The sequence below is a fragment of the Aquimarina discodermiae genome (genome assembly GCF_040786235.1).
Lineage (GTDB): Bacteria > Bacteroidota > Bacteroidia > Flavobacteriales > Flavobacteriaceae > Aquimarina.
Genome location: NZ_JBFMKP010000003.1, coordinates 1 through 57,671, shown reverse-complemented (window position 1 = coordinate 57,671; position 57,671 = coordinate 1). Strand labels below are relative to the sequence as shown.

Below are 57,671 nucleotides of genomic sequence, written 5' to 3'. Positions count from 1 at the left end.
TTCCTATAGTGAAGGAACACGTAGTGGTGAACTTATTAAGTTTAGCAATAAGGGGGTTATTGTCAAAACCTGGGAAGGTGAAATTAGTCAAGGGATCTCTGGAGCGCAAATATTTAAGTTTTCTGTGGAGGACAATAAGACAGGAATTATCAAAAAATTAGAAAAATTTCAGGGGAGGTATGTAAAATTAAAATATAAAGAACGTTTTGCCAAGGTATCCTGGTTAGGCGACACCAGATATTTTGTTATCGATGTAATTGAAGAATCATCTCCGCATTTTAGGAGCAAATAAACATAATGAATTCAAAAAAGTACAAAAACACTAAAGCATCCAGAGTCACTATTTCTGAATTGATGCTACCTTCTCACTCAAATTTTAGTGGAAAAATTCACGGTGGATATATTCTGTCGTTAATGGATCAAATTGCCTTTGCGTGTGCCTCCAAACATTCTGAAACCTATTGTATAACAGCTAGTGTAGACAAAGTAGATTTTCTAAAACCTATAGAAGTAGGAGAATTGGTAACACTAAAGGCTTCTGTAAACCATGTGGGCAATACCTCTATGGTAGTTGGGGTTCGTGTAGAGTCAGAAAATATACAAACCGGTACCATTAAACATTGTAATTCTAGCTATTTTACAATGGTTGCCAAAAATAATGAAGGAAAGAGTATGTCGGTGCCTGGCCTAATTCTAGAGGATAGAACCGCCATTCGACGATTTGTAAGAAGTATTATTCGCAAAGAAGATTCTCAAATACGCCGTAATCGTTTTAAAGAATCAGAATTCGAATTAGAGTCACATCTCAAATTATTAGAAAAATATAATGTAAAAGTTGATTTGAAATAAGGCAACGTCCAAATATTTAGAAAAATTAAGTCAACTACCTCAGAGTAAACTCACAAGTCATCCAAGAGAGAAGCAATTTTAACATTTCGAGGCAAGCCTCAGAGAAATGAATTACCCCGAGGCAGAGCCTCAAGGAATTCCTTAAATTAAACTCCACAATGCGGATTAAAAGCACTTGTAGTAATTAAAAAGTGGATTCTATCCCCAAATTTATTCTTTTCAAGAACCTTCTAGTTCTAGTATTTTTTAATTAAACAACTAGACTACAAACACTTAATACAGTAAAACAAACCATTCATACACTAAAACATGCTATACATACAATAGCGCTTTACTAGAATAATAGTATTTGTAACTTTCGTAAACTTTTAAAATCTAAAACTATGAATTTTTCAAAAAAACTAGTATCAACTTTCATTCTTCTAGCAAGCCTTTTGTTATTCTTGTCTTGCGAAAAAAATGAAGAATACTTACATCAAGAAGAAACACTTAGTGAAAATACGAGTAATGTTATCGAAGCTAAAGCATCTAGACAATCTTTTTTCTTTTTAGCATTTAATAGCAATAGGGTTTCCTCTATCAGAAATTATATAAAAACTTTAAAAACTTATGCAAAACAGGAAGGGGGAACTGCTCTTTTGGGTACCATAAGTAATGATACAGATAAACAATTACTTCTTGGGCATGAATATTTTAACAATGGCCGTGGAAGAGTAAACCTCTCGGCGAACCTTACTATCGTATATTTGGCAATCAATACTAGTACTTCAAAAAATGATATTCTATGGTTAAATGATGCTAACAATACTAATTTTATGGATATCATAACATCAATGCGTAAAAGTGAAAAAGGTAACACAAAGGTAAAAACAGGTGGAGACCTTTATCCAAATTTTGATTCTTTTGGCGCTTATGAGCTAGAAGATATAAATTCTGACATTAATTTTCTTCCGAACATAAAAGAAACTTATAATGTTAAAGATTATGTAATTCATGTGGATAACTCCATGAATGGAGATAAAACAGACATTTTTGAAACTAAAGTAGTTATTTCAAAAAAATAAGTAAATAACCTATCCGGTTTAAACTTTTTTCAATTTATCATAAAAACGCTCTTTTTTACTCTATTTTCATCTTTTTCTTATTTCATAGCGACACTATGAAGTTTAAAAACATTTCAATTGACCGAAACCATCATTTTTCGTATGATTCTAACACGTTTAATAATGTTATTATTAGTTAACCCTACTTTGTCATCTTAGAGTTTTTATAAAACATCCATCCCAACCCCCAATGGAAGAGGTTTGAAGCCTACCGTAGCAGGTAGATTTAGAGGGATGCAAATTACATTTTCCTTAAAATATATCCTATTTAAATCTATTGACTAAAGATGATAAAGTAAGGTTAACATGAACTATAGATAAATTATTTGAAAATGATAAAAAGTTATTAAATTGATTTTTTATAAAATCATCCCTGAGGTATCATCATAATCATATCTCAGGGTATATGACTATACTTCCGGTATGCAGCTTTTATAAAACTATTGATATATTTTTTGTGTTTTATAAAATCCAAAAATATGGAGAATACGCACTATTGTAATTTTCTTAATTGACCTATCACTTTGGCAGGAACTCCCGCTACCGCGGTATCGGCTTGAACATCTTTGGTGACAATACTACCTGCTGCAATAATCTGTTTTTTTATTTCCTCATTTTCATCCAACACCGCAATAATCAATGCTTTTATTTTTGATTGAGGTATGTGATCTGTTTTCAATTTACCACTGATCACAACTGCTATAGCGGTTCAAAAATGATTGTTATCATGAATTACCTGTTCAATTATCGAAGTGAGAAAAGGTTCTTTTTGGGTAAAGTTTTTCGCCTCTTCTAATATCTTGCTCCAAATCCACTCCATGTACTAAAGCTTAAATAGTGAAAAAAAACTTATTAGTTTTGTTTCAATAAAAACAGTAAATGAACTGGTTTAAACTTTTTTCAATTCGTTATAAAAACGTCCTTTTTCACTCAATTTTCATCTTTTTCTTACTTCGTAGCGCCACTATGAAGTGCAAAAAACATTTCAATTGACCGAAAAATCATCATTTTACGCATGAATCAAAAAAGTTCAAACCAGTTCAATGCAAACAAAAAGGTCAGACGATTCTTTTGACTTCATATTAAGATATATCGATTAAATTTCTTCTTCGTCTTAATGCTACTCCAACCCCTCGTACCCTTTGATTCATCTATAATAGCCATAGATTCCTTTTTACTTAATAACTTTAATTCTTGACTTTTTCATTGGTTTCATGCTAAAAATTATCGAAATCAAAAGGCATTAATTTCTGTAAAAAAGAGCATTAGAAAATTTCGAATAGGGGGTGAATATATACACTCATACATATTACACGCGCTATATACCACTATTAATCAATATTTTTAAACTTAATATATGCTTAATAAAAGTATAAATCGAATTGAAGGTTTTGAGATATTCTTGACCATATTTATCTTTTATAAAAACTATTGATCTATGTTTTTATATTTTTTATCAAGTCAAAAAACATTAGTTTTTACCATCTGGATTTAAAAATTCATCTGCAAAATGTTTTCTCTCTTTGGTTTGAGAAAATTTCTCTTTGTTATAGTTATCCGAATTTCCTTTGGGAATAGATAATGAATTCCAACCAATATTAGATAGCATTTTTCCTAAAAAAACAATCTGCCCTACATGATATGAATAATGGGCTAATTGCCTATTGATGGCTTCGGTTACGGTATGTCCTTGATTTCTAATATAAATTATACGTTCAAGGTCTGATACAGTAAGTTGATCAATAGCATTAAACAAACAACTCCATCCTTCATTCCATTTTTCGAGTAATTCTTGACGATCTTGAATATCATTTTCAAACTCTGCATCTCTATTTCTCCATTCTTTCTCTCCATCAGAGGTTAAAAAATCGGTCCATCGAGAAAGCATATTTCCCCACAGGTGCTTTACCAATATTCCTATACTATTACTATCATCATTATAGATAAAAAAAAGCTGATCATCTGTTACTTGACTAAAGGTTTTATCTCCTAGTGATTTATAATACTCAAACTGTTTTTTTATCCCTTCTAGGTAACTATTATTCATGTCTTTTTTTTTGAATATCAACGTATACTCTAAAGCTGTACATCACATCATTTTGATAACAACTTTTCCTTTATGTTTACCTTCTCTAAAGTACTGAATTAATTCTGGAATCTCATCAAAATCATAAACCTAAAAGTGGTAATTGTTTAATTTTATGATACGTTAAGCCTGCTATTAAACATTTTTTAAGTTCATCTTTTGGTAATGGATCATTTAGCTGAAAAACTATAGCTCGATTTCCTTCAAACTCGAAGGTATCTCTATATACTATCCTAAAAGTTTCTACCAATCTGCTAGAACAATTAAAATAGATTGCATATTGATCTGGCTTCTTTTTTTTCCAATCTATACGTATGGTGCTACCTTTTTTTGCTAGATAACTGGGTTCGCCCCATTTTAAGGTTTCTTCTAAAGAAGTTATTCCATCAATAGCACTTGCAGTGTCTACAATTAAGTTTCGAAGATGGGTCATTTTATCACGAACATGATCGGGATAATTATCAAAAACCGGTGCCACATCAGGGCTTATTTTTACTTTTAAATCACTCATTTATATCACAATAAATAACTAACAACGAAGAATATTTGCCATATTCCTATCTCTAAAGATAGGTGAAATTTTATGAATCTCTTATCTAATTAGAATCAAACACAATTAGGAGATAGAAAAGGGTTCAAAAAATAAATCCCGCAATTTGCGGGATTTATACTTATTTACTTAAGTACATTTTTCGTCTCGAATAGAGATCATAAAACTGATCATCTTTAAGATCATCTATAAACAAAATGCTCTCTCCTGTACTCTTCATTTCTGGTCCTAACTTTTTATTTACGCTAGGGAATTTATTAAACGAGAATACTGGTTGTTTTATAGCATATCCTTCTAAGTGTGGTTTGAAATCAAAATCTGTAACTTTTTTCTCTCCCAACATTACTTTGGTTGCAAAATTTACATAAGGTTCTCCGTATGCTTTAGCAATAAAAGGAACGGTTCTTGACGCTCTCGGATTGGCTTCTATAATATATACTTTATCGTCTTTGATCGCAAACTGTATATTGATAAGACCCACCGTATTTAATGCTAATGCTATTTTATGTGTATGGTCCTTAATTTGTTGCATTACAAATTCTCCCAGGTTAAATGGTGGTAAAGTAGAATTAGAATCTCCAGAGTGAATTCCGCAAGGCTCTATATGCTCCATAATACCAATAATGTATACGTTCTCTCCGTCACATATTGCATCGGCCTCTGCTTCGATAGCACCATCCAGATAGTGATCTAATAGTAACTTATTATTAGGGATTTTACGAAGTAAATCAACAACATGCTCTTCCAGCTCCTTTTTGTTGATTACAATTTTCATTCCCTGCCCTCCTAAAACGTATGAAGGTCTTACCAAAATTGGGAAATCCAATTTATCTGCTACTCTTAATGCTTCGTCTGCTGTTTCAGCCGTATCAAACTCTGGGTAAGGAATATTATTTTCTTGTAGAAGAGTAGAGAAACTACCTCTATCTTCTGCCAAATCCAGTGATTGATAACTGGTTCCAATAATTTTGATCCCGTAACGGTCTAGTTTTTCTGCTAGTTTTAAGGCAGTTTGACCTCCTAATTGTACGATAACACCTTCTGGTTTTTCGTGTCTGATAATATCATAAATATGCTCCCAGAAAACTGGTTCGAAATATAATTTATCTGCTACATCAAAATCTGTAGAAACTGTTTCTGGGTTACAGTTGATCATCACCGTTTCATAACCGCATTCTGAAGAAGCTAATACTCCATGCACACAACAGTAATCAAACTCAATCCCCTGACCAATTCTATTAGGTCCAGAACCTAAAACAACAATTTTCTTTTTATCAGAAACCTCACTTTCATTAGAGATATAAACCTCTCCTTCTGGTGTTTCTACTTCGGCTTCAAAAGTAGAGTAATAGTATGGTGTTTGTGCTTTAAATTCTGCTGCACAAGTATCTACCAATTTATACACTCTTTTTATACCTAATTCTTCTCTCTTCTTATATACTTCGCTTTCATAACACTCTACCATATGTGCTATCTGTCTGTCTGCAAAACCTTTTTGTTTGGCTTCCAGAATCAAATCCTTGGTAAGTGATTGTATAGAATAGGTAGAAATTTCTTTTTCTAATTTATATAGTTCTTCATATTGTTTTAAGAACCACATATCGATTTTTGTAATTTCATGAATTCTACTTAATGGTATTCCCATTTGTATTGCATCATAAATTACAAATACTCTATCCCAACTTGCATAGGTAAGCTTTTCTATAACCTGATCATAATCTTTATACCCTTTACCATCTGCACCAAGTCCGTTTCGTTTAATCTCTAACGATTGCGTGGCTTTATGTAACGCTTCTTGGAAAGATCTACCAATTGCCATAACTTCACCAACAGACTTCATCTGTAATCCTAATCTACGATCAGAACCTTCGAACTTATCAAAATTCCATCTTGGTATTTTTACAATTACATAATCTAATGTTGGCTCGAATAAAGCTGATGTCGACTTGGTAATTTGATTATCTAACTCATCAAGATTATAACCTATAGCTAACTTTGCAGCAATTTTGGCAATCGGATATCCTGTTGCTTTTGATGCCAACGCAGAAGAACGAGAAACCCTTGGGTTAATCTCGATAGCTATAATATCTTCATTTTCATCAGGACTCACTGCAAACTGTACATTACATCCTCCTGCAAAATCCCCTATACTGCGCATCATATGGATTGCCATATCGCGCATACGCTGAAATGTTTTATCACTTAACGTCATTGCGGGTGCTACGGTGATAGAATCTCCTGTATGAATTCCCATTGGATCCATGTTTTCTATCGTACAGATGATAACAACATTATCATTATTATCACGCAATAGCTCTAATTCGTATTCTTTCCAACCGATAAGAGCTTTATCGATCATTACTTCGTGTATAGGTGATACTTCTAATCCACGTGTTAGTAATTCATCAAAATCTTCTTCTTTATATACAAAAGAAGCTCCTGCTCCTCCTAATGTGTAGGAAGCTCGAATTACCAATGGAAAACCAAATTCCTGTGCAATTTCTTTTCCTTTCAAATAAGAATTTGCTGTTGCTTGTGGAGCCATCGGTATTCCGATTTTGAGCATCAGTTCTCTAAACTGCTCTCTATCTTCTGTGATATTGATAGCATCAATATCAACACCAATAATTTCGACATCAAAATCTTCCCAGATACCTTTTTCGTCTGCTTCTATACACAAATTCAAAGCTGTTTGCCCACCCATAGTTGGTAAAACTGCATCAATCTCTGGATGTGCTTTTAAAATTTCAATTATTGACTTTGTGTTAAGCGGCTTAAGATAAACATGATCGGCCATAGAAGGATCGGTCATGATGGTAGCTGGATTCGAATTAATAAGAATCGTTTTAATACCATCTTCTCTCAAGGAACGTAATGCTTGTGTTCCTGAATAATCAAATTCGCATGCTTGACCAATGATAATCGGCCCAGACCCAATAAGAAGTATACTCTTTAGTTTTTCGTTTTTAGGCATGTAATTACAGTTACTTTTGTACTAAAAATATGCGTTTATCACGCTATTTTCTTAGTACTACTTAAAAATTATGAAATTAGATATAAAAAAAGGCGCTACTGGTAAAGTAACACCTTTAATATTTTTATCGCACAATAGCATTAGTGCTTGTGTCTTAATTCTGAAGAAACAGATAGCTTCTTTCTTCCTTTAGCTCTTCTACGAGCTAATACCTTTCTACCATTTGCAGAAGCCATACGCTCTCTGAAACCGTGTTTGTTTTTTCTCTTTCTCTTCGATGGTTGAAACGTTCTTTTCATTGCTATCTATCTTTATAAATCTTCTTGAAATATCTAAATTTAATATTTTGAGGATCTGTTCTCAAAACTGCGTGCAAATATACGAAGAGTTTTTACTTTGACAAATGTAAATATCAAAATATTTTTATTTGTTTTTATTACCTTTGCCCCTATTTAAATAATTTTTAAAGATTTTCAATGTACAATAAGAATATAAAATTAGTAATTGCAGCGATTATAATTGGTATTGCGGTATGGCAAATAATAGAAGGATATGTAGGTAATGGGATCATGCTTATTTTATTGTCTGCGATTTTTGTCTTTTTATATTTCAAAAATGAACTTATTCTTCTTGCATTTTTAAGATTGCGTAAGCAAGATTTTGAGGGAGCAAAAAAATGGTTAAACAAAATTAAAAACCCAGAAAGTTCATTAACTACCAAGCAACAAGGGTATTACAATTACCTTTTTGGCATCATGTTATCTCAAACCAATATTACACAAGCAGAAAAGCATCTTAAAAAAGCTATTAAGCTAGGGTTATCCATGAATCAAGATCTGGCAGTAGCGAAACTTAATTTGGCAGGTATTGCTATGACCAAACGTCGTAAAAGAGAAGCGCAAACTTTACTGACTGAAGCGAAGAAATTAGATAAACATAACATGCTTAAGGATCAAATAACTATGATGAAACAGCAAATGAAGAAAATTTAGGCATACTAATTGCTTATAATATCACGTTTACTATATATCTGATACTATATATTCGTAAACTACCATCAAAAACTATATGAACATATATTCATATCATTATATAGTTTTAAGGGGAATGATGGAAAGTTTTATATTTAAAAAATGTTTTTTTGATGGCATTATATTACATTAGCTACCGTAATTTATTTATAATGAAGAAATTATTAGTTTTCATAACACTATCTTTCTGTTTTATTAATTCTTATGCTCAGATAGATAGAAAAATACCTTTCTCGGTTGCTATATCTGCACATATTGTAAAATACAATCTGAAAATTGACGCTGCCTATAAAGATAAAGATATTGAGCGTGCCAGTTTCTTATTTGATTCTCTGGTAAAAAATCATCTCAGCGGAACGTATATGGATAATTTTAACGTTTATCCACTAAAAGGTGATCCTATATCATTAGAAGAAGATTACGAAAAACCTCTTTTCCTTATCACCTATGCATCTTGGTGTGTACCAGGAATTGGAGAAATACCTGCTTTGAATGATCTAGCAGATAGGTTTCATGATCAAATCGATTTTGTTGTTCTTTTCTGGGATAATAAAGAAAAACTCAAAGAAAAGTCTAGAGAATATTCTCAAAATATACAATTGGTTCATATTGACGAAAAAACGAATCAGGATTCGCATATCATAAATAAATTGAAACATGCTCTTGGGTTTCCCATGATGTATTTTATGGATAGCGACAAGAAGATTCTCGATATCAGAAAAATTGCGGCTCATCACTCTAGTGAAACGTTAAATAATTCATATACTATTCATTTTAATTCTTTATCCAAAGGTGTTTCTCTTCTTGTTACAGATTTAGACATTAAATCTATCAAAGCTGAAGCTGAAGAAGCTAAACGGATTGAAGATGAAAGAACAGATGAAGAACGAAATATAGATGAAGAGTACGAAAAGTATAGAAGAGAACAGGATTCTCTAAAAAATAATTAAGGCAACGATGGTAATTAATTTATTAGTTTTTTGCCTAAAACTTAATATATAATTACTTACCGAGGATCATTTTTATAGCAACAAGCAATAAAACACCTCCAAATATTTTTTTTAATAACGTCTGATTTATTGAAATCGCCAATTTACTTCCGAGGTATCCACCTATAATAAAGGTTACTGCAATTATTATAGCATATTTCCAGTTTACATATCCTTCTTGATAATAATTATACGCTGCTAATAATGTTACGGGTACTGCCAAAACAGCCAGGCTTGTTCCTTGCGCTTCGTGCTGTGAAAAATTAACCCATAAAATCAAAAGAGGTATCATTATTACACTACCTCCTATCCCCAAGGTACCACTAAAAAAACCTGCCAATAAGCCTATCAGAATTAAAGAAATAAGTATGGATGTATTCATTATATATTACAATTAAACAGACATCTCTTTAAAAGAGATAGAAATTAGAATTATAGACAAAATCTACACTCAACAAACCTCAATTCTTTTTTTTAGATAACCGTTGTTATTTTCTTCACAAAGCTATTATTAGTTTTACAAAGCACAAAAAAAAGAGGTATTATAAAAACACCTCTTAGCTATATTTTATAAACATTATTTATTTATTGACCCATGCTTGTTTTGTAATATCCTTCTTTTGGTATCTTAATAAGATATTCCTTTCCTGATGTATTATTTAAATGTGCTTCTCTAAGCCAAGGGTTGTGTAACTTTAATATTTTGTAATTGATACTATACTGTTTGGCAAAAGCATTAAAATCAGTAATTGGTTCATCTACTAATACGTTAAAGGTCGGGATATGAGTATATAAATCTTCTTCGCTAAAATTAAACCCATAGCGCTTTGGGTTGCTTAAAATCTCTTTTACAGCAACAATTCGAAAAACATATCTTCCTGTTTCTTCTCCTAATAAAAGATCGTAATAAGTGGCCACATCTTGTTTTTTTAATCTTCTACTAATACCAGCTCTTCCAGCATTATATGCAGATGCTGCCAGTGTCCATGACCCTAAAAGTTTTTTTGCACTTTTTAAATATTTACAAGCTACTAATGTCGATTTTTCTATATGATATCTTTCATCAACATTTTGATTCACTTCTAAACCATATTCTTTTCCTGTACCTTTTAATATTTGCCAAAACCCTGTTGCTCTTGCAGGAGAAACGGCCTGCGTCAAACTACTTTCTATAACAGCCAGGTACTTAAAGTCATCTGGAACACCTTGCTCCTTGAGAATAGGCTCTATAATAGGAAAAAACTTATTCGCTCTTTTGAATAGTAATAAACCATTAGATTGCCAATATGTGTTTACCAGCAACTCTCGATCCATTCGTTCTCTTATATCAGGATTTTCTATAGGAACCAATTCGCCTGCAAAATTAAGATTATCAGGCATTGGTATAGCATAGACATTATAATCATTAACCAGCTTTGCTTCAAGGTTTTCTTGGGCTATTGGTTTTTGAGGTTCACTTTGCGTTGCATTTACTAAAATTCCAAAAGTAAATAACACGCCTAAAAAAACTAAAACTTTTTTTATCATTTTCATCTCTTAAGTAGGTTTTGATTTTATTGGGGAATAAAATTATAGGTTACAATATAACGTAAAAAGTTATATCATTGCAAGTTATCTTCAATAATTTCGGGTAATTTTTCATTAAACCACCTTGCTCGATTAATTATCATTACGTGAGTTCCTCCTTCTACAAGGATACAATTATCTATATTTTTTATAGGAAAAACAATATCGTTATTACCATGAATATGAATCAATTTGCTACTCACTTCTTTTGGTTCCCACTGTATAATTTTTTCTATTGCCCAATCAAGGTATCCCCTATCCTTTACCGACAAATATTTTTGATACATTACTGCTCGTTTCTTCGCAAAACTACCAATTGCAAGCTTCTCCCAGTCCCCTATTTGAGAAATAATCCTAGTAGGAAACAACCTGTAAACTCCCGTCTTTCTTGCAAACTCCATACGTTTTGGTAATTCCTTTCTACTTTTCACACTCGAAACAATAATAACCAGTTTAGCATCTACATACTTACTCATCTCCTGAACCATAATCCCACCAAATGACACCCCAATTAAAATGCAATTAGTATGAGTTATCTCCTCACACATACGCTTTGCATATGCTTCTAATGTTTCTTTTTTTGTAGGAATTTTCCAAGGCAAGGTTTTTGTGACAAATTTATCCTTTGGGAGTTTGATATATTCAAAAATTGAAACATCTGCTGCTAACCCCGGAACAAAATAAACATACTTAACCTCCTGCCTCATAGGTATTTTAACAATGAAAACTACTTTTAAAGCGCTAATTTTCTTATCTTTGCACCTCAAAATTAGAGTTTTCTCTTTTTAGAAAAAAGAAAACATTCGATTATTTTTTATTTAAGGAGAACTTTAAAGCTAATTAATCTAGATCAAAAAACGATTAAAAGAAATTTAATTTTAAAAAGTCGTATGCTTTTTAAACTGGATTTTTAACATTTAAACGCAGGTCTAAGTGTTATAATTAACAGGGGTATATTAACCCTTGTCAAATATTTTTATTAAATACCTCTTAATTTTAAAAATATGGAGAACATAAGTGCAATTGAATTAGAAATTAATGATAACGAATTTCTAAGGCAATTCGAAACAACCATTGATGGCCAAAAAGCTAAAATAGAATACGCCTTACAGGAAAGAAAAATTTTTCTCACCAAACTTATTATGAACGAAGATCACCTTGAAAAAGGTTATGCAGAAGATTTTATTGTTGCTGTATTTAACATTATAGAAGAACGCAATATTAGATTGGTTCCTACAAGTCCTATTATAGCTAAGTTTATGCGTAAAAACAAAAGAAAATACAAGAATCTGTTACCTGTAGGTATTAATATATAATGATTCTTATATTTTTAGATAAAACAAAAAAATCTGCAATATGCAGATTTTTTTTATTGATTTAATTTAATTTTTCAACTCAAATCGTACAGTACCATCATCGTCTATTGCAGTAAGTTCTACTTTACGTAACGTGTTTACAAAAGATGGATTCCATGGCATTTTAACCTTCACATAATTCTCTGTAAAACCATATATATATCCTTCTTTATTTTCTGATTCGAATAATACGGTTCTTTCTGTTCCAATTTGACTTTCATAAAAAGCCCTTCTTTTTTTAACAGATAATCCTCTTAACATTTTACTTCTTTTCTTTCTAACTGCTTGCGAAACTACACCATCTAATGTAGCTGCTACTGTATTATCTCTTTCAGAATATGTAAACACATGCAAATAAGAGATATCCAATTGAGATAAGAAGTTATAAGTATCTAAAAAATGGTCATCTGTTTCTCCCGGAAAACCTACAATAACATCAACGCCAATACATGCATTCGGCATTACTTCTTTAATTTTACGGATTCTATCCACATATAAATCAGTAAGATACCTACGTCTCATCAACTTTAAAATCTCATCATTACCAGACTGTAAAGGGATGTGAAAATGAGGTACAAACGTTCTTGATTGCGAAACAAAATCGATGGTTTCATTTTTAAGCAAATTTGGCTCTATCGAAGATATCCTTAATCGTTCTATCCCTTCTACAGTATCTAATGCTTTGACCAATTCGAAAAAAGTATGCTCATGTTTTTTATTACCAAATTCTCCTTTACCATAATCCCCTATATTTACACCCGTAAGCACAATCTCTTTTATTCCTTTTTCAGAAATCTCTTTTGCATTTTTTAAAACATTTTCTAAGGTATCACTTCGTGAAATTCCTCTTGCTAATGGAATGGTACAGTAGGTACATTTATAATCACAACCATCCTGTACTTTTAAAAAAGCTCTAGTACGATCTCCTATAGAATAACTCCCCACATAGAAATCGGCTTCTTCAATTTCGCAAGAATGAACTTCTCCGAATTCATTTTTTGATAGGTCATTAATATAATCAGTAATTTTAAACTTCTCTGTTGCTCCCAAAACCAAATCAACACCATCTACTGCTGCTAATTCCTCTGGTTTTAATTGTGCATAACACCCAACTGCCGCCACAAACGCATCCGGATTGATTTTTTGAGCCTGTTTTACAATAGTTTTAAATCGTTTATCTGCATTTTCTGTAACAGAACAAGTGTTTACCACATAGATATCTGCTTTTTCAGAAAAATCAACACGATCAAAGCCTTCATCTGTAAAATTTCTGGCAATAGTAGATGTTTCTGAAAAATTCAGTTTACATCCCAACGTATAAAAAGCTACCTTTTTTTTCATAAAATACAAGTGTCATTTCCGCAAAGGCAGAAAACTCTTTATATTTACCCTTATTGAAACTCAAAAATATTGAGTCACTTTAGAATATTTTTTTAGGGTGCAAATATACCAACAATAATTCGTTTACTAAAATTGAAGTTTACTCACTATTTTCACTTAATAAACTACGTTGCAATAGCTTATCTTTTATTGACTATTACATCATGTAACGACAACATATCAAAGGATAATGATCATCTCGTATTTAGATACAATGAGTATTCTAATATCAAATCACTCGATCCTGCTTTTGCTAGAAACCCTTCTATTATTTGGCCTACAAACCAATTATTTAATGGATTGGTTCAATTTGATGATGCGCTAAACGTACAACCCGATATTGCTAAAAAATGGTTGATTTCTGAAGATGGAATCACATACACATTTACCTTAAGAAATGATGTTTTTTATCATAAACACCCACAATTTAAATCCAAAAATAATACACGAGCCGTAATCGCTTCAGATTTTACGTATAGTTTTAACAGATTAACCGATCCAAAAATTGCTTCGCCAGGTAATTGGGTATTAAAAAATGTAGCTACTTACAAGGCTGTTAATGATACTATTTTCGAAATCAAGTTAAAAAAACCGTTTCCAGCATTTATAGGACTCATGAGTATGCGTTATTGTTCTGTTGTTCCCAAAGAAATAGTTGAGTATTACGGTAACGATTTTAGATCCAATCCTGTTGGCACAGGTCCCTTTAAATTTAAATTATGGGAAGAAAACGTAAAACTTGTCCTTCGAAAAAACGAATTGTATTTTGAAAAAGATAAAAAAGGAAAACAACTTCCTTATTTAGAATCCATTGCCATTACTTTTTTACCAGAAAAACAAAGTGAATTTTTACAATTTGCAAAGGGTAAGTTAGATTTACTAAATAGCCTAGATGCCTCGTACAAAGATGAATTATTAACTCCGACAGGAAAATTAAGGGCACAATATGCCGATCGTATACAGCTCCTAAAGGGTCCATACTTAAACTCTGAATATCTTGGGTTTTATCTCGAAGGCAACTCTAATGAAGTACAATCTTCATTAATTAGAAAGGCCGTGAATTACGGGTTCGACAGAAAAAAAATGATTACTTATCTAAAAAACGGGATAGGAACTCCTGCGACTCATGGATTTATCCCCAAGGGTTTACCTGGATTTGCAGGGCTTAAAGGATATACATATAACCCCCAAAAGGCCCGTAAATTAATACAACAATACAGTAAACAAACAGGCAATTCTAACCCAACCATTAGATTAACCACCGATAGTAATTATTTAAGTATCTGCGAATTCATACAACGTGAATTAGAAAAAACAGGGCTCAATATAATTATAGATGTACTCCCTCCCTCTACTATTAGAGAGCAAAAATGGAGTGGAAAACTCGATGTTTTTAGAGCGAGTTGGATTGCCGATTACCCTGATGCAGAAAATTTCTTATCTCCATATTACAGTAAAAACTTCACTCCAAATGGCCCTAATTACACTCATTTTAAAAACGACACATTTGATCGTTTATACGAAGAAAGTTTCTCTATTACCGATATAGAATTGCGTAAACAACACTATTCGAAAATGGATTCTATTTTGATCGACAATGCTCCTATTGTACCCTTATACTATGATCAAGTAACACGATTTACTCAGAAAAATGTAAAAGGAATGACTACTAATCCTCAAAACTTTTTGGTCCTAAAGCGTGTTTGGAAGAAGAAAAAAAGATAATTTTTTTCATTTTTTTATAAAAATACTTCTAAGCAAAACTTTACCACTTGCAGGCTAAACCACAATTCAATCACCTAAAAAACAATTACTTAAATACTTTAATTAGCTTTTAATTATTTTTACTATATTTGGATTTGTTAATTTTTTCTTAATTATTCAACCCAAATCTTATGAAAAAAACCAATCTAATTTTTCTTTCCCTTATGCTTACATTTTTTATAGCATGTAATAAGGATGATGATAATTCATCAACTCAAAATGACCTTTCTTCTAATCCAGAAGAAGAAGTAGAATTAAATGCCTCTACTGTTTCTAATGGCATTTCAATAGACGGTGCCACACGAGAAGAAGGAACACCTCCTCAACCTACAGGAACGCTTCCTTTTTCACTAGAAGAAGATACTCAATCTGCATTTTTAAATAATGGATTTGATATTAGCTTTAATGCTCCCGATAATTATGCTGGTTCGTATATCCAAATTGTATCTAATGACGGAATCCCAGCTAGTGAATATTTTGATGTTCCAAAAACATCATTCAAACCAAGCAATAAAAAACCATCAAATCATTTCTTTGCAAAGAACTTAAACGATAATGAGATTGAAATAGATGTAGATTTTGGCGACGCAATTCCTCCTGGAAAATTCTGCTACTTAATCTGTATTTATGATGACCAAAGTAATATCAGCGAGCCTATAGAAGTATGCGTAGAAGTCGAAGCCTGGGGAGGAAGTTCTGATTTGGTAGCCACCTGGGAAATGCATAAACAAGAAGAAGTATATGATGGAATGACGGATATAAAAGAAATTGACGTTGAATCTTGTGAAGAGTATTTTTTCTTTTGTACCGCCACAGAAAGTGATACTACCATAGAGAATGGTGCTTGTAAAACATTAAAAACTGCTGATTTGATTTTTAATGCAGACGGAACCTATACTTTCAACAGTACTGAAGACGGTACTACTGTTGATTACGAAGCAACAAATAATAATAATTGTGATCCAATTTTTAAAGACGATGGAGAAACTTATTACTCTGGAGGAAACTGGGCTTACGATGAAGAAGAAAAAAGATTAACTCTCGTAGAGTTCGAATCTAAAGAAGATGATTTTCCAATAACAATTGATCAAGACGGTGATCTTTTATTTGATGGAGATATAACCATTGACGGGAATACTTTTTCGGTTTTCGAGGAAGATACTTTTCAGGGACAGACTGAGACTTTTAAAGCTTATTTTAGAAAAAAATAAGCTATAAACAAAAAACAAAAAAGCCGCTACATATTGATATAGCGGCTTTTATTTATTTCTCATATCCTTTACGCCATTGCCTAGTCTCTTCAAAAATATGTGTCAATATCTTTTCATCTTCTTCGGTAAAATCAACTTTACGTCTGGCCATAACAATTTTAGCCACTTCAAAAGCTTTTTTAGTTAAATAGGTTGTAAATCCTGATCCACCACCCCAACTATAACTTGGTACAAAATTTCTAGGAAATCCTGTTCCAAAAATATTTGCATTCACACCAATCACGGTACCAGTATTAAACATTGTATTAATTCCGCATTTAGAGTGATCTCCCATCATCAAACCACAAAACTGTAAGCCTGTTTTTGCAAAACTTTCATTTTCATAACTCCATAAGCGCACTTCTGCATAATTATTTTTGAGGTTAGACACATTGGTGTCAGCTCCTATATTACACCACTCACCCAAAACACTATTGCCAAGATATCCTTCATGCCCTTTGTTCGAATACCCAAATACAACAGAATTATTTACTTCGCCGCCAATTTTTGAGTAAGGCCCAACTGTAGTTGCTCCATAAATCTTTGCTCCCATTTTCACAATAGAATAATCTCCTAATGCAAAAGGCCCTCTTATCAAACTACCTTCCATAATTTGAGTATTCTTACCCAAATAGATAGGTCCTTTACTTGCATTAAGGGTTGCAAACTCTATATTAACTCCTTCTTCAAGAAAAACATTTTCTGGAGCTATTACATTATTACTCTCTGGAATAGGCATACTTACCCTATCACGGGTTAATAAATCGAAATCTAGTTTGATCGCCTGATCATTTTTAGAAAATATATCCCAGGTATTCTGAATAGTAATCATTTCTTTATCATAAGAAACAATTTCAAATGTACTGAAATCAACCTCTTGCCCCTCTTCTATATAAAAAGCAACAGGCTCTTCTTCATAAAAAACAGCTTGATTTGATGTAAGGCTTTTGATTAATTCTACTAATTCATCTGAAGGTAAATAAGAAGAATTAATCATCACATTTTCTTCTAATTCTACCATGGGATATTTACCACTAAGGTAATCCTCTGTCACGGTCGAAGTAGTACTTTCAAGGTGTTTTTCCCATTTTTCGCGAATGGTAAGTATCCCAACTCTAATATCTGCAACGGGCTTGGTATAGGTAAAAGGTAATAGTGCATTTCTAGAAGCCCCGTCAAAAAGAATATAATTCATTCCTATAAGTATCTAATGATTAAATTGATAGTAAAAGATGAAGTGGTTGAAACTTTTTTGATTCATGCGAAAAATAATGATTTTTTGATCAATTGAAATGTTTTTTACACTTCATAGCAGCGCTACGAAGTAAGAAAAAGATGAAAATTGAGTAAAAAAGAGCATTTTTATAGCGAATTGAAAAAAGTTTAAACCAGTTCGATAATTAAATAGTATATAAACAAAGTAAACTTAACAAAAAAAGCCCTTCAAAAAGAAAGGCTTTACATAATTCTGTTTGACCAAATTATTTCTTGAATTTGGCATATTTATTTTTAAACTTGTCAATACGTCCAGCAGTATCGATAAGTTTTGACTTTCCTGTATAAAATGGGTGAGAAGTTCTAGAAATTTCTAGTTTCACCAAAGGGTACTCTACTCCATCAACTTCAAGTGTCTCTTTAGTATTTGCCGTAGACTTTGTAATGAACACTTCATCATTAGACATGTCTTTAAACGCTACTAATCTATAATTTTCTGGGTGAATATCTTTTCTCATTATTTTGTTCTTATCAATTTTCGAGGTGCAAATTTAAGCATTCTGTTTTAATCTACAACAACAAACTATTTTTTTTCTTGAATTTATTTTATAAAAACACTTTTTCTATACCTTGATGTAACATTTTAGTACATTTGTGCACTTATAGTTGGTAAAACACCAAAACTAAATTAATTTATGGAAACGGACAGAGCTTCTTCTAAGAAAATCATAATTAACTACGGAATTTTATTAGGTATTGTCTCGACGGCACTTGGTATTGTACTTTATACATTAGGTACCTATACTGATCCTCATTGGATATTTTCTGTACTTGGCTTTTTAATCCTAATTGGTATTATTGGTTATGGAATTAAAACATTTAAAACGCAAAACAACGGTTATCTTATACTTACAGATGCTCTTAAGATTGGAATCGGAATAGCTCTTATAGGAGGAATCATTGGGGCTTTATGGTCTGTTGTTTTGACCACCGTTATAGAACCTGATTATACACAACAAGTTTTAGAAACACAGAGAATAAAAATGATTGAAACATATCCTGATTTCTCTAAAGAACAAATTGACCAAAGTATGTCAATTGTTGAAAAGTTCAGTAGTCCTTTTGTTAGTGTTGCTATTTCAATTATCGGAAATTTATTTTTCGGTTTTATAATTTCTATGATTGTTGGTTTAATCATGCAAAAGAAAGAAGAGTTACATTAATATATGGATATATCTGTAGTTATACCATTGCTAAATGAGCAAGAGTCTTTAACCGAATTATACGATTGGATTGCAAGTGTTATGCAATCCAATTCTTTTTCTTATGAAATTATCTTTATCGATGATGGTAGTACCGATGGTTCTTGGGGTACCATTCAAAAATTATCTAAAAAAGATACCAACGTAAAAGGAATTCGTTTCATTAAAAATTTTGGAAAATCACAAGCTTTACATGCTGGATTTAATGCAGCCCAGGCAAATGTGGTTATTACTATGGATGCCGATTTGCAAGATAATCCAGAAGAAATCCCAGAACTGTATAGTATGATCATCCAAGAAGATTATGACCTGGTATCTGGTTGGAAAAAGAAACGATACGATTCTGTCATAGCAAAAAACTTACCTTCTAAGTTATTTAACGCAGCTGCTAGGAAAACATCGGGAGTTAAACTACATGATTTTAACTGTGGATTGAAAGCTTATAAGAAAATTGTTGTTAAAAACATCGATGTACATGGCGAAATGCATCGTTATATTCCAGTACTTGCTAAAAATGCAGGATTTGGAAAAATAGGAGAAAAAGTTGTATTACATCAAGCAAGAAAATATGGTACTACTAAGTTTGGCATGAGTCGTTTTATTAATGGTTTTCTAGACTTAGTAACTATTTGGTTTGTATCCCGTTTTGGCAAAAGACCCATGCATTTTTTTGGTCTAATAGGCACTTTACTTTTTATTATAGGTTTTTGTTTTTCACTTTATTTGGGAATCGATAAACTTTTTATAGAAAAAAAAGGGAGATTAATTGCACAGCGTCCAGAATTTTATCTTGCTCTAACGTCGATGATATTAGGAACACAGTTTTTTTTGGCAGGATTTCTTGGAGAGATCATTTTAACCAACAAACGAAATAAAGAACGTTATAATATCGCTGGTCGAATACATTTATAATTCATATTGTTTGTGGTTCACTTGTATAAAAAGTAAACTCGAAACAATAACTTATACAAATAGTAATAACTTCTAATAACAATACTTAAATTATAGTATTTTTGCACCAAAATTCATAAGCATGCAAATCACCGATTCAGTAATAAATTCGAGAATAGAGGAATGGTCAAGTTCTGTTTTTGATGCTGTAACTCAAAAACAAATTAAAAACCTACAAGAAACAAATCCTGAAGAACTAAAGGAGAGTTTTTACAAAGATTTGGAGTTCGGAACGGGCGGCATGCGAGGAATTATGGGAGTAGGAACCAACAGAATTAATAAGTATACTCTAGGAAAAAGTACACAAGGATTAAGTAATTACCTGGTTAAACAGTTTCCTGCAGAACAACCAAAAGCAGTAATTGCATATGATTGTAGAAATAATAGTGATACGCTAGCGCAAATTGTTGCTGATGTTTTTACAGCTAATGGCGTTAAAGTATATTTATTTTCAGATTTAAGACCCACACCAGAACTATCATTTGCAGTAAAAGAGTTAGGTTGTCATTGTGGCATTGTATTAACTGCAAGTCATAACCCCCCAGAGTATAATGGATATAAGGTATATTGGCAAGACGGAGGGCAATTAGTTCCACCTCAAGACAAAGAAATTATCGCCGAAATAAATAGCTTAAAATACGTAGATATTAAGTTTGATGCAAACCCTACTCTATTAGAAAAGATAGACCATCAAATTGATTCTGCATTTATTAACAATAGTGTAAAGAATGGAAGTTTTGTTGCCTCACAACAGGCAAAAGACAATACAACCATCGTTTTTACTTCATTACACGGTACTTCTATTACTGCTGTACCCGAAACACTGCAAAAAGCAGGATATAAAAATGTACATATTGTAAAAGAACAAGCAGAACCAGATGGAAATTTCCCTACTGTCATATCCCCTAATCCCGAAGAACCAGAGGCACTTTCTATGGCAATGCAACTTGCCAATGAGGTAAATGCAGATATAGTTATTGGCACAGATCCAGATTGTGACCGTTTAGGAATTGCAGTACGAGACACTCAAGGTCAGCTACAATTATTGAATGGTAATCAAACCATGATTGTAATGACATGGTTTTTATTAGAGAATTATAAAAAACAAAAAGGGTTTAATGGAAACGAGTTTATCGCCTCAACAATTGTTTCTACTCCTATGATGAAAAACCTGGCACAGGCATACAATGTCGAATACAAAGAAGTACTAACTGGGTTTAAATGGATAGCCAAATTGATTAAAGATTTTCCTAATCAAAGTTTTATAGGAGGAGGAGAAGAAAGTTTTGGTTTTATGGTTGGTGATTTTGTTCGAGACAAAGATGCGGTTACCTCTACCCTACTAGCCTGCGAGATTGTGGCGCATACCAAAGCCAACGGCAGCTCATTTTACAACAAACTATTAGAACTGTACACAGTTCATGGGTTTTATAAAGAAAACCTAGTTTCTTTGGTCAAAAAAGGAATCGAAGGTGCTGCGGCCATTAAACAAACTATGGTCGATTTAAGAGAAAATCCACCTCAGTTTTTTAATAATGAAAGAATAGTCTTAATAGAAGATTATCAAACCAGTATTACAAAAAACATTCAAGATCAGACAACCTCATCCATTGATATCCCAAAATCAAATGTTTTGGTATTTTACACAGAATCTGGTAGTAAAATAGCTGCGAGACCTAGTGGAACCGAACCTAAAATAAAATTTTACATTAGTGTTCAAAAACCTCTTAATACGCTTTCAGATTTTGAAATTGTACAACAACAATTAGATGACAAGATTAAGGCCATTAAGAAAGATTTGAAATTAACATAATAATTAGCATACCATTTAATGAATTACTTTAAACATATTATTCGATTTGCTGTACCCTACAAATCCTACGCATTCCTTAACATAGCATCGAACATTTTTTATGCCTTATTCGGAACACTAGCCATGGTATCGTTACTTCCTATGCTTAATGTTCTTTTTGGGAAAACGGAAAGGCTAAGAATTAAACCAGAATGGAAAGGTATTTCTAAAATACGTGAATTTGGAGAAGATTATCTTAATTATTTTGTTACTCTAAAATCTGATGAAGGTAGCGATGATGTTTTGATTTTTATGGTTGTCCTTGTAGTTACCATGTTCTTATTAAAAAACTTTTTTGGATATATGGCTATGTATTTTATTACATTTTTACGAAATGGTGTTTTAAAAGATGTTAGAAATGAGCTATATGAAAAAACAGTAGCATTACCCCTTTCTTACTTTTCAGAAAAAAGAAAAGGAGATACTATCTCAAGAATTACTGCCGATGTATTAGAAATACAACATTCATTTTTATCTATCTTAGAATTGATTGTAAAAGAACCTTTAATGATTATTTTTACAATAATTACTATGGTATTAATAAGTGTTAAATTAACACTATTTGTATTTATTTTTATTCCAATATCAGGTTTTTTAATATCATTGATAGGGAAAAAGCTAAAAAAGCATTCTACAAAAGTACAGCAAGAACAAGGTTTTTTCTTATCTATCATTGAAGAAACTTTAGGGGGGTTAAAAGTCATTAAAGGTTTTAATGCAGAAAAGATATTTAGTAATAGGTTTCAGAAATCAACCTCTCGTTTTTATAATTATTCAAATAAGTTAGCCAATAGACAAAACCTTGCATCTCCTACTAGTGAGTTTCTGGGGATTATGACCATTTCAATCTTATTGTGGTATGGTGGGCAAATGGTACTTGTTGAGAAATCCTTGGATCCAGGATCATTTATAGTATATATGGGGCTAGCTTACAATATTCTAACTCCAGCCAAAGCCATTTCTAAGGCCAGTTATGCTGTTAAAAGAGGAAATGCAGCTGCGGAACGTGTTTTAGAGATTCTTAACACTCGTTCTCCATTAGAAGACAAACCTGATGCACAGGACAAAGAGCATTTCACTTCTGATATATCTTTGAACAAAGTATTTTTTAAATATGAAGATGAATATGTGCTTAAAGATTTTTCATTAACAGTACCAAAAGGAAGCTCGGTTGCCTTGGTAGGACAATCGGGAAGTGGTAAATCTACTATAGCAAACTTGGTGACTCGTTTTTATGATATTGATAAAGGTGCTATAAAAATTGATGGAGTAAATATCAAAGACTTAAAAAAGTCTTCTTTAAGGAATTTATTGGGCTTAGTAACACAGGACTCTATCCTTTTTAACGATTCTATAAAAAACAATTTATTAGTAGGTGATCCAAACGCTACTAATGATGAAATCATTGAAGCTTTAAAAGTAGCCAATGCCTGGGAATTTGTAAAGGATCTACCCAATGGTATTGAGACTAATATTGGTGATAGTGGAAATAAGCTTAGTGGTGGGCAAAAACAACGCCTGTCTATTGCCAGAGCGGTCTTAAAAAACCCTCCTATAATGATACTTGACGAAGCAACTTCTGCCCTTGACACAGAAAGTGAACGATTGGTGCAATCGGCTCTAGAAAACATGATGAAAAACAGAACCAGCATTGTGATTGCTCACCGATTATCGACCATTCAAAATTCTGATTTGATTGTTGTAATGAATAAAGGAGAAATTGCAGAACAAGGCACCCACGATGAGCTTATTAATAAAGACGGAATCTATAAAAAGCTTGTAACGATGCAATCTTTGGGTTAAATGCTGTTGCTACAAAAGATAGGTTAGTAAATAGAAAGCTAGATCATTTTTGTTAGTATTTCTTTCATCATTTTGGCAGCCAAAAAGGCAGTCATATTTTGAAAATCCTTTTTGGGATTGTATTCTACAATATCTGCTCCTATTATTTCGGTATTGATACTTTGTATTAGATCAATAACTTGTCGAGAAGTTAACCCTCCTGGTTCATGATGTGATACTCCAGGAGCAAATGCAGGATCAAAAGCATCCATGTCTAAAGAAATATATAAAGGGTTTTTAAACGGGCCTATCGTTGATAAATCTAGGTTTTTCATTTCATGAATTTCTACATTATACTTCTTGGCTTGTTGTCGTTGGTGCTCATTTAAGGTTCTTATACCTACTTGAACCAATCTATCAGCAAGTTTATTTTCCATAATTCTTGCAAATGGACACGCATGCGAATGTTTATCATCATCAAAAGAATCATACAAATCGGCATGTGCATCAATATGCAGAATATCAAATTTGGTATACTTTGAATGATATGCATTAACTAAAGGAAAAGTAATCGAATGATCTCCTCCTAGTGTAAATACTTTACAGTTTTTATCCAGATGTGATTTAGTTATTTGTTGAATATCAAAATAATCCTCAATATCAAAATCACCATTATCCCTTATTGATGGATCTTCTATTGATTTTCCATTCTCGCTATATAAGTTTGAAGAACCACAATATAGCGCTTCTCTAATCACCTTAGGAGCAAGTTTAGCCCCTTTTTGATACGATGATTTTTCATCATATCTTATTCCTTGGATAATCACTTTACTCATAAGTGTTAAATTTTATTTTATCTATGCACTGGTGTAAACTTTTTTGATTCATGATAAAAATGATGATGTATTTGTCAATTGAAAAAACTTAAACCATGTTCTATAAATAAATATAGTAAACAAATTAATCAAGGTCTAATTAACCACTATAGAATAATTGTTATTTTTAAATAAATACTACAAAAAAATAAATACACATGGCATTCAAGAAAATAATTCTTAAGGTTTAAGCAAACTTAATGGCATTAGATTACTAACGCATCTGATATATGAAGTAAGTTAAGAAATCAACTATCAAGAGTATGTTATTTTCTAATTTTTCAAAACAGCGTTTGACTAAGAAAAGAAGCTTTATATATTATAAAATAAAAAAGAGTGCTTTCGCACTCTTTCTCTTCACACAAATCATCTTAATTTAGGGCTTATTCTAAAATTAAAACTCACTTTTTTATAAAAACTTTCATCTTGGGGGAAATGAAAACTCAAATCATTAACACGTTGTAAAGATACAACTATTTTTTACTTTTCCAAACATTTTGTGTATTTTATCTTAAAAAAAGTACTTTTTAACTCAAATAAACAGACAAATACTTTATTTTGTAATATAAATCCTACAAATAATAAAATATGTTGTAAAATAAAAAAGAGCGCTTTCGCACTCTTTCTCTTCACACAAATCATCTTAATTTAGGGGCTTATTCTAAAATTAAAACTCACTTTTTTATAAAAATTTTCATCTTGGGGAAAATGAAAACTCAAATCATTAACACGTTGTAAAGATACGAATTGTTTTTACTTTTCCAAACATTTTATGCTTTTTATCGAACAAAATAGCAATTTTAACATTTTTAAATATCAAAAACAGTAAATGAGTAGTATTTTACTTACAAACTATAAAATGCTCTATAAAATAAAAAAGAGTGCTTTCGCACTCTTTCTCTTCACACAAATCATCTTAATTTAAGGGCTTACTCTAAAATTAAAACTCACTTTTTTATAAAAACTTTCATCTTGGGGGAAATGAAAGGTTTGATCAATTTTACTCTGTAAATATAGTAAATAATTCTAAATTAACAAATTAAAAATGCTTTTAATCTAAAATAAATAACTAGTAAACCTCATTATAATTAAATTTCAATTTATATGTAAGAATAGTATTACAAATAGATATATTCATCCTTCTCACCCATTTACAATAAAAAAGAGTGCTTTCGCACTCTTTCTCTTCACACAAATCATCTTAATTTAAGGGCTTACTCTAAAATTAAAACTCACTTTTTTATAAAAACTTTCATCTTGGGGGAAATGAAAACTTATAATCATTAACACATGGTAAAGATACAAATTGTTTTTAATTTTCCAAATAAAAATGCATTTAATCTGTTAAAAAAGTTATTTATCTATGTTTTTTAACTTTTATTCCTACAATATTCCTACAAAAAATTTAATTAACACATTAAACCTTTTTTATGTACCTTAGTCATATAAGTGTTAATTACGATTATATTAAATTCAAGACCCATAAGCCTTTGGACACAAAAGAAGAACAGGATTTACTAAGAGCACTTCAATCTAACAGCGAAATAAATACCGCTTTTGCTAAACTGGTGAGCCTATATAAAGAGCGTCTTTATTGGCATGTAAGAAACATGGTTAAAAATCATAATGATACTGATGATATTTTGCAAAATGTATTTATAAAAGTTTATAAAAACATTTCAAAATTTAAAGGTGAAAGTAAATTGTATTCATGGATATACAGAATAGCTACCAATGAAACCATCACTTTTTTAAATCAAAAAGCAAAAAAATATAATTTTAGTAATGAAGAGTTATCACAACATCTTATAGAAAACCTTAAAGCAGATATTTATTTTGAAGGTGACGAAATACAGCTAAAATTACAAAAAGCTATTTCAAAATTGCCTCAAAAACAACAACAAGTATTTAACATGAAATATTTTCAGGAACTAAAATACAAGGAAATATCAGAGATACTAGAAACCAGTGAAGGTGCGTTAAAAGCATCCTATCACCATGCTTCAAAAAAAATAGAAGAATATTTAAAACAAAATTAAACCTTTATATAAAAAAATAGTCTAATAAGTATTGTGAAAAGAGATAATACACATAAACCAAAAACAGGATTTAAAACTCCCGAAAGTTATTTTGATGATTTTGAAAACAAATTATTAAACAACATTACCGCATCTCAAAAGGAAAAAAGTATTTTGGATTCTCAACTATCATCTGGTTTCAAAACTCCAAATGGGTACTTTACCTCCTTAGAAGATGATCTTCTAAATAAAATAAACCCGTCGCAACAGTCAAAAGGAAAAGTTATTTCAATTTTTACGAAAAGAAATCTACTTTTTGCCTCTGGTATTGCTGCGATGATCACAATCATTTTTTCATTGTCCATAAACACTAGAAAGGAATTGGATTTTGAAGATATTAATATTACTGATGTACAAACTTATTTTGAAGAAGGAAATTTTGAGTTAAATAGTACCGAAATTGCCTCTTTATTTGATGATGACACCTACTACTTAGAAACATTTGACGAAGAATTAATTGACAACGAGACTATATATGATTATTTATCTGAAGAAGATTTAACAGATGAAATTATATTTGTAAAATAATTATGATCATGAAAAAATCTACAATTTTTGTTTTCCTATTCTTTTTATCTATAGGAATCACAGCTCAACAAAGTCCTAGAGAAAGAATAAAAGCATTTAAAATCGCATATATAACAGAAGAATTAAATTTATCCAGTACAGAAGCTCAACAGTTCTGGCCTATTTATAACAGTCATGAAGAAAAGATAGAAAAACTTCGCAAACAAGAACGTAAAATGATTAGAACGATTAGGGAGACAATGCAAAACTCTAATGGTATAAACGATCAAACTGCGGGAGAATATATTGATACTCACTTAACCATAAAAGATCGCAAAAATAAAGCGCATAATGAGCTAATTTTTACTTTAAAAAAAGTGCTCTCGAATAAAAAAATATTAAAACTAATAAAAGCAGAAGCCGAATTCAAAAAACGTATGCTAGAAAGAATGAAGCATCGAAGGAAAAAAGGGCATTAATTTATTAGGCTAAAAGAAAGCTTACTATTCGCTCTCTTATTGAAAAGTTACTTTTGCTATTCTTTTACTTCCTGCCGCTATTGCTGTCGTATCATTTAAAAAGCGTATCGTATAAAATTTTTCCTTACTAATCTCCTTCCATGTTTGTCCATAATCATTACTAATCGAAATACCCGTAAACCCCGCAGCAACAATTTGTCTACCATTACTATTAGGTATATACTGTACACAACTTTTATATCCAGGTTCTGTAGTATCAGCTATTAATTGCCAGGTTTTTCCACCATCTTTAGTCATTGCCTTATTAGATCTATTACCATCTGGGCTTAAATAATCCCCCCCAAAAATAGTTCCATCATTTTCTGTTCTAAAAGCAACAGAATATATTCCAGTTGTTTCCTGGCCTTCTACGATCGGTGTGGTAAATACTTTCCAGGTTTTTCCTCTATCTGCAGTATAAAACACTCTTGATTTTGCTCCACCAGAAACCACCCAAGCTTTATCTCCTTTTACTGCAATGTTAGTATTACTGGCTGCAAAAGCAGCTTCTTTTTCAATAGTTTTTGGTAAAACATCGCAAGAAAGTTTCTTCCATGTATCTCCCCCATCTCTTGTAATAAGGATTGACATACATCCATCTACAGGATCTCCCATGGCAATTCCTTCATTACTATCCCAAAATGCCAATGCATTATAAAAAATTTTTTCATGGGTCTCTGTATAAACTATTCTTTCTTCTCTGCTTTTTAGATCAATACTTCTAAGTCGAGCAGGAGAACCTATTCCCAAGCAAAGAAATGAGTTCTCTGTAAAAGCTACCGCTCTATATTCTGTTGCCCAATTCTTTCTATCCTTAATCGTATCACTCATGGCAAAATCTATCATTACATTTTTATGAGTCTTCAGATTCATAAAACCATATCCTCTATTAAAACCATATCCCAATAAAGTATCTTTATAGATAGCAATGGCTCTAACTTGTATAGAATCCTGCAATAACGTTTCCACTTTTACCTTAGAAAAATTTCGAATTATTTCTTTTTCTTTACGAGTACAAAAAGTAAAAAGAACAGCCACTAGTATAATTGTAATAGATCTCATAGTTATTTATTGTACTCAAATATAACAGTATTTGATTACAAAGGTATACCTTTGCAAACCAAAAAAAGAAAACCATGCGTTTACATAGAAATCTTGTCTTTGCAGTTATTGACGGACTACATGAAATTTTTAATGAAGGAGCATATGCAGACAAAGTTGTACAAAAATTACTAAAGCGTGATAAAAGATGGGGTGCACGGGATCGTGGATTTGTAGCAGAAACACTCTATGAGATTGTACGCTGGAAACGTTTATATGCCGAGATTGCCGAAGTAAAAGAGCCTTTTTCTAGAGAAAACCTTTGGCGCATTTTTGCAGTATGGGCAACATTAAGAGGAATTACATTACCTGACTGGAAGCAAATTGCTCCTACTCCAACCAGACGTATTAAAGGTCGTTTTGATGAACTTAGCAAAATAAGAAAATACCGTGAGTCTATTCCTGATTGGATCGATGAACTAGGACAACAAGAGTTAGGAAATTTATGGGATAAAGAAATCACAGCTTTAAATAAAATGGCTCCCGTTGTTTTACGTGCAAATACATTAAAAACTACACGGGACAAACTAAGAGGTATTCTCGAAGATGAAAATATCGATACCGAGTTCATTAAAGGATATCCTGATGCGTTAAAACTTTCTGAAAGAACCAACGTTTTTAGTACACAGGCTTTTAAGGATGGCCTATTCGAAGTACAAGATGCTTCTTCTCAACTTGTAGCCAGGTTACTTGATGTTCAACCAGGACAAAGGGTTGTTGACACTTGCGCAGGCGCAGGAGGAAAAAGTCTTCACTTAGCAGCCCTGATGCAGAATAAAGGGCAAGTAATATCTATGGATATTTACGGAAACAAACTTAAAGAATTAAAAAGAAGGGCTAGACGAAATGGAGCCCATAATATAGAGACAAGGGTAATAGAAAATAATAAGGACATTAAAAAACTGCATGGCAAAGCAGATCGTGTTCTTATCGATGCTCCTTGTAGTGGTTTAGGAGTTTTAAGACGAAATCCTGATTCTAAATGGAAATTACAGCCCGAATTTTTAGACAAAATAAGAACAACACAAGCTGAAATAATAAATAATTATGCCAAAATGGTAAAACCCGATGGTAAACTTGTTTATGCTACATGTTCTGTTTTACCGTCAGAAAATGAGAAACAGGTTAAACACTTTCTTACCACAGAAACTGGAAAAAACTTTACTCTTATAAAAGACAAAAAAATATTATCTCATCAATCGGGTTATGATGGATTTTATATGGCATTGTTAGAAAGAAATTCATAATTAGACGAGTACAGCAAATAGAAAGCATAAAATAAATGCTATTTCTATTAATACATTTTATTAGGGTTTGCAGAGTTTTTAGGTATTTGTTGTATAGAATCCCAATGCTCACATATCTTTCCGTTTTCATCAAAACGAAAAAAATCCATAGTTACATACTCATCGTTTCCCGGCCAAATTTGATGCGTATGTAACGCTACCAACTCTCCTTCTGCAATACATCTAACAAACTCAATAGATTTGTCTGGATATTCTTTTTGCATTCTTTCAAAATAATCTATAAATCCTTGTGTACCATCCGCAACATCAGGGTTATGTTGTATATACTCTTTACCAATATATAACTCGACTGCTTTTTTTGGATTACCTTCATATGCCATTTTATAAAAAGCGATTGCATTCTCTTTATTTTTTTCTAACAACATCTTAAAACATTAAGGATTTAAAGTTTATTTTTTTATGATAACTAAAGTAGTAAAAAAACCAAATAAACATATCGAAATATCTCGATTTAAAGTTTTATATTCGTATTATGAATATTTTAGAAATCAGTAAAGTATTATCAAATCAAGTACGAATTGATATACTTGATTGGTTAAAAACTCCAGAAAACAATTTCCCTAAGCAAACGAATGTGCCGGATTTTAGCGATGGTGTTTGTGTTTGTCACATCCAGGAAAAAACGGGTTTATCACAATCAACGGTTTCTCATTATCTCGGCTTAATGCATAGAGTCAATTTGGTTATTCCAACCAGACATGGGAAATGGACCTATTATAAAAGAAATGAAGAAATGATACAGCATTATATTAATACTCTAAAAAAAGAATTGTAAATTTTTGATTAATTATATCGATAAATCTCGATATAACAATATAACATACATGCAAAAATGGATACAACAACTTATCACCTTGCACAGTTTAATATCATTAAACTCAAAGACAAGCTCGACTCTCCTATGATAAAAGAGTTTAAAAGCTTCTTAGCTCCTGTAAATTTATTAGCAGAAGAAAGTCCCGGTTTTATTTGGAGGCTTAAAGATACTGATGGACAAAGTGCCACCAATATAGAAACTCCCTATAAAGATGATTTGATTTTTATCAACTTATCTGTTTGGGACAATCTGCAGAACCTTGAAAGTTATATCTATCATACGGTTCATAGTTATTTCTTAAAAAACAGAAATAAATGGGGAGTTAATATGAAAGAAAATCAATCGGTTCTATGGTGGATTCCAAAAGGCGAAAAACCCACAGCTTTTCAAGGAAAGGAAAGACTTGATTTATTAAACAAAATAGGACCATCTGCTAATGCTTTTAGTTTTCGAGAAAAATATGATCACAAAGGTTTCAAAGAGTAAAGTTAATTACTACTCATCTAATTTAATGTGTTTTATAAAATACTTATCAAAAATGAGTATATTTAGTTACCAAACTAATAATCAATTTTATTATGAAAAAAACACTATTAATAATGGCAGCAATTTTCTGCTTTTTAGTTGCGTGTGTCGACAAAAAAGCTGAGGAAGAAAAAAAGAAAGCAGCCGAGTTAAATCAGCAAATTGAAACGTTAGACCAAGAGATTAATCAAGAAGTTAATCAAGGTTTAGAATCTTTAGAAAAAGAAGCTCAGGAAATAGATAACAGTTTAAACGAATTAGATAACTTATAAAAAATTGTATCAATGAAACTTACAAAATATTTATTAATTATACTATTAGTAGGATCTGTTGGTATTACCAACGCACAAAAATCTGAAGAGGCCGTCAAAGAACGAAAAGAAAAGGTTAAACAGAAGAAGGAAGAAATGAAAGCTCATCGTAAAGAGATGAAGGAAAAACGAGGTGAGCTAAAAGCTAAAAAAGAAGATCTAAAAGAGGCTAAAAAAGAACTAAAAGAAGGTCGAAAAGCTATTTTGGGAGAACATCATGAAAAAATGAAAGGCATGACTCCAGATGAAAAGAAAGCCTACCTAGAAGCAAACCCTGAACTAAAAGAAAAACTCACTACCTATAAAGAAGCTACCAAAGAGAAAAGAAAAGAGTTAAAAGCCAAAAGGATAGAGTTTAAAAATGAAAAAGCAAATTTGGTTCAAAACAATATCGAAGGTAAAAAAGATAGGCTTGCTTTTTTTGAAGAGCGAAGTAGTAAAGGCACAGATAAAATTCAAAAAACTAGAGATAGATTAGCCGCGCAGAAAGAGGCTGGAGAAATAACCGAGGAGCAATACAATGAAAAAATGGCCAAAGTTGCCACAGTAGAAGGAAGGTTGAAAAAACATCAGGAAAAGGTGAACAAAATCAAAACCAACCTTGAAAAAAGTGAAGAAAGATTGCAAAAGATCAATTCTAGTCTAGAAGAAAAAAAATCAGACAAAGAATAATTCAAACTTTAATATGGACAAGTATACCTTATCAAATCTTTACAAATTTAACAAATCGTAGCACTCCCTACGATTTGTTTATTTTATAAAACTTATATAGTTATAATAATATTCATTATTAAACAGATTCTTAATTCATATTTTTCCAAAAACCATCTATACACTTCGCAAAGGTAGTTGCAGATTTTGAGTTAAACCTAAAATATAAGCTAGGTTCAATTAATTCAACTTCCATCAAAGCAAAAGAATTATTTAACGTTCTTACCAGATCTACTCTTGCGTAAAACGGTTTTTCAAACAATTAATGTATTACTTTATCTGCCGATGACACCAACATTTTTTCTGGTGTCTCTATCGTTGTGACACCACCTCCATGTTCTTCTTGCACTCTATAATCTCCGGCTCCAACGGTCTTTAAAATAGTATGAGACAACTCTCCGTTAAAATATATTAAGGAGTATTCGCCTTCCTCTACAACATTCTGCATAAATGGCTGTATCATGCATTCTCTATCCTCAAAAACCGACAGCAACTTTTCAAAACTGTTAAAATCACCTTTTACAATTCTAAACGTATCATCTGCATTAGCACTTATCGTAGGTTTAATAATTAACTCATTACTATTAAATTTATCAAAGGCATCCTCTATGTCAGATTTTTCTAAGTGAGGTTTTATAATAGTTTGCACCAATTCAATTCCATTATTTTCTATCTCAAACAAGTAATTTTTATTAATATTCCACATTACAAGTTCGATATTATTAAGAAGAATTGCCTTAGAATCATTTATCTCTTTTAAAACTTCTGAGAATTGTTCTAAATTACTTTGATAATCCCAGGTGCTTCTAATGATAACAAGATCATAGGTATTCCAATCTGTCTCTATATTCCATGGAACGTTAAAAACTTCCCAACCTAGTTTCTTCAATGGCTCATGAACCAAATTGTCATCTATAAACCATCCTTCAGTATTTGTAATTGATAGAAAAGCACATCTTGGCATCACACAGTTTTTTAATAATTCGACATAAAACACTCAAAACCTATTGATTAATAGGTTTATCTAAAATAAATATAACGAAATTAAAATATAATAGTATGTCTAAGTACAAATAGAAAACAAGTAATAAATAACGATGTTTTTAAAAGAATTTCTTATTTGCTAAAAATAATATTCTTTGAAAGTTCTAATATCTATCCAGCCTTGTTTTTTATGTTTCCTAATTTTATAAAATGAAGTAGTTTTCTGTTCAAAAACCTCAAAAGAGGTTGTTGGATGTTTTGGATAAATTCCAATCATACCATCTTTGTATAAATATACTAAACCATTATTAGAATTCATTTGGATTCTATCATAGATTATCGGAAATACTTCCTGGATTCTCACCATTCCTTTTTTCACAAACGATAATGGCTCTATTTCTATCGGTTCATAAATCGTATCGCCTAATACTTCATCAATAAAATATTCTGGTTTGACTTCTTCTTTTTTTTCTGGATATATACTTTCTTTTATATTATATGAGTAGATACCGTTTTTTCCTTCTTTTTCGATATTAAGAAGAGACGGAAACCTTTTATACTCACTATTAACACTTTCTGAAATATAATCGGTTTCATCCAAAAAAGTAACTTTCTCTATGTTATTTGGTACCCCTACTAACTCTAAATCAGTCTCACTCCTTTCGGTACCAAAATGACCTTCTGATAAAAAAACGCTATATTTTTTTGTGTCTTTATGCTGCTTAATCGAATATTCCTTTGAATATACTGTTCCGCATTTAAAAAAATCTAATAGCGGAAAATTATCAATTTTAGATATGGAATTATCATAATATTGAGCTCCCTTATAACTCAAAACTTCTAATCCATCTTGTATAAAATAGGCCTGTTGAATACCTTTAATTTTTATACTTTTAAGATTTTGGCATCTATAAAGAAATACAGAATCTTGATATACTCCCTTTATAAAATAGGCATTCTTAATAATGGTATCGAATGATCTTTGCAATACATTTCTTCCTTCAGGATCAACAAGTATATAGGATTCTTCATTTTCTTGAATTTTATAATAATACTCGCAATAATAATCTTTGTGACTACCTTGATTTGCCTTAAATGATAAAGGATATAATCTGTTTTGAGAATAGCTATTGATAGTACCGAACACAACTAAAATTAATTGCAGTCTAAAAAATATGTTACTCAATTTCAATTTCATCTATTGCATGTTATTTATTATAAATATGTTTCAAGACAATCTAATAACAAAATTATTATCATATCAATTAAAGCAAGATCTTTCTTTTTCTATATTTTTCAAAATTCATACCAGAAATCAAGATCAGAAACTCTTTTTTTGAAAACTACAGAATAGTATCAAAAAAACATTCTTAATCCAAGATTACTCCAATAAAAGAGAATAAACCTGTATTTATTCATTCTCGTTACCAATGTTTTTTCTGGTGCTTTTATTGTAGTTACCCCTCCTCCATGCTCTTCTTGTACCCGATAATCTCCTACTCCAACTGTTTTCAAAATTGTATGAGATAATTTACCATTAAAGTATATTAGGGAATACTCTCCCTCATCAACAATATTTTGCATAAATGGCTGAATCATACATTCCTTATCCATAAAAACTGATACCAGATTTTTTAAAACTATCAAAGTCACTTTTTCTAATTCTAAACGTATCATCTGAATTAGCGCTCACAGTTGGTTTAATAATCAACTCATTACTATGTAATTGTTCAAAAGCTTGCTCTATATCAGATACTGTTAACTCATCTCTTTTTAGGGTCTTAAACAGCTCAACACCTTTACTTTCTATCCCAAACAAGTAATTTTTATTGATATTCCACATTACTAACTCAAAACTATTAAGTAATATAGCTTTGGATTTGTTTATATCTCCTAAAACCTTAACGAACTGTTCTAAATTGTTTTGATAATCCCAGGTGCTTATAATAATTACCAAATCATACATATCCCAATAAGTCTCTACAGTCCAAGGAACATTTTCTATCTCTCAACCTAATTTTCTTAAAGGCTCATGAACCAAATCATCATCAATAAACCAACCTTCTGTATTCGAAATTGATAAAAAAGCACATCTTGGCATTTTTACTTTTTTAAACATTTGACAAAAAATATTTGAATTTTTAGATTGAATTACCATTAATTACAATCAATCAAAAACCCTGTATAAATATATAAAAACACTGCTATGGCCGTTAGATGAAGCTCCAATAGTGTAAATGTATAGCAATGTTCAAACAAAAAAACCTATAATTATTTGACGGTCAAATAATTAAGATTTTACAGGTTATTTATAGATATATACCTTTTACACATTGAAAGTTACCGTTCATACATTTGAAAGCATATTTACCACTAATTGTTTATACATTCACATAAAAATTTTTAAATTCTTAAAACCGATTATTATGAAACTTAATTTTTTAAAATTTATCACCCTACTGGTTTTCTTAACCTTATTATCTTGTGAAAAAGAAAACGAATTCGAACCATTAACGCCTCAGAGCGATGAAATCTCAGATAATATTGAATCAAAAAGTTCAAACGCATCTAATGCCCCAAGGCCAGTCAGACTGGCTTCTAACAGCAATATGATTTACATTGATGAACCCAACAATGCTTATTCGTTAACATTTTCTGTAAACAACGTTAATGTTAATTACCCTAGTATGGGGAATAATTCACCAGGGCTGATATTACCTCTTAAAGTAACCGATATAATCATAGAAGTATTCATGCCAGATGGTAGTTTACATGATATTAATGTTTTCAAAATAAACAAAAATACATCAACAATAAGAAAATCAGGAAGCTCTGATAGTAATTATACGCTTTCTGTACCCCTTACTGGTAGGAATAGACAATTAATCAAACATTTTCAATGGATGGCTAAACAAGTACCGGGAGCGAGAGCAAATTTAATTGTATATTTAAAAGAATCGCATGTCAATATTAGCACTTACAATTCTATATTAAATAACAATAGGCCGCTTGCAGGAATCCGAGCTAGCTTTGATGTAGGCAGAGAACAAAGAATTGAATACAGAATTAACAATTAGCTCTAGTTTCAAAAGTTAAGCCGTATTAGCTCTTCTAGATTTGATTTTTCTTAATGATATGGATTTCATCATAAATGATAAGAAAAATCAAATCTAGAAGAGCTAATTTATTACAATACATTGGCTTAACATCCTATTTTAAAAATTTCAGAAAAAATGATTGGGTTTGGCTAAACTCAACTCTAAATCATCTAAGAAAACTATATTTAGATATAACTTACAAAAAACATTAATTCGGTTCACTTATTCTTTTACAGTGTTATTGTTCAAAATTTGGTGAATAACTATCCAATTCAATACTATTTTTATGCTAAAAATTGGTTATAAAACTGTAAATTTGCAGCTTAATAAAAATCAAACAATCGAAGTATGATCCACTTCTTCGGAAACCAAAACGAGAAAGTATTTGCCGTTCAGACAAACAGCGAAATTTCACCTGAAAACATTAAAAAACTGATCTGGTTATTTGGTAACCAACCTCAACTATCTGCAGCGTCTATTGACGCTTTTTTTGTTGGTCCAAGAGCCGCAATGATTACCCCATGGAGTACCAATGCTGTAGAAATCACGCAAAACATGGGAATAGAAGGGATTATTAGAATAGAAGAGTTTACTGTTGTATCCAGAGACTTTACCGATTTCGATCCAATGCTTTCGCAAAAGTATGATCAATTAGATCAAGACATATATACCATCAATATAGAGCCCGAACCGATTGTAGAGATAGATGATATAGATGCATATAATACTGCAGAAGGATTAGCTCTTAGTAAAGAGGAAGTTATCTACCTCGAAGGAGTTAGTAAAAAAATAGGGCGACCGCTTACAGATTCTGAAGTATTTGGATTCTCTCAGGTAAATTCTGAGCATTGCCGTCATAAAATATTTAATGGGACTTTTATAATTGATGGAGAGGAAAAGCCTTCCTCACTTTTTAAATTAATAAAAAAGACTTCAGAAACACATCCAAATGATATTGTTTCTGCATATAAGGACAATGTAGCATTTATTAAAGGGCCAAGAGTAACTCAATTTGCTCCTCAAACCGCAGATAAACCAGATTTTTATACAAAAACAGAATATAATAGTGTGATTTCTTTGAAAGCAGAAACACATAACTTTCCAACAACGGTAGAGCCTTTTAATGGGGCAGCAACTGGTTCTGGCGGAGAAATAAGAGATCGACTTGCAGGAGGAAAAGGTTCTTTACCACTAGCAGGGACTGCAGTATACATGACTTCATATTCGAGATTAGAAAATAACAGACCATGGGAGAAAGCGATGTCAGAAAGAGATTGGTTATACCAAACTCCTATGGATATATTGATCAAAGCTTCTAACGGCGCTTCTGACTTTGGTAATAAGTTTGGACAACCATTAATTACAGGATCTGTACTTACTTTTGAGCACGAAGAAAACGAAAGAAAATTAGGTTTTGATAAAGTAATCATGCAAGCTGGCGGAATTGGTTATGGTAAAGCAGAACAAGCGATTAAAGCTACTCCAGAACAAGGTGATAAAATTGTCATTCTAGGAGGAGAAAACTATCGAATAGGTATGGGAGGTGCAGCTGTATCCTCTGCAGATACTGGTGAGTTTAGTAGCGGTATTGAGTTAAATGCAATACAACGTTCTAACCCAGAAATGCAAAAACGAGCTGCAAATGCCATACGCGGTATGGTAGAAAGTACAGACAATACAATTGTATCTATTCATGATCACGGTGCAGGAGGACATCTTAACTGTTTATCTGAACTTGTTGAAGAAACAGGAGGGAAAATTGATTTAGATAAATTACCTGTTGGAGACCCTACCTTATCTGCCAAAGAGATAATCGGAAACGAATCTCAGGAACGTATGGGATTGGTAATTGGTCAAAAACATATTGATACACTACAGCGAATTGCAGACCGAGAACGTTCTCCTATGTATAAAGTTGGTGACGTTAGCGGTGATCATCGATTTACATTCGAATCTAATACCAAAGGAGATAAACCTATGGATTTGGCATTAGAGGATATGTTTGGAAGCTCTCCAAAAACAATAATGACCGATAAAACTATAGATCGCTCTTATAATAAGCCTTCATACGACATTCTTAACTTTAAAACTTATTTGGATCAGGTTTTACAACTAGAAGCGGTTGCTTGTAAGGACTGGTTAACAAATAAAGTAGATCGTTGCGTAGGTGGTTTAGTAGCTAAACAACAATGTGTTGGACCTCTACAACTCCCACTTAACAACTGTGGAGTAATGGCGCTGGATTATAATGGTAAAGAAGGAATTGCTACTAGTATTGGGCACTCCCCTATTTCTGGTCTTATAGACCCTGAAGCAGGGAGTAAAAATTCGATTGCAGAAGCATTAACTAATATCATCTGGGCTCCTCTTAAGGATGGGTTATCTTCGGTTTCTTTATCTGCCAACTGGATGTGGCCTTGTAAAAATGAAGGAGAAGATGCACGTTTGTATAAAGCTGTAAAAGCTATTTCGGACTTTGCCATCGAACTTGGAATTAATGTTCCTACAGGTAAAGATTCTTTATCTATGAAACAAAAATATCCAAATGAAGAAGTAATCGCTCCAGGTACAGTAGTTATTTCTGCAGCTGCAAACTGTAATGACATTAATAAGATTGTAGAGCCTGTCTTACAACCAAATGAAGGTTCTATCTATTACATTAACCTTTCTGATGATTCTCATAAATTAGGAGGTTCTTCTTTTTCTCAAATTTTAAACAAAATTGGATCAGAAGCTCCTAGTATCAAAGACTCTAAGAAATTTAAAACTATATTTGACACCCTACAAGATCTTATAAAACAAGGTAAAATTGTTGGAGGTCATGATATTGCTTCAGGTGGATTCATTACTTCATTATTAGAACTGTGTTTTGCTGACAATAATCTTGGGGCAACTCTTGATTTATCATCTATTGGCGAAAATGATACTACCAAATTGTTATTCTCAGAAAACGCGGGAATTATATTTCAGGAGGCAAAGAATGCAGACATAGCTTCTATTCTTTCAGAAAATGATATTGAGTTTTTTACTATCGGAAATGTAGTTGAAAAAGCCACTTTATCAATTACTAACGGAAACGATACATTAAGTTTTGATATCGAAGAACTAAGAGATACCTGGTATAGAACCTCTTATCTATTGGATCAGAAACAAACTGCAAATGGATTGGCAAAAGATCGATTCGAAAACTATAAAAATCAACCATTGCAATACACTTTTCCATCACATTTCACAGGTAATAAACCTGTAATAGATGGTAGTAAGCCAAGACCAAAGGCTGCCATTATTCGTGAGAAAGGAAGTAATTCTGAGCGCGAAATGGCCAATGCAATGTATTTGGCAGGATTTGATGTAAAAGACGTGCATATGACCGATCTTATTTCGGGTCGTGAAACTTTAGAAGACATTCAATTTATTGGCGCTGTAGGAGGTTTTTCTAATAGCGACGTGCTGGGCTCTGCAAAAGGATGGGCAGGAGCGTTTTTATATAATGAAAAAGCAAACAACGCATTAAAGAATTTCTTTAAAAGAACAGATACATTATCTGTAGGTATATGTAATGGCTGCCAATTGTTTATGGAGTTAGAAGTGATCAATCCAGAACATAAAATACATGGTAAATTAGTTCATAACAATTCTAACAAACATGAAAGCGCTTTTACATCTGTAAAAATTCAGGAAAACAATTCTGTAATGTTATCTACTTTAGCAGGTAGCACATTAGGAGTATGGATCTCTAACGGTGAAGGAAAATTCAATTTACCACTTTCTGAAGACCAGTATAATATTGTTGCTAAGTACGGATATGAAGGATATCCTGCCAACCCAAATGGGTCTGACTATAATACCGCAATGATAACCGACAAAACTGGACGTCATTTGGTAACCATGCCCCATATAGAGCGATCAACTTTTCAATGGAATTGGGCAAATTATCCTACTAACAGACAAGATGAAGTGTCTCCCTGGATAGAAGCTTTTGAAAATGCCAGAAAATGGATCGAAGATAATAAATAACTAATCGTATTTATAAAGTAAAATACTCTACAGTAAAAGAGTACCAAAATATATTTTTATCTAAACCTTACAGTCAAATTCGATTTTTAACAAACATTTAATAACCAAGGTTAAACAAATACAAAAAAGCCATATGTGTTAGCTAGTTAACACATATGGCTTTTTTCATGAAGTAATTTTAAGTCCAACTTAAATATAACGTCATGAAAAAAAAAGAATAATTTCCCCTAATACGATAGCCCTTAGTTTAGCATGGGTAATAGTACTTTCTACTATTCTTTGTAAAGAGAAACTTTATCACAGTAAGAAACAAACAAACTACCTATATCAAAAGGTTCATGGTTGAATAAAAATTGATCACATAAAACCCCATTTGATTAATTTATGAAAAGATAAAAAGAAGCTATTAAATCCAAAATAGCTTCTTTTTTATTTTGCACAATTATACAGTAATGAATATGAGAATAATGGTAATTGTATTCCTATAAAAACCAAAGAATCTTCAGTTATAATTCCATTTTTTCATATCTTACGGTTGTATTTTACAATATTTTTTATAATTTGCGAAACTATGCTTGCATAATAGTTTAAATGAAGCTCGGTTTCAAAATGAAATTTATTAAACCTAGGACCAACTAGAGCGAATAAAAACTACAGAAAATTATTCTAAACAGCTTATGACAACAATTACCAGATTATTTGACTTTCCTCATTACCAATTAAAAGAACATAATTTAGATGCAGCATTAGTAACCAAATATGAGGGCAAATGGGTTGCCACTTCATCCAAAGAATATGTAGAAAAAGCAAATCAGATAAGTAGAGGTTTACTACGATTAGGAGTTGCACCAAATGATAAAATTGCCATTATCTCTTCAAATAATAGAACAGAATGGAATATTACCGATATTGGTGTTTTACAAATCGGAGCTCAAAATGTACCTATTTATCCTACGATATCTCAAGAGGATTATGAATATGTCTTAAATCATTCTGAAGCCTCGTACTGTTTTGTATCTGATGATGAGGTGTATGAAAAAGTAAAAAACATACAAAAAAACGTACCTTCTTTAAAAGAGGTATATTCATATGACAGCATATCAGGTTGCAAAAGCTGGAATCAAGTATTAGAACTTGGTAAAGATGATAGTAATCAAGGAGATGTAGAAAAGTTAATGGCTTCTGTAAAAGAAGATGATTTGGCAACACTCATATACACATCTGGAACAACGGGGCGCCCTAAGGGTGTAATGTTAAGTCATAAAAATGTTGTGAGTAATGCACTAAACAGTTCTACATGTTTTCCTATTGTAGATGGAGAAACAAAAGCTCTTAGCTTCTTACCTGTTTGTCATATTTATGAGCGAATGCTTATGTACCTTTATCAATATAGAGGTGTAGAGATTTATTTTGCAGAATCATTAGAAACCATTAGCGATAATTTAAAAGAAATTAAACCAGACGTAATGACCGCTGTACCCAGGTTATTAGAAAAGGTATACGATAAAATCATAGCAAAAGGTGCCGACCTTACAGGTATCAAAAAGAAGTTATTCTTTTGGGCGGTAGAATTAGGTTTAAAGTATGAACCATATGGAGCGAATGGATGGTGGTATGAAAAAAAATTAGGGCTTGCCCGAAAACTTATTTTTAGTAAATGGCAAGAAGCTTTAGGAGGAAATCTAAAAGTAATAGCATCAGGTAGTGCAGCACTACAACCAAGACTCGCTAGAATATTTAATGCAGCTGGCATGGCTGTAATGGAAGGATACGGTCTTACCGAAACATCTCCTGTTGTATCCGTAAATGACGAAAGAAGCGGAGGTTTTAAAATAGGCACTGTCGGTCGAATGATACCAAATACAGAAGTAAAAATAGCCGAAGATGGTGAGATTTTGGTAAAAGGTCCTCAGGTAATGATTGGTTATTATAAAGATGAAGAAAAAACCAATGAAGTTTTAAAAAATGGATATTTCCATACTGGAGATATAGGAGAAGTCGATGCTGATGGCTTTTTACGTATTACAGATCGTAAGAAAGAAATGTTTAAAACCTCTGGTGGTAAATATGTTGCGCCTCAATTAATTGAAAATGCAATGAAACAATCTCGTTTTATCGAGCAAATAATGGTCGTGGGAGAAGGAGAGAAAATGCCAGCCGCTATTATACAACCAAATTTTGAGTTTTTAAAAGAATGGGCAGAACGAAAAGGCATAGCCCCAGGTAGTTCTATACAAGAAATTATTAATAATGAAAAGGTGGTAGAACGATATCAAGAAGAAGTTGATCAATACAATGAAAGATTCGGGAAATGGGAACGTATAAAACGTTTTGAACTTACTCCTGACGAATGGAGTATAGATGCAGGACACCTTACGCCTACAATGAAATTAAAACGTAAGGTAATAAAAGAAAAATATAACGATTTATACACAAAAATTTATGGCTAATTCAAGTAACTGATTACAACATCTATACTGAAACGTATATCAGTCGACTCCTCATTACATTATATGAGGAGTTTTTTTATTTGAATTACTTATTTAACATTTTCTTTATACAACTCTCATAAAATCTTGCCATTAACAAGTATAATTCAATAGAAAAACGTAAATTACTGCAAAAGATCAAAAAAATTACAAAATTTGTTATGCATGCATAACAAATTTTCTTATCTTTACATTCATAACACTTATTCTGAATGAGAGAAAAGACCATAGATTACGCCCTCAGAGCCACTTGGATGGCTGTTGCCAAAATGTATAATGAAGAAGCTGGAAAAAAAGGTAGCACCATGGCTACTGGATTTACCCTAATTAGCATTGATCCCGAAAACGGAACCCCCTCTACTTCTTTGGGGCCCAAAATGGGAATGGAAGCTACTAGTTTGTCACGTACTTTAAAAACCATGGAGGAAAAAGGCTTGATTACCCGAAAGAAAAACCCTCAAGACGGACGTGGAGTTTTAATACATTTAACTCCTTTTGGTATAGAAATGAGAGAATTTTCTAAAGGAGTAGTCTTTGCATTTGATAATGCCGTAAAAGAACATATACCTCAAGAAAAGTTAGATGTTTTTTTCGAAGTATTTCAAACCATAAATGACCTTATAGCATCAAAGAAAATCTATCCAAAACAAGAATCATTAAAACCTTAACAACCCGAAGTTAAAAATGAAAAGAATCATTAAAAAAATTGCAGTCATCGGCTCAGGAATAATGGGATCTGGTATTGCATGTCATTTCGCCAATATTGGTGTCGAAGTTCTACTATTAGACATAGTACCAAGAGAACTTAATGATAAAGAAAAGCAAAAAGGGCTTACCTTAGAAAACAAAACAGTACGTAATCGATTAGTAAACGACTCTCTTACTGCTGCTCTTAAATCAAAACCATCTCCTATTTATCATCAAAAATTTTCTAATCGCATTACAACTGGTAATCTTGAAGATGATGTTGCCAAAATTGCAGATGTAGATTGGATTATAGAAGTGGTTGTAGAAAGGTTGGATATTAAGAAACAGGTGTTCGAAAACCTTGAAAAACACAGAACTCCAGGAACATTAATTACTTCTAATACTTCTGGTATTCCTATAAAATTTATGAGCGAGGGAAGAAGCGAAGATTTCCAGAAACATTTCTGTGGAACACACTTCTTTAATCCAGCACGTTACCTTAAGTTATTTGAAATTATTCCTGGGCCAAATACTTCTCAAGAAGTTTTGGATTTTCTTAATGGATATGGAGAACAATACCTTGGTAAAACTTCTGTCGTCGCCAAGGATACTCCCGCATTTATTGGTAACAGGATAGGTATATTTAGTATCATGAGCTTGTTTCATATGGTAAAAGATATGGGATTAACTATAGAAGAAGTTGATAAGCTAACAGGTCCCGTAATTGGACGCCCAAAATCGGCAACCTTTCGAACTGTAGATGTTGTAGGTCTAGATACATTAGTTCATGTTGCAAATGGTATTGCTGAAAACTGCCCAGATGATGAACGCCACGAGTTGTTTAAACTTCCAGATTTTATAGATAAAATGATGGCCAATAAATGGTTGGGAAGTAAAACAAAACAAGGTTTTTATAAAAAAGAAGTCACATCAGACGGGAAACGAAATATTCTTTCTTTAGACTTAGATTCACTAGAATATCGAGAAAAGAAAAGAGCTTCTTTCCCTACTTTAGAAATAACAAAAACCATTGATAAGGTAATTGATCGTTTTAAAGTTTTGGTCGCTGGTAAAGATAAAGCCGGCGAGTTCTATCGTAAAAACTTATCTGCATTATTTGCATATGTATCCAACCGTATTCCTGAAATCACAGAGGATCTTTATAAAATTGATGATGCTATGAAAGCAGGTTTTGGTTGGGAACATGGTCCTTTTCAAATTTGGGATGCCGTAGGTGTAGAAAAAGGAATTGAAATAATGAAAGCAGAAGGGTATGAACCGGCAGCTTGGGTAAACGACATGATAGCTTCAGGAAGTACTTCTTTCTATACTATAAAAGAAGGCGCTACTTATTTTTATGATATCCCTAAAAAAGAACAGCTAAAAGTACCAGGACAAGATGCATTTATCATCTTAGACAATATTCGAAAATCTAATGAAGTATTCAAAAATAGTGGTGTTGTAGTCGAAGATCTTGGTGATGGAATTCTAAATCTAGAGTTTCAGAGTAAAATGAATACAATTGGCGGAGACGTACTAGCCGGCTTGAACAAAGCCATCGATATTGCCGAAAAAGATTTTCAAGGATTGGTTGTGGGTAATCAAGCAGCAAATTTTTCTGTTGGAGCAAATATTGGTATGATATTTATGATGGCCGTAGAACAAGAATATGATGAACTTAATATGGCGATTAAGTACTTTCAGGATTCTATGATGCGCATGCGTTACTCATCTATTCCCACAATTGCAGCTCCTCATGGAATGACTCTTGGTGGTGGCTGTGAACTTTCTATGCATGCCGATAAGGTAGTTGCCGCTGCAGAAACCTATATTGGACTAGTAGAGTTTGGAGTAGGTGTAATACCCGGTGGCGGTGGATCCAAAGAAATGGCATTGCGTGCCTCTGATACATTCAAAAAGAATGATGTAGAACTTAATGTTTTACAAGAGCATTTCTTAACCATAGGTATGGCAAAAGTATCCACTTCTGCATACGAAGCATACGATACAAACATCCTTCAAAAAGGAAAAGATATTGTCGTAGTTAATAAAGATCGTCAGATAGCAACAGCAAAAGCACATGCAAAATTACTGGCAGAACAAGGATATACACAACCGATCAAACGAAAGGATGTAAAAGTGTTAGGTAAACAAGCGCTAGGGATGTTTTTGGTAGGAACCGACTCTATGGAAGCTGGTAAATATATTTCTGAGCACGATCATAAAATAGCGAATAAACTGGGTTATGTAATGGCCGGTGGAGATTTGTCAGAACCAACTCTAGTTACCGAACAATATCTATTAGATCTTGAACGCGAGGCATTCTTATCCCTATGTACAGAACGCAAAACTCTTGAACGTATAGAACATATGTTGAAGAAAGGTAAACCTTTACGTAATTAGTATCGAGAATTTAGTATTGAGTAGTTAGATTATAAGTAATGCATAAAGTTGAACAATTAAAAATATGGAAAAAGTCAATACAATTGGCTAAATCTGTATACCAACGTACAAGTGAACTTCCTTCTGACGAAAAATATGGATTAACCTCTCAAATAAAACGAAGTGTGATTTCAATTTCTTCAAATATGGCTGAAGGTGCTGGAAGAAATTCAAATAAAGAGTTTAAACATTTTTTGAGTATTGCCAATGGTTCTGCTTATGAACTTCAAACGCAATTATTATTAACTATTGAACTTCATCTATTGTCTAAAGAAAAAGTTTAACCATGTATAGAATTGACAATTGAAATTCAGAAAATGAATTATTCATTTCAACAAAGTATCCAGAACAAAATCTCAATACTCAATACTAACATCTAAAATCTATTAAAAAAAATGAAAACAGCATATATAGTAAAAGCATATAGAACAGCCGTTGGGAAAGCCCCCCGAGGAGTGTTCAGATTTAAAAGAACAGACGAGTTAGCTGCCGAAACCATACAACACATGATGAAAGAATTACCTGGACTCGATAAGTCACGTATTGATGATGTTATTGTGGGTAATGCAATGCCCGAAGGTTCTCAGGGACTTAATATGGCACGATTAATTTCGCTTATGGGATTAAATTCTATTGATGTACCAGGTGTTACTGTAAACAGGTTTTGTTCATCTGGAATAGAAACCATAGGAATTGCAACTGCAAAAATACAAGCTGGTATGGCAGATTGTATCATTGCCGGTGGAGCAGAAAGTATGAGTTCGGTTCCTATGACGGGGTATAAGACCGAACTTAATTATGATCTGGCTAAATCTGGGCATGAAGACTACTACTGGGGAATGGGTAATACTGCTGAAGCAGTTGCTAACCAGTTTAAGGTATCAAGAGAAGATCAAGACGAATTTGCATATCATTCGCATATGAAAGCATTAAAAGCACAAGCAGAAAATCGTTTTCAAGATCAGATTGTCCCGATACATGTAGAACAAACGTATGTTGATGAAAATGGAAAAAAGGCAACAAAGTCCTATACCGTATCCAAAGATGAAGGCCCTAGAGCAGGTACCAGTCAAGAAGTATTAGGAAAATTAAGACCTGTTTTTGCACAAGGAGGAAGTGTTACCGCAGGTAATTCATCACAAATGAGCGATGGAGCTGCTTTTGTCATGGTAATGAGCGAAGAATTAGTAAAAGAATTAAAGCTGGAACCCATAGCACGACTTGTAAATTATGCCGCTGCCGGTGTAGAGCCTCGAATTATGGGTATTGGACCTGTTAAGGCCATTCCAAAAGCATTAAAACAAGCTGGCCTTAAGCAAAATGACATCGAATTAATAGAGCTTAACGAAGCATTTGCATCACAATCACTGGCAGTAATAAGAGAACTAAACCTTAATTCTGATATCGTAAACGTAAATGGCGGTGCTATTGCATTAGGGCATCCACTAGGGTGTACAGGAGCAAAGTTATCTGTTCAGTTATTTGATGAAATGCGTAAACGTGACATGAAAGGTAAATATGGTATGGTTACCATGTGTGTTGGTACCGGACAAGGTGCTGCGGGAATTTTTGAATTTTTAAATTAATTAGCATTGAGAACAGAACATGAAAAAATAATTTTTCTAAATCCATTCCTTAATGCTAACTTCTAAAATCTAAAAAAAATGAGTACAGAAACAACAAATAAAGATATCCTAAGAGGAGGACAATTCCTCGTTAAAGAAACGAACTGTGAAGATGTATTTACTCCAGAAGACTTTTCTGAAGAGCAACGTATGATGCGTGATAGCGCAAAAGAATTTGTAGATCGTGAGTTATGGGCACATTGGGAACGATTTGAAAATAAAGATTATGCCTTTACAGAACAATGTATGCGCAAAGCTGGAGAGCTAGGCCTTCTAGGTGTAGCTGTACCAGAAGCCTATGATGGTCTTGGAATGGGATTCGTATCTACAATGCTGGTTTGTGATTATATATCTGGGGCAACAGGTTCTTTTAGTACAGCTTTTGGAGCCCATACAGGAATCGGCACGATGCCTATTACATTATATGGTAATGAAGAGCAAAAGAAAAAATATGTCCCTAAACTTGCCACAGGAGAATGGTTTGGGGCTTACTGTTTAACAGAGCCTGGTGCAGGATCTGATGCAAACTCGGGTAAAACTAAAGCTGTTTTAACAGACGATGGCAAACATTACCTGATCTCTGGTCAAAAAATGTGGATCTCTAATGCTGGATTCTGTAATATTTTTATTGTTTTTGCACGTATTGAAGATGACAAAAATATAACAGGGTTTATTGTAGAAAACGATCCTTCAAATGGTATTTCTCTGGGGGATGAAGAAAAGAAATTAGGAATTCACTCCTCCTCTACTCGACAGGTATTTTTTAGCAATACCAAGGTACCTGTAGAGAATATGCTATCAGAGCGAGGAAATGGATTTAAGATTGCTATGAATGCTCTTAACGTTGGTCGCATCAAATTGGCAGCTGCATGTCTAGATGCACAACGACGAATCATTGGCGAATCTACCAAATATGCAAACGAACGTATACAGTTTAAAACACCGATCATCAATTTTGGGGCTATCAAAGCAAAAATAGCAGAGATGGCAACCAATGTATACGCAGATGAATCTGCCTGTTATAGAGCTGCAAAGAATATAGAAGATAGAATTGCTATCAGACAAGCACAAGGAAATTCTCACCAAGAAGCAGAATTAAAAGGTGTTGAAGAATACGCAATCGAATGTTCTATTCTAAAAGTTGCCGTTTCTGAAGATGTACAAAATACTACTGATGAAGGTATCCAAATTTTTGGTGGTATGGGGTTCTCTGCAGATACACCTATGGAATCTGCGTGGAGAGATGCTCGTATTTCACGTATTTACGAAGGAACCAATGAAATTAATCGTATGTTGGCGGTAGGAATGCTTGTTAAAAAAGCAATGAAAGGACATGTAGACCTTCTAGGACCTGCTATGAAAGTTGCAGACGAGCTTACAGGAATTCCTTCTTTCGATACTCCAGATTATTCTGTATTGTTTTCTGAAGAAAAAGAGATCATCGCGAAGCTTAAAAAAGTATTCTTGATGGTTGCAGGTGCAGCTGTTCAAAAATTCGGACCGCAACTAGAAGAACACCAACAGTTGTTATTAGCAGCATCTGATATATTAATAGAAATATATATGGCTGAATCTACAATTTTGCGAACCGAAAAAAATGCAAAACGCTTTGGAGAAGAGGCTCAGGAAACGCAAATAGCGATGGCTCAATTATACTTATATAATGCCGTAGATATTATCATTAGAAAAGGAAAAGAAGGTATTGTTTCTTTTGCTGAAGGTGATGAACAAAGAATGATGTTAATGGGCCTTAAGCGATTTACAAAATACGCCAATCAACCAAACGTCGTAGCTTTAAAAACCAAAATAGCTGATAAAATAGCTAAAGAAAATGGATATTTTATCGAGTAAAATAATTAATAAATTAAGTTATTTAAAAGCCACTTTTACTATCAAAAGTGGCTTTCTTTATTATTCTACTATGATATTTTTTACCACAGAAACTGGAATACCTTTTTGGGTAAAACCTTCTACCGATATTTCATATTCACCAGGAACATCAGAAGTAAAAAACTCGAGATCAATATCATTTTCTTCTAAACTTAGATTTGGTTTCCAAAACAATTGGTATCTGTAATCTGGAATACGATCATAATTAATACCTGAATCGGTATAAGTTTGCTTATAATAGTCTTTATTAAGTTTAAAATTAGACAAATTAACAGAAGAGACATATCCTTTCTCAGATGTTTTCATATAGTTTCTTTCCTTAGACTCTATAACAATCAAACCATCAAACGTAGTTGAACCTAAATAATAACGATCTTTGGTATAACTTATAGATGCATATTTATTTGCATTGGCATAAATAATTTCGTCATGTTCCTGTACAATAGCACCATCTACAATGAGGAGTGGTAAGAACTTACTCTTTTTTAAAACACCATAACTTCTATTCACTTTAAATACTCCTTTACCATCTATATTTTTTTCTATCCTTACCCCATCTACAACTTCAACAATTGTCTCTTTAATCGTTTCAAACCTTGTATAGTCATCAAGATTATAAGTAATGATATCATTACCATAAAACGAAACTTCATGTATTTTAGATTCTCTTATAGTATCTGGTTTTATTTTGTAATAATTATTAGTAATCTGATTGTGGACACTTCGTTTTATAATTGTTTCCTTCTGCAAAGGAGAAATTTTAAGCTTATAAAACTGCATATTAGAAAGTGTAACTTTTGGGTTTTCTTCTAACATTATTGTAAAGTTATTCTTGTTATCTCCTAATACCTGAATTAGCATTGTATATCCCCTATTTCTATAATTTAAACTAAATACAAAATGTCCATTATCGTCTGTTTTGGAGACTTTTATATCACTCACTTTTTCTGAGATGGATAGGACTACGCTTTGGTTAGAAACCGAAATAGAATCATTCTTTGCTATAATTTTACCATAAATTAATTCTCCTCTCATCTCTGGTAGAAAAACAGATACTCCTATCTTCTCTTTTTCACGAACCGCACTGCTCATATTTTCTTTTAAAAAAGCTACAGATGAAGTCAAAGTGGATTTCGAAAAATCATCCTTTTTTCTCACAGAAATAGAATAATTACCGTTACCATTTTTTGATAATGAATTTTTTATTTTACAGCTTACTAAAGCTCTCTTATCATATGCTTTCGCATCAGTAATAATATTGATTCTACTATCAAACGCTCCAGTAGTACTCTCTTTTATTTTTGTATTTTTCAACAACTCGCTAGCGGTAGAAGGTACTATGGAATCTTTTTCCGAATACTCGAAAACAATTCCTTTTTGATTACTCTTGTACGGATTCAAAATACTAATGTTTTCTTGAAAAAAATGTCCTTTAACATTCAACATCCATTGTGTATATCCGATTAATTTATAATTCCCAGAAGGCACCGATACTGGAACAAAAAAGTCCCCGTAACCTATTCCGTTTTTTAAAGAAATTTTATGCTCAAAAATGTAATCCCCGTTTTCTCCAACCAAAGCGACATAAGCAATTTTACTAATACTACTTAACTTCTTACTCTTTTGATTGATGCAATAAAAACTATAATACAAGTACTCTCCCGAAAACAATAATGAAGTATTTGCATGTATAAAGGCGCTTTCTTGCGGAACTTTGGTATATCCTAAAACATCTTGTTCTGTCTTTAATACAGATTGTCGTTGTGCATTTATACTTAAAGCAGAAAACAACAAAGCATATATAATTACCTTAATTTTCACTGGAATTATTTTTTATTAAACATTTTTCTTTTTTTTAAAATCTTGTTTTTAATTAATCCTCCCAGTAATCAGGAGGAAAACGTTCTCCTTTTGCAGTGCAATCTCCACAAGGTCTTCGAACAAAATTAACAATAGCATCTTCTATTTTCCAGCTATGAAACACAAGTGAATTTCCTCTAACAGTTGCTCTTAATCTTTCTAAAAAATTATCGAACGTTTCAAATTCTTCGGTATTCTGTTTCAGTACAATTATTTCACAAGATTCCCTATATTTAGGAGCCCCCGCTTTCGCCACATCTTTTCTATCAAAAAATATTCGTTTTTCTGAAACTGTGGACACTTCAAAATAGCCTATAACCGGATCATCATTATCTCCATTAGGAATTATATTCCCAGTAATAAACCCTGGTTGTACTTGAGAAAACAAGTTTTCTGATTCTGAAAATATTTTGAGTTGTTCATAGAATGTATGTGCTTCTTTAGTTTGAGCAAATTGTTTCACCAAAATACTATATCTATCCTCAATTCTTATATCATCAATTTCTATCAATTTCACCAAAAAAGAAGCTATAGCTCCTTCTTGTAAGCTACTTGCATTATTAATTAAGGTAGTATTTGAAGAATTGGTAATATAACAAGATATAAAATCATCTGATCGTGTTTCAAGTTCTAAACCAAAATTTGTAGACGGTAATACTACTGTATCTTTTATTTCAATATCATCTGGAACCCAAAAACGAGCAGTATATCTATAGGTTTCTTCAAACTCATAACGGTAATATTTAGATTTTTCCTTAGGAACTATGGTGTTTACAAAAACACCTATTGCATCTTCATTATCATCATCTAAAATGCTTTTGGGATAAACTTCTTGAATAGGCACATTATCAGGTAATGTTTCCTTTTCAGATTCATACGTATTACCGTTTATTGTTGTTATCGATAGTTGGTATTCTTTGTTGGGTAAACAACCAAATTCTTCTACAGATTGATAAACTCCCTCTGAAACTTCTTCAAAAATATATTCTTTTACACCATCTTCTATAACTTTTACCGTCGCGCCTTTTTCTTTTACAAAAACATTCTCTTCAAATTTAAATGTTCTTGATAAAAAAACTTGATGATGCTTAACTTGATTTGTTACGGTGCTATTAACCACCAGAAAATTCTCAAAATCTTCTAGCTTTGGCTCAAATGGTTCAACACAATTTGAAAGTAAAACACTTAAAAAAAACAAACTAAGCAACCTTAACATCTTAATTTTTATTCGTCTCATCATCTAAAATTTAAAATTATACGTAATAGATGGCACGGGTACAGAAAAAACAGAGCTTTGTAATCCCTTTACTTCACCATCTTCAGTAATAAAAAATACAGACAAAGGATTGTTCCGGCCTAAAACATTGTATACCGAAATAGTCCAAAAACCATGACCTGCTTTTTTCCGTTTATGGTTACCTTCGATATTAAATCCAAGATCTAATCTATAGTAATCTGGTATTCTAAATTTATTACGTTCACTATATACAGTATAATCGGCTCCATTAAATGTAAAATTACCTACAGGGAATGTGACCGGTCTCCCTGTTTGATATACTAGATTACTAGATAAACTAAATCGTTTTGTAAATTTATAGTTTAGGACTGCACTAAAATCATGAGGTTTATCAAAATTTGACGGAAAAAATTCTCCTCCATTTACCTGTTCTTCCACAAATTCACTATCGAATTTATTTAATGAGCGAGCATATGTATATCCTAGCCAACCATATAGTTTCCCTTTTTGTTTTTTCAGTAAAACTTCTACCCCATAGGCTTTACCAGTACCTTGCAACACATCATTTTCTATATTAGTATTAAGTAGTGTCTGCGCTCCTGTTTTAAAATCAAGGATATCTCTGGTTTTTTTATAAAAACCTTCTAAACTTACTTCATACGTAGCTTCATTAAAGTTTTTATAGAACCCTAATGAATATTGTTGAGAACTTTGTGGTTTTATATTAAGGTCTGATAATTTCCAGGTATCTATAGGAGACACTGTTGTATTATTAGACAACACATGAATAAACTGATATGTTTTGTTATAAGCTGCTTTTACCGAAAAATCTTCTCCTATAAGGTATCTTCCCGCAACTCTTAATTCAGGACCTCCATATGTTTTTATAACTTCATTTTTCTTAAATGTCAACGTATTTTCTACAGAAGTTTCATTTTTAGGCTCTCCTTCTCTAAAAACGCTTTGTGTACTTGGGCCTAAAGCATTAAATACAGAATAGCGTAAACCAACTTCCATATTAAAATCTTTAGTGATATCGACTTTTGTAGTTAAGAAAGCGGCTGATTCCAAAGCTTGTTCCTGGTCGATCGAAAGTGGAGCAATTATAGATTCTTCTCCCAAAGGTTTAATACTACCTGGTTTTACCACATAATACTTACTAGAAACACCATAATCGAATTTTAATCGATCACTATACAAGTACTTAAAATGTAACTTAAGCTCGGTTTCATCTACGCTATATCCTTGTTCAAAATTATCATTAGTTTCTCCTTCATACTCGATATTAAATTTATATTGACTATTAGACAATACTAGTTTTCCCGTATTCTTTTCATCAAATCTCTGATTCCAACGTAAAGAAAATGCTCTATTCTTATACACAAATAGAGAATCTGATGTAATACTAAAATCATCTCTACTCATATATGCTGTTGCTTCTAGCTTAGCGTTCTCACTAATTTGATGATTATACTTTGCCACTACATCATAAAACGAAGCTTCACTATTTTTAAGAGATTCCTCATCTAGATTTTTTAACACCCAATTGGCATATGCACCTCTTCCTCCAACCATAATGCCAGCTTTTTCTTTTACCAAAGGAGCTTCTAACAGTACATTTCCGGTAATCGGTCCTATAGAAACTTCGCCTTGAAACTTATCAGTGTTTGCATCTTTAGTCGACAAATCAAAAACCGAAGAAAGTCTCCCACCATATTCTGCAGGAATACCATTCTTATATATGTTTACATCGCCAAGAACAAATGGATTGAGCGCAGAGAATATTCCAAAAAAATGTTGTGGATTATATATTACGGCATCATCTAATAAGATAAGGTTTTGATCAGACTTACCGCCTCTTACATTGTAACCTGAAGAACCTTCACCCGTAGTGGTAATACCAGGCAATGTTGTTGCTACCTTGAGCACATCTCGCTCCCCAAGTGCCAATGGAATATTTTTAGATTCTTTTACATCGATCTTAGTTTTGGTAGTAGTCTCTTCTACATTTTTATTTATTTTTGTTTGTAAAACTACCTCCCTTAACTGTTCTATTTTTTCAACTAATATAACATCATGGTTTCCATCATTGTACAACAATATTTTTTTGGTTATATGCTCCATACCTAACGCATTATAACCTATTGTATTAGCACCCTTTGTTAATTCTAATTGGTAATATCCATTTTTATCAGAACGTACTCCAGCGTCATATCCATTTACTAGAATTAAAACTCCAGAAATTGCTTTTCCTGATACTGCATTAGTAATTTTCCCTGTTAATATGAATTTCTCTTTTATCGCTGTTTTAGTTGCTTTTCCTATACTTATCGTTTCTATCGATTTCTTATCCTTACTCGAAGAGTTTCTGGTTCTTTTAAAAATTGGATCAACTACTACATTCACCTCCTTTTTTATATCTTTTATATCTCCATTTCCATATTTCCCAAAGTAATTATTAGGAAGAACATCATATACAATTGCATTTTGAGTTAAAATAATTGTATTTTCATCTGTAATATAGAAATTAAGAATAGTTCCTTTAAAGACTTCTTTTAAAACCTCTTCAACAGAAATATTAGAATAATTTCCAGACAAATTATCGTAATCTTTTAACCACGATTCTTCATAGTAAAAACGAAATTTAGATTTAGATTCGATTTGATCCAATACAGATAACAAATCGGAATTTTGAAAGGAAAGCGAAATTAACGGTTTTTTTTGCTGTGCATATATACCGAATATGCTTAAAAAAGCAATTAAAAACAAATGTTTTTTATAGTTCATTTTCTAAAGCTGAAGGTTGGATAATCGTATTGAACATTTTTTTCATAAAAGCATCAGGTCGTTCCTCTTTTAAGACCTTATTTTCTTTATAAAAGGATCTGATTTCTTTTTTCATATGAGGATAGATTTTAATAATATCTATCTTAGATTTAATGGTATGCAAGACATCTTTAATATTTAACACATACATACTTTTCTTTATAAATCTAATCTTCAATTCATCTTTCCCTCTACCATTTTCTATTTCATTTACACGTTTTGCTCTATATTTTTTTAATAATTTAAATGTTTTCTTTTCTAACAAAAGTTCATAAAAACCAGAAACCTTTGTCTTTTCATCAATTTGTCCATCAATCTTAACAAATTGGGTATTGTTGATGGTAAACTTCTCTATATTATCATTTGATAACTGAAGAGAGGTGTTTCCCACTGCAACCGATAGTTTATCGGTTTCTAAATTATACTTCGCATAAAAATCATAATACACCTGTCCATCATAATGAATATTGATAAGTAAAGGTTTATCTGATTTAAAAAATGCGTGTTCGTCTCTAAAAATTTTCCCGAAATCTTTATCAACATATTGAATTCCATAATGTAGTGCTAAGTTTTCATGGCCTATGACCTGATCAAACCACTTATAATACTCCTTTGAACCTTGACCAAAAAAAACAGATGGAAATAGTAAAAAAATAATTATTTTACTTTTAAAGATTTTTCCCATAATTACAACAAATTAAATGCTCTACTAACTTTTCTCAACGTAAACTTCTTACTTAGTATACATTAAGTTACACCTTAATTAACATTACTACTTTTGTAAAATGTTAACTAAGATTTTTGTTTATTATTAATTAAATCAACTTATAAAATTTTACTATCTAAGGAAGTAGTATCAATATTATAAGTTTTTAATATTAAAATATGAGAGTGGGGGGTATATTTTAGATAAAACCATATTTTTTTTATGGATTTACCGCACAAACATAACATTTTTTTAACATTTTTCAAGAAATTTCAAAAAAAAATTAAAAAAAATTTCTCATTCATTAATCTATCATAAAATTATTTCGAATATTTCTAATTGTACCTATACTTAGCAGCATATTGATTTATCAACGAAAATCATTACTGTCCACTTAAAACAAATTGATAGACAGTTGTTTATATTCTAGTTCATTGACATTATTGTAATCTATATTTTTAAATAGTTCATTTACAGGAGTTTTATCTAGCAACGATATTCCTAGAATCTGTAATATTTCGTAGGTTGATCGATTAATTTTCAGCTCCTGTGCTACTATTGCTACTAGGCAATAAGTGGTGATTGCTGTATAAATTTGTATTCGAACTGCATTTTCTGAGGTTCCCCAAAAGGATTTAATTTTTAGATGTTGTTTGATCCATTTGAAAAACAGTTCTATTTGCCAACGCTTTTTATAAAGCAAAGCAATTTGTTCTGCAGTAGTCTCCATATTATTGGTTAAGAAGACAAATGTTCTTTTATTTTCGTCGTCGTAATACTTGATTCGTCGAAGTTTATCGGGATAATTTTGGGAGGTATAAAATCCAGTTAGCTTTCCTATCTGATCACATAGTACTCCTTTAGTTTTGTCAACTTTTGCTGAATACATTCGCTTAAATTTCATGTTTGCCTTAGCTCTAATAACAAAGTAAGCTTCACAAGTAGTAATTTTATAAAGTCTCTCAAAATCGAGATATCTCCTATCAAAAACATAGTAAGCTCCAACTTCATAAATAAGTTGATCCATAGCCTTTACATCATGAATATTAGCAGGAGAAATATGAACAAAGCTCGGTATCTGAGTCTGAATATCAAAAAGCG

General features: G+C 32.1%; 52 protein-coding genes (1 of these 52 running past the window's edge). 28 read left to right on the top strand and 24 right to left on the bottom strand.

Annotated elements, in window-relative coordinates; all coding sequences use genetic code 11:
• From ABW636_RS02295 to ABW636_RS02285, 3 genes are all read left to right on the top strand, one after another.
• A protein-coding gene (locus ABW636_RS02295; protein WP_367588337.1) for a DUF8785 domain-containing protein crosses the window boundary here: on the top strand, positions 1-292 show its 3' portion. It extends 77 nt beyond the left edge of the window; the window shows 292 of its 369 coding nt (coding positions 78-369); its start codon lies beyond the left edge, outside the window; its stop codon occupies positions 290-292.
• A 5-nt stretch (positions 293-297) separates the two neighbouring features.
• Positions 298-849 carry an acyl-CoA thioesterase gene (locus ABW636_RS02290; RefSeq protein ID WP_367588336.1) on the top strand — a complete coding sequence of 184 codons (552 nt, stop codon included), beginning with the start codon at positions 298-300 and terminating at the stop codon, positions 847-849.
• A gap of 383 nt (positions 850-1,232) precedes the next feature.
• On the top strand, positions 1,233-1,913 hold the full coding sequence (locus ABW636_RS02285) for a hypothetical protein (RefSeq protein WP_367588335.1): 681 nt from the start codon (positions 1,233-1,235) through the stop codon (positions 1,911-1,913).
• Positions 1,914-2,445: 532 nt separating this feature from the next.
• Here ABW636_RS02285 and ABW636_RS02280 read toward each other — a convergent pair.
• From ABW636_RS02280 to rpmH, 6 genes are all read right to left on the bottom strand, one after another.
• Positions 2,446-2,631: a hypothetical protein gene (locus ABW636_RS02280; RefSeq protein ID WP_367588334.1), complete on the bottom strand. Its 186-nt coding sequence runs from the start codon at positions 2,629-2,631 to the stop codon at positions 2,446-2,448.
• Positions 2,632-2,661: 30 nt separating this feature from the next.
• Positions 2,662-2,772, bottom strand: a complete 111-nt coding sequence (locus ABW636_RS22550) for a serine acetyltransferase domain-containing protein (RefSeq protein ID WP_445012675.1) — start codon at positions 2,770-2,772, stop codon at positions 2,662-2,664.
• 651 nt (positions 2,773-3,423) lie between these two features.
• Positions 3,424-3,999 (bottom strand): DUF1572 family protein, encoded by a 576-nt coding sequence (locus tag ABW636_RS02275; RefSeq protein WP_367588333.1) that lies wholly within the window; start codon positions 3,997-3,999, stop codon positions 3,424-3,426.
• A 121-nt stretch (positions 4,000-4,120) separates the two neighbouring features.
• Complete coding sequence (locus ABW636_RS02270; protein WP_367588332.1) at positions 4,121-4,549, bottom strand: DUF1801 domain-containing protein; 429 nt, start codon at positions 4,547-4,549, stop codon at positions 4,121-4,123.
• A 160-nt stretch (positions 4,550-4,709) separates the two neighbouring features.
• A complete protein-coding gene (gene carB / locus ABW636_RS02265; protein WP_367588331.1) occupies positions 4,710-7,562 on the bottom strand; it encodes a carbamoyl-phosphate synthase large subunit in 2,853 nt (950 codons plus the stop codon).
• A 140-nt stretch (positions 7,563-7,702) separates the two neighbouring features.
• Positions 7,703-7,861 carry a 50S ribosomal protein L34 gene (gene rpmH / locus ABW636_RS02260; RefSeq protein WP_081414554.1) on the bottom strand — a complete coding sequence of 53 codons (159 nt, stop codon included), beginning with the start codon at positions 7,859-7,861 and terminating at the stop codon, positions 7,703-7,705.
• 177 nt (positions 7,862-8,038) lie between these two features.
• Here rpmH and ABW636_RS02255 point away from each other — a divergent pair, with 177 nt between their 5' ends.
• Both ABW636_RS02255 and ABW636_RS02250 read left to right on the top strand, forming a co-directional pair.
• Positions 8,039-8,554 carry a tetratricopeptide repeat protein gene (locus tag ABW636_RS02255; RefSeq protein ID WP_367588330.1) on the top strand — a complete coding sequence of 172 codons (516 nt, stop codon included), beginning with the start codon at positions 8,039-8,041 and terminating at the stop codon, positions 8,552-8,554.
• A 191-nt stretch (positions 8,555-8,745) separates the two neighbouring features.
• Positions 8,746-9,543 (top strand): TlpA family protein disulfide reductase, encoded by a 798-nt coding sequence (locus ABW636_RS02250; RefSeq protein ID WP_367588329.1) that lies wholly within the window; start codon positions 8,746-8,748, stop codon positions 9,541-9,543.
• A 52-nt stretch (positions 9,544-9,595) separates the two neighbouring features.
• On the opposite strand, the gene ABW636_RS02245 is transcribed toward ABW636_RS02250, so the two are convergent.
• The 3 genes from ABW636_RS02245 to ABW636_RS02235 form a co-directional block, all read right to left on the bottom strand.
• Positions 9,596-9,964: a sulfite exporter TauE/SafE family protein gene (locus ABW636_RS02245; RefSeq protein WP_367588328.1), complete on the bottom strand. Its 369-nt coding sequence runs from the start codon at positions 9,962-9,964 to the stop codon at positions 9,596-9,598.
• A gap of 203 nt (positions 9,965-10,167) precedes the next feature.
• Entirely contained in the window at positions 10,168-11,115 is a 948-nt protein-coding gene (locus ABW636_RS02240; protein ID WP_367588327.1) for a lytic transglycosylase domain-containing protein, read from the bottom strand.
• A gap of 68 nt (positions 11,116-11,183) precedes the next feature.
• Positions 11,184-11,855, bottom strand: a complete 672-nt coding sequence (locus ABW636_RS02235; protein ID WP_367588326.1) for an alpha/beta hydrolase — start codon at positions 11,853-11,855, stop codon at positions 11,184-11,186.
• Between the two features lie 297 nt (positions 11,856-12,152).
• Between ABW636_RS02235 and ABW636_RS02230 the strand changes: the two genes are divergently transcribed.
• A complete protein-coding gene (locus ABW636_RS02230; RefSeq protein ID WP_367588325.1) occupies positions 12,153-12,464 on the top strand; it encodes a GNAT family N-acetyltransferase in 312 nt (103 codons plus the stop codon).
• 66 nt (positions 12,465-12,530) lie between these two features.
• On the opposite strand, the gene mtaB is transcribed toward ABW636_RS02230, so the two are convergent.
• Complete coding sequence (mtaB, locus tag ABW636_RS02225) at positions 12,531-13,844, bottom strand: tRNA (N(6)-L-threonylcarbamoyladenosine(37)-C(2))-methylthiotransferase MtaB (protein ID WP_367588324.1); 1,314 nt, start codon at positions 13,842-13,844, stop codon at positions 12,531-12,533.
• Positions 13,845-14,033: 189 nt separating this feature from the next.
• On the opposite strand from mtaB, the gene ABW636_RS02220 reads away from it, so the two are divergent.
• Positions 14,034-15,608, top strand: coding sequence for an ABC transporter substrate-binding protein (locus tag ABW636_RS02220; RefSeq protein WP_367588323.1), 1,575 nt, complete (start codon positions 14,034-14,036; stop codon positions 15,606-15,608).
• 170 nt (positions 15,609-15,778) lie between these two features.
• A complete protein-coding gene (locus ABW636_RS02215) occupies positions 15,779-16,858 on the top strand; it encodes a hypothetical protein (protein WP_367588322.1) in 1,080 nt (359 codons plus the stop codon).
• A gap of 52 nt (positions 16,859-16,910) precedes the next feature.
• Here the strand turns inward: ABW636_RS02215 and ABW636_RS02210 are convergent, their stop codons facing one another.
• The gene (locus tag ABW636_RS02210; protein WP_367588321.1) at positions 16,911-18,092 is read right to left on the bottom strand and encodes a GlmU family protein; all 1,182 of its coding nucleotides are present in this window, start codon (positions 18,090-18,092) and stop codon (positions 16,911-16,913) included.
• Positions 18,093-18,378: 286 nt separating this feature from the next.
• On the bottom strand, positions 18,379-18,630 hold the full coding sequence (locus ABW636_RS02205) for a type B 50S ribosomal protein L31 (protein WP_219008121.1): 252 nt from the start codon (positions 18,628-18,630) through the stop codon (positions 18,379-18,381).
• Between the two features lie 177 nt (positions 18,631-18,807).
• On the opposite strand from ABW636_RS02205, the gene ABW636_RS02200 reads away from it, so the two are divergent.
• The 4 genes from ABW636_RS02200 (at position 18,808) to ABW636_RS02185 (ending at position 23,980) form a co-directional block, all read left to right on the top strand.
• The gene (locus ABW636_RS02200) at positions 18,808-19,335 is read left to right on the top strand and encodes a DUF4199 domain-containing protein (RefSeq protein WP_367588320.1); all 528 of its coding nucleotides are present in this window, start codon (positions 18,808-18,810) and stop codon (positions 19,333-19,335) included.
• 3 nt (positions 19,336-19,338) lie between these two features.
• A complete protein-coding gene (locus tag ABW636_RS02195) occupies positions 19,339-20,286 on the top strand; it encodes a glycosyltransferase family 2 protein (protein WP_367588319.1) in 948 nt (315 codons plus the stop codon).
• A gap of 121 nt (positions 20,287-20,407) precedes the next feature.
• A complete protein-coding gene (locus ABW636_RS02190) occupies positions 20,408-22,138 on the top strand; it encodes a phospho-sugar mutase (protein ID WP_367588318.1) in 1,731 nt (576 codons plus the stop codon).
• A gap of 18 nt (positions 22,139-22,156) precedes the next feature.
• Entirely contained in the window at positions 22,157-23,980 is a 1,824-nt protein-coding gene (locus tag ABW636_RS02185) for an ABC transporter ATP-binding protein (protein ID WP_367588317.1), read from the top strand.
• Between the two features lie 38 nt (positions 23,981-24,018).
• Here ABW636_RS02185 and speB read toward each other — a convergent pair whose 3' ends face one another.
• A complete protein-coding gene (speB, locus tag ABW636_RS02180) occupies positions 24,019-24,795 on the bottom strand; it encodes an agmatinase (protein WP_367588316.1) in 777 nt (258 codons plus the stop codon).
• A gap of 1,469 nt (positions 24,796-26,264) precedes the next feature.
• Here speB and ABW636_RS02175 point away from each other — a divergent pair.
• Genes ABW636_RS02175 through ABW636_RS02165 form a run of 3 tightly spaced genes read left to right on the top strand, consistent with a single transcriptional unit; the run spans position 26,265 to position 27,898 of the window.
• Complete coding sequence (locus tag ABW636_RS02175; protein WP_367588315.1) at positions 26,265-26,873, top strand: RNA polymerase sigma factor; 609 nt, start codon at positions 26,265-26,267, stop codon at positions 26,871-26,873.
• A 33-nt stretch (positions 26,874-26,906) separates the two neighbouring features.
• On the top strand, positions 26,907-27,440 hold the full coding sequence (locus ABW636_RS02170; RefSeq protein ID WP_367588314.1) for a hypothetical protein: 534 nt from the start codon (positions 26,907-26,909) through the stop codon (positions 27,438-27,440).
• Between the two features lie 8 nt (positions 27,441-27,448).
• A complete protein-coding gene (locus ABW636_RS02165) occupies positions 27,449-27,898 on the top strand; it encodes a hypothetical protein (protein ID WP_367588313.1) in 450 nt (149 codons plus the stop codon).
• Between the two features lie 36 nt (positions 27,899-27,934).
• Here the strand turns inward: ABW636_RS02165 and ABW636_RS02160 are convergent, their stop codons facing one another.
• Positions 27,935-28,999, bottom strand: a complete 1,065-nt coding sequence (locus ABW636_RS02160) for a WD40/YVTN/BNR-like repeat-containing protein (protein WP_367588312.1) — start codon at positions 28,997-28,999, stop codon at positions 27,935-27,937.
• Positions 29,000-29,073: 74 nt separating this feature from the next.
• Between ABW636_RS02160 and ABW636_RS02155 the strand changes: the two genes are divergently transcribed.
• Positions 29,074-30,285, top strand: coding sequence for an RsmB/NOP family class I SAM-dependent RNA methyltransferase (locus ABW636_RS02155; RefSeq protein ID WP_367588311.1), 1,212 nt, complete (start codon positions 29,074-29,076; stop codon positions 30,283-30,285).
• Positions 30,286-30,332: 47 nt separating this feature from the next.
• Here the strand turns inward: ABW636_RS02155 and ABW636_RS02150 are convergent, their stop codons facing one another.
• The gene (locus tag ABW636_RS02150; protein WP_367588310.1) at positions 30,333-30,710 is read right to left on the bottom strand and encodes a nuclear transport factor 2 family protein; all 378 of its coding nucleotides are present in this window, start codon (positions 30,708-30,710) and stop codon (positions 30,333-30,335) included.
• Positions 30,711-30,817: 107 nt separating this feature from the next.
• Here ABW636_RS02150 and ABW636_RS02145 point away from each other — a divergent pair, with 107 nt between their 5' ends.
• The 4 genes from ABW636_RS02145 to ABW636_RS02130 all read left to right on the top strand — a co-directional run bounded on the left by ABW636_RS02145 (position 30,818) and on the right by ABW636_RS02130 (position 32,670).
• Complete coding sequence (locus tag ABW636_RS02145; RefSeq protein WP_367588309.1) at positions 30,818-31,120, top strand: ArsR/SmtB family transcription factor; 303 nt, start codon at positions 30,818-30,820, stop codon at positions 31,118-31,120.
• A gap of 57 nt (positions 31,121-31,177) precedes the next feature.
• On the top strand, positions 31,178-31,648 hold the full coding sequence (locus tag ABW636_RS02140; RefSeq protein WP_367588308.1) for a DUF3291 domain-containing protein: 471 nt from the start codon (positions 31,178-31,180) through the stop codon (positions 31,646-31,648).
• A gap of 92 nt (positions 31,649-31,740) precedes the next feature.
• Positions 31,741-31,959, top strand: a complete 219-nt coding sequence (locus tag ABW636_RS02135) for a hypothetical protein (protein WP_367588307.1) — start codon at positions 31,741-31,743, stop codon at positions 31,957-31,959.
• Between the two features lie 12 nt (positions 31,960-31,971).
• Complete coding sequence (locus ABW636_RS02130) at positions 31,972-32,670, top strand: hypothetical protein (RefSeq protein ID WP_367588306.1); 699 nt, start codon at positions 31,972-31,974, stop codon at positions 32,668-32,670.
• A 301-nt stretch (positions 32,671-32,971) separates the two neighbouring features.
• Here the strand turns inward: ABW636_RS02130 and ABW636_RS02125 are convergent, their stop codons facing one another.
• The 4 genes from ABW636_RS02125 to ABW636_RS02110 form a co-directional block, all read right to left on the bottom strand.
• Complete coding sequence (locus tag ABW636_RS02125) at positions 32,972-33,673, bottom strand: ATP-grasp domain-containing protein (protein ID WP_367588305.1); 702 nt, start codon at positions 33,671-33,673, stop codon at positions 32,972-32,974.
• A 159-nt stretch (positions 33,674-33,832) separates the two neighbouring features.
• Positions 33,833-34,891, bottom strand: a complete 1,059-nt coding sequence (locus ABW636_RS02120) for a hypothetical protein (RefSeq protein WP_367588304.1) — start codon at positions 34,889-34,891, stop codon at positions 33,833-33,835.
• Positions 34,892-35,049: 158 nt separating this feature from the next.
• Positions 35,050-35,307 carry a hypothetical protein gene (locus ABW636_RS02115; protein WP_367588303.1) on the bottom strand — a complete coding sequence of 86 codons (258 nt, stop codon included), beginning with the start codon at positions 35,305-35,307 and terminating at the stop codon, positions 35,050-35,052.
• Complete coding sequence (locus ABW636_RS02110) at positions 35,300-35,698, bottom strand: DcsG N-terminal domain-containing protein (protein ID WP_508093815.1); 399 nt, start codon at positions 35,696-35,698, stop codon at positions 35,300-35,302. Before ABW636_RS02110 ends, ABW636_RS02115 begins: the two co-directional genes overlap by 8 nt.
• 421 nt (positions 35,699-36,119) lie before the next feature.
• Here ABW636_RS02110 and ABW636_RS02105 point away from each other — a divergent pair, with 421 nt between their 5' ends.
• From ABW636_RS02105 to ABW636_RS02070, 8 genes are all read left to right on the top strand, one after another.
• Positions 36,120-36,770 (top strand): hypothetical protein, encoded by a 651-nt coding sequence (locus tag ABW636_RS02105; protein ID WP_367588301.1) that lies wholly within the window; start codon positions 36,120-36,122, stop codon positions 36,768-36,770.
• A gap of 369 nt (positions 36,771-37,139) precedes the next feature.
• Positions 37,140-40,808, top strand: a complete 3,669-nt coding sequence (purL, locus tag ABW636_RS02100) for a phosphoribosylformylglycinamidine synthase (RefSeq protein ID WP_367588300.1) — start codon at positions 37,140-37,142, stop codon at positions 40,806-40,808.
• 677 nt (positions 40,809-41,485) lie between these two features.
• On the top strand, positions 41,486-43,258 hold the full coding sequence (locus ABW636_RS02095) for an AMP-dependent synthetase/ligase (RefSeq protein ID WP_367588299.1): 1,773 nt from the start codon (positions 41,486-41,488) through the stop codon (positions 43,256-43,258).
• Between the two features lie 251 nt (positions 43,259-43,509).
• Entirely contained in the window at positions 43,510-43,965 is a 456-nt protein-coding gene (locus ABW636_RS02090; RefSeq protein ID WP_367588298.1) for a MarR family winged helix-turn-helix transcriptional regulator, read from the top strand.
• A 16-nt stretch (positions 43,966-43,981) separates the two neighbouring features.
• The gene (locus tag ABW636_RS02085) at positions 43,982-46,387 is read left to right on the top strand and encodes a 3-hydroxyacyl-CoA dehydrogenase/enoyl-CoA hydratase family protein (protein WP_367588297.1); all 2,406 of its coding nucleotides are present in this window, start codon (positions 43,982-43,984) and stop codon (positions 46,385-46,387) included.
• Positions 46,388-46,425: 38 nt separating this feature from the next.
• On the top strand, positions 46,426-46,710 hold the full coding sequence (locus tag ABW636_RS02080; RefSeq protein WP_367588296.1) for a four helix bundle protein: 285 nt from the start codon (positions 46,426-46,428) through the stop codon (positions 46,708-46,710).
• 111 nt (positions 46,711-46,821) lie between these two features.
• On the top strand, positions 46,822-48,012 hold the full coding sequence (locus ABW636_RS02075) for an acetyl-CoA C-acyltransferase (RefSeq protein WP_367588295.1): 1,191 nt from the start codon (positions 46,822-46,824) through the stop codon (positions 48,010-48,012).
• 78 nt (positions 48,013-48,090) lie between these two features.
• Positions 48,091-49,902, top strand: a complete 1,812-nt coding sequence (locus ABW636_RS02070; protein ID WP_367588294.1) for an acyl-CoA dehydrogenase FadE — start codon at positions 48,091-48,093, stop codon at positions 49,900-49,902.
• 60 nt (positions 49,903-49,962) lie between these two features.
• Here ABW636_RS02070 and ABW636_RS02065 read toward each other — a convergent pair whose 3' ends face one another.
• The 5 genes from ABW636_RS02065 to ABW636_RS02045 form a co-directional block, all read right to left on the bottom strand.
• On the bottom strand, positions 49,963-51,762 hold the full coding sequence (locus ABW636_RS02065) for a hypothetical protein (RefSeq protein WP_367588293.1): 1,800 nt from the start codon (positions 51,760-51,762) through the stop codon (positions 49,963-49,965).
• Positions 51,763-51,814: 52 nt separating this feature from the next.
• Positions 51,815-53,038 (bottom strand): DUF4249 domain-containing protein, encoded by a 1,224-nt coding sequence (locus ABW636_RS02060; protein WP_367588292.1) that lies wholly within the window; start codon positions 53,036-53,038, stop codon positions 51,815-51,817.
• A gap of 3 nt (positions 53,039-53,041) precedes the next feature.
• Entirely contained in the window at positions 53,042-55,825 is a 2,784-nt protein-coding gene (locus ABW636_RS02055; protein WP_367588291.1) for a TonB-dependent receptor, read from the bottom strand.
• On the bottom strand, positions 55,815-56,549 hold the full coding sequence (locus ABW636_RS02050; RefSeq protein WP_367588290.1) for a hypothetical protein: 735 nt from the start codon (positions 56,547-56,549) through the stop codon (positions 55,815-55,817). The genes ABW636_RS02055 and ABW636_RS02050 overlap by 11 nt, the downstream gene beginning before the upstream one ends.
• 415 nt (positions 56,550-56,964) lie before the next feature.
• The coding region (locus tag ABW636_RS02045; protein WP_367588289.1) for an IS4 family transposase at positions 56,965-57,671 on the bottom strand (707 nt) is incomplete at its 5' end.

Coding starts and splice junctions, on each gene's coding strand:
- ABW636_RS02215 (WP_367588322.1), top strand. CDS start 15,779: ATGAAAAAAACCAATCTAATTTTTCTTTCCCTTATGCTTACATTTTTT.
- ABW636_RS02255 (WP_367588330.1), top strand. CDS start 8,039: ATGTACAATAAGAATATAAAATTAGTAATTGCAGCGATTATAATTGGT.
- ABW636_RS02080 (WP_367588296.1), top strand. CDS start 46,426: ATGCATAAAGTTGAACAATTAAAAATATGGAAAAAGTCAATACAATTG.
- ABW636_RS02210 (WP_367588321.1), bottom strand. CDS start 18,092: ATGAATTATATTCTTTTTGACGGGGCTTCTAGAAATGCACTATTACCT.
- ABW636_RS02120 (WP_367588304.1), bottom strand. CDS start 34,891: ATGAAATTGAAATTGAGTAACATATTTTTTAGACTGCAATTAATTTTA.
- ABW636_RS02095 (WP_367588299.1), top strand. CDS start 41,486: ATGACAACAATTACCAGATTATTTGACTTTCCTCATTACCAATTAAAA.
- ABW636_RS02105 (WP_367588301.1), top strand. CDS start 36,120: ATGAAACTTAATTTTTTAAAATTTATCACCCTACTGGTTTTCTTAACC.
- ABW636_RS02140 (WP_367588308.1), top strand. CDS start 31,178: ATGGATACAACAACTTATCACCTTGCACAGTTTAATATCATTAAACTC.
- ABW636_RS02090 (WP_367588298.1), top strand. CDS start 43,510: ATGAGAGAAAAGACCATAGATTACGCCCTCAGAGCCACTTGGATGGCT.
- ABW636_RS02075 (WP_367588295.1), top strand. CDS start 46,822: ATGAAAACAGCATATATAGTAAAAGCATATAGAACAGCCGTTGGGAAA.
- ABW636_RS02290 (WP_367588336.1), top strand. CDS start 298: ATGAATTCAAAAAAGTACAAAAACACTAAAGCATCCAGAGTCACTATT.
- ABW636_RS02190 (WP_367588318.1), top strand. CDS start 20,408: ATGCAAATCACCGATTCAGTAATAAATTCGAGAATAGAGGAATGGTCA.
- ABW636_RS02050 (WP_367588290.1), bottom strand. CDS start 56,549: ATGGGAAAAATCTTTAAAAGTAAAATAATTATTTTTTTACTATTTCCA.
- mtaB (WP_367588324.1), bottom strand. CDS start 13,844: ATGAAAAAAAAGGTAGCTTTTTATACGTTGGGATGTAAACTGAATTTT.
- ABW636_RS02130 (WP_367588306.1), top strand. CDS start 31,972: ATGAAACTTACAAAATATTTATTAATTATACTATTAGTAGGATCTGTT.
- ABW636_RS02250 (WP_367588329.1), top strand. CDS start 8,746: ATGAAGAAATTATTAGTTTTCATAACACTATCTTTCTGTTTTATTAAT.
- ABW636_RS02175 (WP_367588315.1), top strand. CDS start 26,265: ATGTACCTTAGTCATATAAGTGTTAATTACGATTATATTAAATTCAAG.
- ABW636_RS02270 (WP_367588332.1), bottom strand. CDS start 4,549: ATGAGTGATTTAAAAGTAAAAATAAGCCCTGATGTGGCACCGGTTTTT.
- ABW636_RS02230 (WP_367588325.1), top strand. CDS start 12,153: ATGGAGAACATAAGTGCAATTGAATTAGAAATTAATGATAACGAATTT.
- ABW636_RS02150 (WP_367588310.1), bottom strand. CDS start 30,710: ATGTTGTTAGAAAAAAATAAAGAGAATGCAATCGCTTTTTATAAAATG.
- ABW636_RS02275 (WP_367588333.1), bottom strand. CDS start 3,999: ATGAATAATAGTTACCTAGAAGGGATAAAAAAACAGTTTGAGTATTAT.
- ABW636_RS02135 (WP_367588307.1), top strand. CDS start 31,741: ATGAAAAAAACACTATTAATAATGGCAGCAATTTTCTGCTTTTTAGTT.
- ABW636_RS02115 (WP_367588303.1), bottom strand. CDS start 35,307: ATGGATAAGGAATGTATGATTCAGCCATTTATGCAAAATATTGTTGAT.
- ABW636_RS02205 (WP_219008121.1), bottom strand. CDS start 18,630: ATGAGAAAAGATATTCACCCAGAAAATTATAGATTAGTAGCGTTTAAA.
- ABW636_RS02125 (WP_367588305.1), bottom strand. CDS start 33,673: ATGCCAAGATGTGCTTTTCTATCAATTACAAATACTGAAGGATGGTTT.
- ABW636_RS02055 (WP_367588291.1), bottom strand. CDS start 55,825: ATGAACTATAAAAAACATTTGTTTTTAATTGCTTTTTTAAGCATATTC.
- ABW636_RS02160 (WP_367588312.1), bottom strand. CDS start 28,999: ATGAGATCTATTACAATTATACTAGTGGCTGTTCTTTTTACTTTTTGT.
- ABW636_RS02195 (WP_367588319.1), top strand. CDS start 19,339: ATGGATATATCTGTAGTTATACCATTGCTAAATGAGCAAGAGTCTTTA.
- ABW636_RS02235 (WP_367588326.1), bottom strand. CDS start 11,855: ATGAGGCAGGAGGTTAAGTATGTTTATTTTGTTCCGGGGTTAGCAGCA.
- ABW636_RS02085 (WP_367588297.1), top strand. CDS start 43,982: ATGAAAAGAATCATTAAAAAAATTGCAGTCATCGGCTCAGGAATAATG.
- ABW636_RS02165 (WP_367588313.1), top strand. CDS start 27,449: ATGAAAAAATCTACAATTTTTGTTTTCCTATTCTTTTTATCTATAGGA.
- ABW636_RS02240 (WP_367588327.1), bottom strand. CDS start 11,115: ATGAAAATGATAAAAAAAGTTTTAGTTTTTTTAGGCGTGTTATTTACT.
- speB (WP_367588316.1), bottom strand. CDS start 24,795: ATGAGTAAAGTGATTATCCAAGGAATAAGATATGATGAAAAATCATCG.
- ABW636_RS02185 (WP_367588317.1), top strand. CDS start 22,157: ATGAATTACTTTAAACATATTATTCGATTTGCTGTACCCTACAAATCC.
- ABW636_RS02155 (WP_367588311.1), top strand. CDS start 29,074: ATGCGTTTACATAGAAATCTTGTCTTTGCAGTTATTGACGGACTACAT.
- ABW636_RS02285 (WP_367588335.1), top strand. CDS start 1,233: ATGAATTTTTCAAAAAAACTAGTATCAACTTTCATTCTTCTAGCAAGC.
- ABW636_RS02200 (WP_367588320.1), top strand. CDS start 18,808: ATGGAAACGGACAGAGCTTCTTCTAAGAAAATCATAATTAACTACGGA.
- ABW636_RS02245 (WP_367588328.1), bottom strand. CDS start 9,964: ATGAATACATCCATACTTATTTCTTTAATTCTGATAGGCTTATTGGCA.
- purL (WP_367588300.1), top strand. CDS start 37,140: ATGATCCACTTCTTCGGAAACCAAAACGAGAAAGTATTTGCCGTTCAG.
- ABW636_RS02145 (WP_367588309.1), top strand. CDS start 30,818: ATGAATATTTTAGAAATCAGTAAAGTATTATCAAATCAAGTACGAATT.
- rpmH (WP_081414554.1), bottom strand. CDS start 7,861: ATGAAAAGAACGTTTCAACCATCGAAGAGAAAGAGAAAAAACAAACAC.
- ABW636_RS02070 (WP_367588294.1), top strand. CDS start 48,091: ATGAGTACAGAAACAACAAATAAAGATATCCTAAGAGGAGGACAATTC.
- ABW636_RS02060 (WP_367588292.1), bottom strand. CDS start 53,038: ATGAGACGAATAAAAATTAAGATGTTAAGGTTGCTTAGTTTGTTTTTT.
- ABW636_RS22550 (WP_445012675.1), bottom strand. CDS start 2,772: ATGGAGTGGATTTGGAGCAAGATATTAGAAGAGGCGAAAAACTTTACC.
- carB (WP_367588331.1), bottom strand. CDS start 7,562: ATGCCTAAAAACGAAAAACTAAAGAGTATACTTCTTATTGGGTCTGGG.